This is a genomic window from Massilia phyllosphaerae (genome assembly GCF_034659755.1).
GTDB lineage: Bacteria > Pseudomonadota > Gammaproteobacteria > Burkholderiales > Burkholderiaceae_D > Telluria > Telluria phyllosphaerae.
Genome location: NZ_JAXSQX010000012.1, coordinates 56,963 through 99,309 on the forward strand (window position 1 = coordinate 56,963; position 42,347 = coordinate 99,309).

Here is a 42,347-nt window from a genome sequence, read left to right on the forward strand (position 1 = left end):
CGTAGCAGATGTCGCGCACGTCGGGGCCGACCAGGTCCGGAAAGCGCCGCTGCAGCGCGGCGATGACCGCCCGGGTATCGTCGACGCTGAGCGTGGTCTGCGTGATATAGGCGACCGGAGTGGCGGCGGGCAGGTCGAGCGCGTCGACGTCGGCCTCGTCCTGTACCAGCAGCACGCGGCCGTCGATCTGCCCCATCGTGCCTTCGACCTCGGGATGGCCGGCATGGCCGATCAGGATCACGACGCGGCCGGCGGCAGCATACAGGCGCCCCTGGATGTGCACCTTGGCCACCAGTGGACAGGTTGCGTTCAGCACGCGCAGGTCGCGCGCCCGCGCATCGGCCTCGACCGCGCGCGCCACGCCGTGCGCACTGAAGATCGTGACGGCCTGCGGCGGCACTTCGGCGAGCGCCTCGACGAACACGGCGCCCCGGGCACGCAGGCCGCCGACCACGGCCTTGTTATGAACAATTTCGTGTCGCACATAGACCGGCGCACCATAGCGCTCGAGCGCACGGTCGACGATCTCGATGGCACGGACGACGCCGGCGCAAAAGCCGCGCGGCTGGGCGAGGATGACGTGCATGGCGGCCTTCGGGTTGACGAAACCTGTTTGATTACGCACACGCGCAGAGGTTCGCGACAGTGCACGTATCCGGCCGCGCGTCTAGAATGCGCGCAAGTGACAACGTTGCCCACGCGGGGTGGAGGCCGGCCATGAGGGAAGACCTGATGCTGATCACGGGTGGGGCCGGTTTCATCGGTTCCGCGGTGGCGCGTGCGGCGCTGCATGCCGGCTATCCTGTGCGCCTGCTGGTGCGCGCGACCAGTCCGCGCCGCAATCTGGCTGGGCTCGATGCCGAGATTGCCGAGGGCGACATGCGCGACCGCGCCGCCGTCGGCCGCGCCCTGGCCGGCGTGCGCTGGCTGCTGCACGTGGCCGCCGACTACCGGCTGTGGGCGCGCGACCCGGACCAGATCGCCCGCAACAACATCGAGGGTACGGAAACGGTGATGGGGGCGGCGCTGGCGGCGGAGGTCGAGCGCGTGGTGTATACCAGCAGCGTGGCGACCCTGCGCGTCGGCCCGTCGACCGAATCATCCGACGAAGAGGCCCCGCTGGCCGTGCACGAGGCGATCGGCGCCTACAAGCGCAGCAAGGTCGAGGCCGAACGCCTGGTCGAGCGCATGGTCGCGTTCCAGGGGCTGCCGGCGGTGATCGTCAACCCGTCGACACCGGTCGGGGCGCGCGATGTCAGGCCGACCCCGACCGGGCGCGTCATTGTCGAGGCGGCGCGCGGGCGGATGCCGGCCTACGTCGAGACCGGGCTGAACCTGGTCGACGTCGATGACGTGGCGCAGGGACACTTGCTGGCGCTGGAACGCGGGCAGGTCGGCGAGCGCTACATCCTGGGCGGCGACAACCTGATGCTGCGCGCGCTGCTGGACGAGATCGCCGAACTCAGCGGACGCCGCGCGCCGCGGGTGCGGCTGCCGGTGGCGCCGCTGGTGCCGCTGGCGCACGCGGCCGAGGCGCTGGCCAGGGGGCGCGGCAAGGAGCCTTTCCTGACCGTGGATGGGCTGGCGATGGCGCGCAACCGGATGTTCTTTTCCTCGGACAAGGCGCGGCGTGCACTGGGATACCGGCCGGGGCCGCACAGGACAGGGGTGGCATCCGCCCTGGAGTGGTTTGGACGCGCGGGTTACCTGCATTAAGCAGCCTGGCGTTTGCAGACCGGATGCTCCGATGTATGGAGCTTGCTTTCGATTAGGATAGGCGCTTCCGGCCCAGGCCGCATGACGATAAAGCGATGACGATGTTGGACGAATCACTTACCTTATGGCTGGAGGAGCGCGCCGAAGCCCTCGACGCCGATGCCGGATTGGCTGGCGCCCTGGTGCCGCGTCTCGCCCTGGCCGGGCGCTTCAAGATTGGCGTGCCGGCAAGCGAAGGCGGCACCGGCGCCCCGTCGAGCGCCGCGATCGGCGCCGTCGCCGACCTGGCCCGCTACTCGATGAGCGCGGCCTTCGTGTTCTGGGCCCAGCGCGCGCTCATCGAATGCGTGCTTGCCAGCCCGAACCGCGCACTGGCGCAGCGGCTGTTGCCTTCCTTGCTGGCCGGTGAGCTGGCCGGCGCGCCCGGGCTTTCGAACGCCATGAAATTCATGGGTGGCCTCGACCAGCTGCAGACCCGTTTCACGCCTGACGCCCATGGCTTCACCTTGCATGGCCGAGTGTCCTGGGCAACCAACCTGCAGCGCCAGGGCTTCGTCCTTGCGCTGGCCGCCGGTAACCGGGAAGGGACCGACACGTCCGTGTTTGCGGTGCCGTCCGAAGCGGACGGACTGACGCGCGAGCCCGACCTCGACCTGACAGGACTGCGCGGCACCAGCACCGCGGCGCTGCGCCTGGCCGGCGTCCGGCTCGGCGAGGACTGGCAGCTGCATCCTCAGGCGAAGGTATTTCTACCAAGCGTAAGGCCGATGTTCGTGGGGATGCAGTGCGGGCTGGGCCTCGGGCTGGCGCGCGCCAGCCTGCACGCGGCGCGCGCGGCGCTCGACGACGGCCGCTCGGTGCTCCTTGGCGAACTCGAGGCAATCGAGGCGCAGGTCCAGGACTTGTGGGAAGCACTGTCGACCGGAGTCGACAGCGGGCGGTTGCGTGAACGGCCGCCCGAGCTGCTCGGCTTGCGCATGCGCATGGTGCAGATCGCGACCGATGCCGTCCAACTCGAGCTGCAGGCGCTCGGCGGGCGGGCCTACCTGCGCGGCGAGAATGGCGGCTTTACCCGGCGCTGGCGCGAGGCCGCGTTTCTTCCGGTCGTGACGCCGACGCTGGCGCAGTTGAAAACCGAACTTGCGCGCGCTCAGGCCGCCAGCGCAGCGCGCTGATCGGCCGTTGGTGGCGCGTCTTGCATCGTGCGACATGCGTAAGCTGCTCTTGAGGCGCTTGCGTGCACTGGTTGAATCGACGGCCGCTTGCAGAGCTGTTGTGACGTCGCCTTATGGCAGGATGACGTCGATCTCGACCAGCGCGCTGCCTTTCGCCGCATAGCCGAGCTTGGCTGCAGCCACGTACGACAGATCAATGATCCTGTCAGAGAGAAACGGACCGCGGTCATTCACGCGAACGACGATCGTTTTACCGTTTTCGACGTTGGTCACCCTGACGTACGAGGGGATGGGGAGGATCGGATGCGCAGCCGTGAGTTTCATCGTGTCGTAGAGCTCACCACTTGAGGTCGGCAATCCCTGGTAACGGGTGCCGTACCAGCTTGCCACGCCACGCGCGTGGTAGGGCACCAACTTGTTCATCGGCCGGTAGCTATTTCCCATAGCAACATAAGGCTTGAGCGTACCGGAGACAAACCGCTCTGTTCTGGGTACCGGTTCCTTGACTGCATCGATCTGTGCCTGCGTTATCCCTTTTGGCGGACCATCGTTGCGGTAATAGCGCCCGCCGCCTTTGGTTGGCTGCACTTTTGTTGTCGAGCAGGCTACAAGAGACAGCGCCAGCGCAGCCACCAACCATGATCTTGAACAGATAGGTAAAATGCTTTTCATCGTTGCTTTCCACATGTTTCATCGCGCCCGGCACTTTGCAGACTTGTCACGGTTATGGGTGACTTGCCTCAACATCCATTGGCAAGCTCTGCAGGCTCAAGGCCGAGTTTGTGGATCATACATGTGGAACGGCAGAACAGGAAAATCGTTCGGGCACGGTCTTGGATCAGCGACAGTACGGATTTGCGCGCTGCATAAGTACTACCGGGCAGCAGAGCACGCCAACGGCATCATCTTGATCGGGCAAGCGCCCGGGTTCTGGGTAGATATCGCCTTCGCTACCAGCCACACTGCGCCATGCGCGCGACGTCGATGCGCAATTGCTTGCAGAATCAGCGTTGCCGACATGCCTCGGCCAAGCTTGAGGAGGAGATCATGAGCAGGACACCGAACGACGACCGTAGTGACAGTCTGAATCCGAACAGCGACGCGTACAATTCCAGCCAAGACAATCGCTCGGATCAACTGAACCCAAATAACGAACGCTATCAGGGAGGCGACAAGTCCGAGCAGGAGGACGAGGACGACTGAGTACGCTGCGGGGCGCCGGTCCCGCTCAGTCTTCCACCATGCCGCTGGCCAGCTGTGGCGCGGACCAGTGGCGATCCGACGTCGACGCCGAACAAAGTACAACCAAGATCCATTCCGGTCTTGATTCCGCAGTCGAGCATTGCGCGAAATAAGTTGATGAGCAAAAAGCTGCCAAGCGCGATGACGAGGTAGGCTCCCGCGATGCGTATGCCGAAGCGCATTGCCTGCCATGCCAATGAAGGTACGAACAGTGTCACGACCGGCTGATGCCGACGCCAAGCGGACGCTCCAGACACGTGGCAATGACGGCAGCATATGCAATCGAATCAACCGCAAGAGACGCTGCCAGTAACGCCAGTGCCAAGCTGCGCAATGCGCTCATGCAGGCGGCGTCGCTCGTCCGGATTGTTCTCTGATGCTGCCATTCTCGTCAGGATGGCGACCTGTGCGGTTCTCGAAGCATCACGGGCACAGACGCTGACATCGGGCTTGACGCCAACGCCTTCCCAATTTGTTTTGGTCACCGGGCTGATCACGCGGCCCAAGGGCACAAAGAGCGAAAAGTTTGATGAGAGCCGCCTGTCGTCGCCCTGGTTGGCGCCGCCTCCAGTGGTTTCGCCGACGACCGTCGCACGTTTGAGATTTTTGAGCGCGTAGGTGAAATCCTCTGCTGCCGAAAACCTGTCTTTGCTTGTCAGGATATAGATCGGCTTTGCACTGCCATACCGCGAGCCCCGGACGACGTCTGCAGTCCATCGCTGTTCGGTGCGGTCGCCCTCGCGGAAATAGAAGTCGTTCAGCTGGGTTCGCTTGTCGAACAGATAGCTGGCCAGCAGGGTCACGGTGGCAGCGTCGCCTCCACCGTTATTGCGTAGGTCAATGATGAGCGCGTTGGTATGGGTAACCAGGGTCATGGCAGCGGCCAGGGTCTCGGCCGCGTCGTTGGCCCGTGCAAATCCGCTAAGTTCCAGGTACCCGATGTTAAGTGGCAGGCGCTCGACCCGCTCCACGCCGAAATTGTTCGACCTCATCATGGTGAGGTAGCCCGCTGCTTCCTCAGGCGATCGCTCGTCATCGGACTTCCTGTCCGCGATGACTTCCTTGCTGTAGGTCACGCGCAGGTGCCGGTCCTTGGTGGCGGCTTGCAGCTCATCGGTCAGGACTTCGGACAGTCGCTGTGGACTCGCAATGGTGTCGTAAGCGCCGCGCTTTTGCTGCTGACGCAACGACGTTTCGACTTTGTTAGCCATGTCAGGAAAGACATAGCTGCTGTTAACTTCCTTGATCAGGTTGTCAATCAACTGCTGGCGGCTGGCGGCCGTCATTTGCATGCCATCTGGCTCTGAAAAGCCGGATGATTGGGCAAAGGCCGACGAACAAGTGAGGACTGAGGCGATAGCGGCGATACCTAGAGCTCGCAAAATGTTCATTACTTTTCCTGAATCGCCGACAGTTTATAAATGTTTGACCGGAAATCCTGTCATTCTTTCAAGGTGGCGGTAAATTGCAGATTTTCAACCTCATACTTCCCACCCGATAATTCCGCGAGACGTAAAAGCCCCCGCTCTATCGGGGTATCCCAAAGTGCCGGAATAACGACCATTCGCTCGACCTGCAGTCGGCGTTTGCCCGTGTCACTCAATTCGATTTCGATGCGATCATCGATCGTCCGTATCGACTTGACGCCGTGATAGCACCCGAATACCTGATCATCCCGTTCGATGTACAGACCGTCCAATTCGAGATTCCTGTCCTGCTCGTCCGCTTGTAGAGGATATTGGAACATCAGGTATTTCGCCGACCCCCCCTCATCAGCAGAGAATGCGAAAGTCAACGTTTCCTCGTTTTCCTCAAACGAAACGACGCTCGCCAAAAGTTCGTAATCCATGTGATTGCTTATCCTTGCGATTTTGGCGGGCGGCGCTGGGCAGGTATAGCACCTCGCCATCGATCTGCACGGCTCGCTCGATTATCGCATTCAGGCGCATCCGCCGGGCGTCAACCGGCAACGCGCATGGCCCCGGTATCACATCAAGCTGCCCTGCATCCTGGAAGCCGCATCACGCGCAATGCGCAACGCACCAGCCGCGGCATCGTCAACGGCCGCAACAAGCGCGCGTCGTAGCCGGCAAAGCGCCGCTCGTTCTCGGCCAGGCACAAGGCCAGCAGCGCCCGCAGACCGACCCCATCGCCGGACACCGACTGCGCCCCGTTCAAGGTGAAATTATTGTCCTGCGCGGTTGACGCCGGCCCGGCATCGACCGCCCGCGCCAGCCCGATCCGCTCCCACGCCAGGAAGGCCCACACCCGCGCCACCTTGCACTCGAAGCGCAGGCGCCGCCATGGTGACAGCCGCGCCCGGTGCCATCCCGCCCAGTTGGCAAACAGCAGGATGTGCCGGCACTCTTCCTGCATCACCGGCTCGAAGGTGTCGACCAGCGCCTGCGGGAACAGGCCCGAGCGGCGCGCCAGTTCGAACAGGCCGAAGGCGAAGAAGCTGTCGATGCATTCGCTGTAGCCGGTGACCAGGTAGGCCCATTCCGGATCGGACGGCATCGCCGGCGGCGGCTCGGGCGCCAGTGCGATGCCGTAGGCGGCCACCATGCGCGCCAGCACTTCCTTGTGGCGGTGCTCTTCCCAGGCGTTCAGGGCCAGCGCGTCGCGCATGTCGGGGTCCGGCAAGGTCGCGGCGTAGGCCGCCATGCGCAGGCGCGCCTTGCCTTCGGTCTGGACGGCGATGTTCCAGATCGGCAGCGATACGATGCGCTCGCGCACGGCCGGCGCCAGCACCGGCCAGTCGAGGGCGGCGGGACGGTAGGGGTTGAAGGTGTCGCGGAACATCCGGCAGCTGGCTTCACGGTGGGCGTCGGAGCCGGGCACGAGCGGGCCGGGGACGGGGCTGCGCCAGCGCCGCATGGCCTTATCTGCGGCGGCGACGGCTACCGGATCGGCGGCCGCTCCGCCCGGTGCGGCGGCCGGGCGCGGTGGCGGCCGGAAGCCGGGGACCAGCTGTTCCACGTCGAATGTGTCCAGGGTATGAGGTTCCATAGGTGCTCCCGGCTATGCGCAATGCATGCCGCGATCATATGCCGGCACCCATCCGCGCGGCACACCGTATATCATGTTCAGCACGATTTTTGACACGGTAATGACTATGCATGCATTGACACGCGGCCAGAAAGCCGGACTCGCCGACCTCGGCCTCGGCAATCGCTTCGAGATCGCCATCGACGTACACACGACAAGCGGCAGCGCCGATATCTCGTGCTTCGGCCTGGACGCGGACGGCCGCCTGTCCGACGACCGCTACATGGTGTTCTACAACCAATTGTCGAGTCCCGGCGGGGCGATCGCACTGCGCCTGCAGCAGGGACGGGCGTCGTTCCAGGTCGACCTCGCCGCGCTGCCGCCGTCGATCGCGAAGCTGGTGTTCACGGCCGCACTCGACGGGCCGGGCACGATGCGCGACGTCGGCCAGGCCGTGCTGCGCCTTGGCGACGGCGCGCAGTTCGCGCTGGGTGGCGCCGACTTCGCGTCCGAGAAAGCCGTGATCCTGGGCGAATTATATCGGCGCGATGGCGCCTGGCGCTTCGGCGCGGTCGGCCAGGGCTTCGATGGCGGCATGGCGGCGTTGCTGAAGCACTTCGGCGGCGAGGAAGCGCCGGCTGCGGCGGCCCGGCCCACGCCCGCATCCGCGTCCACTCCGACGCCCGCAGCGGCGCACAACAGGCAGGTATCATTGTCGAAGATCACGCTGGAAAAGCGCGGCGACAAGGTATCGCTCGAGAAGCGCCGCGGCGCCGGTTTTGGACGTATCCACGTCAACCTGAACTGGAACCAGCAGGCGCCCGGCGCGCCGCGCGGCTTCCTCGCCAGACTGCGCGGCGCCGCGGGAGGGGCAGGCGGTACCGACCTCGATCTCGGCTGCCTGTACGAACTCGCCGACGGCAGCGCCGGCGTGGTCCAGGCCCTGGGTAAGCGTTTCGGGAGTTTCGAGCAGCGCCCCTGGATCAGTCTCGATGGCGACGACCGCACCGGCGCGGTGAGCGGCGGCGAGAACCTGCACGTCAACGGCGACCATTTCGACCAGATCCGGCGCGTGCTGGTGTTTGCCTTCATCTACCAGGGCGTCGCCAACTGGACCCAGACCGATGGCGTGGTGACGATCACGCTGCCGGACCAGCCGGTGATCGAGGTCCGGCTGGATAATGGCACGTCGCAGCGCATGTGTGCGATCGCCATGATCGAGAACACCGCGGGCGGACTGCAGGTGACCAAGCTGGCCGAGTACGTGGCGGAGCATCGTGCGCTCGACCAGAAATACGGCTTCGGCTTGCGCTGGAAGGCTGGATCGAAGGACTGATCGCTCAGCCGCCTGAGTATTGCGGCGGACGGCTTCATTTCTCCTGTAGGGTTTGATCCCAAGCGCTCGTATTTGCGCCATACTTGGCTGATCTGTAACTTCATGGCCCAGCCGATGCCGACATCCCAGCGCCTGTTTTCCTTCCTCGTCCTGAGTGCCGCGCTGAGCGGCGGTGCGGCACACGCCGCAGACACGAACCTTCGCGAACGCATCGCCTTCAACGCCGACTGGCGTTTCAGCAAAGGCGACCCCGCCGGCAGCCCGCAGCAGCCGGCCGAGGCCGACCTCAGGAACGGTTTGCCGGCCGCCCAGGCCGGCTTCGACGACGCCGGCTGGCGCAAGCTGAACCTGCCGCACGACTGGGGCATCGAAGGACCGTTCAAGCAGGAATACCCGGGCGATACCGGCAAGCTGGCCTGGTGGGGCATCGGCTGGTACCGCAAGCACTTCACGCTGCCTGCCGGCGACGCCGGGCGCCGCGTCTACCTCGATGTCGACGGCGCCATGTCGCATGCCGTGGTGTGGATCAACGGCCGCTACATCGGCGGCTGGCCCTATGGCTATGCCTCCTGGCGCGTCGACCTGACGCCGCACCTGAAGCCGGGCGGCGACAACGTGGTGGCGGTCCGGCTCGACAACCCGCCCGAGTCGTCGCGCTGGTATCCGGGCGGCGGCATCTACCGCAACGTGTGGCTGGTCAAGACCGCGCCGGTCGCCGTGGCGCAGTACGGCACCTTCGTGACCACGCCCCAGGTGAGTGCCGCGGCGGCCACGGTCGACGTGCAAGTCACGCTGGATAACCACGGCGGCGATACCGAAGTCCAGGTCGCGACCGAGATCTACGCGCTCGACGCGAACGGCCGCCGCAGCGGTGCGCCGGTCGCGCGCAAGGAAGCTTCCGGCGCTGCCAAGGTCGCCAACGGACGCCAGGTGCAGCTGAGCCAGGCCTTGCAGGTACCCAATCCGCGCCTGTGGAGCCCGGCCAGCCCGCAGCGCTACGTCGCCGTCAGCACGGTCCTCGACAAGGGGCGCACGGTCGACGTCGTCGAGACGCCGTTCGGCATCCGCACCATCGCCTTCGACCCGCAGAACGGGTTCCTGCTGAATGGCCAGCGCCTGCCGATCCAGGGCGTGTGCGACCACCACGACCTCGGCGCGCTCGGCACCGCGATCAATACGCGTGCGCTCGAACGCCAGCTCGAGATCCTGCGCGAGATGGGCGTCAACGCCATCCGCACCAGCCACAATCCGCCGGCGCCCGAGCTGCTCGACCTGGCCGACCGCATGGGTTTCCTGGTGATGGACGAAGCCTTCGACGCCTGGCGCGAGAAAAAGACGCCGAACGACTACAACACCCTGTTCGACGCCTGGCACGAGAAGGACCTGCGTGCCATGATCCGGCGCGACCGCAACCACCCGAGCGTGATCGCCTGGAGCATCGGCAACGAGATCCCCGAACAGGGCCGCCCCGAGGGCTGGAAGTTGTCCGCGAGGTTGGCCGAGATCGCGCGCGGCGAAGACCGCACCCGCCCCGTCACCTCCGCCTTCAACCACGTGGCCTCGGGCTACAACGGTTTCCAGGACACGGTCGACGTGTTCGGCTATAACTACAAGCCGAACGAATACGCCAAGCTGCACGTCCATGCGCCGCACCTGCCGCTGCTCGGCAGCGAGACGGCATCGACCGTGAGTTCGCGCGGCGAGTACTTTTTCCCGGTCAGCGACGACAAGTCGAAGGGACTGGCCAACTTCCAGGTCAGCAGCTACGACCTGACGGCGCCACCATGGGCGACCACGCCCGACGCCGAGTTCAAGGGCCAGGACGAGAACCCCTTCGTGGCCGGCGAGTTCGTGTGGACCGGTTTCGATTACCTGGGCGAGCCTACGCCCTACGGCAACGACGCCACCAACCTGCTGAACTTTACCGATCCGGTGCAGCAGCAGCGCATGGCGCAGCAGCTGGAAGCCATGAAGAAGATTGCGGTGCCCTCGCGCAGCTCCTACTTCGGCATCGTCGACCTGGCCGGCTTCAAGAAGGACCGTTTCTACCTGTACCAGGCGCGCTGGCGTCCGGACCTGCCGATGGCGCACTTGCTGCCGCACTGGAACTGGCCGGAGCGCATCGGCCAGGTCACGCCGGTGCACCTGTACACCTCGGGCGACGAGGCCGAGCTGTTCCTGAACGGGAAGTCGCTCGGCCGCAAGAAGCGCGGCCGCGGCGAGTACCGGCTGCGCTGGGACGACGTCGTGTACCAGCCGGGCGAATTGCGCGCTGTGGTCTATAAAAACGGCAGGCGCTGGGCCGAGGACAAGGTCGCCACCAGCGGTCCGGCGGCGCGCCTGGCGCTGGAGGCCGACCGCAGCACGCTGCGCGCGGACGGCAGCGACCTTGCCTTCGTCACCGTGCGCATCCTCGACAAGGACGGCAGGCCGGTACCGCGCACCCACGACCGCATCCGGTTCAGCCTGAGCGGGCCGGGCGAGATCGTCGCCACCGACAATGGCGATCCGACCAGCTTCGAATCCTTCCAGTCGCGCGAGCGCAATGCCTTCAACGGGCTGGCGCTGGCGATCGTGCGCACGCGGGCGGGCGAGGGCGGGAAGGTGGTGCTGAGCGCTACGGCGGAAGGGCTGGGCGGGGCGCAGGTGACGCTGGAGAGCAAGCTCTAAGCAGCAAGGTCGTCCCCGCGAAGGCGGGGACCCAAGTACTGCCTGCATGACCGAAACGCGTCGAACTTGGGTTCCCGCCTGCGCGGGAACGACGTCGGTGAAGCGAGCGACCTTACTTCTTCTCGCCCGGCAGGATCGCGCTGAGTACCTGGCGCGCCACGCCTGCCAGCATCGATCCCTCGTTCGGATCGCCGTGCACGATCGTGCTCATGAACTGCTTGGCCTGTTCAAAAGTGATGTGCGACGGCAGCGGCGGCACTTCCGGATCGGTCTTGAACTCCAGGACCACCGGGCGGTCCGAGGCCAGCGCTTCCACCCACGCCGCGCCCACCTGCTGCGGATCGTCGCAGAAGATGCCCTTCAGGCCGATCAGTTCCGCAAAGCGGTGGTAGGGCACGTCCGGCAGGTTCTGGCTGGCCTCGAACTTGGGGTCGCCCTCCATCACGCGCTGCTCCCAGGTCACCTGGTTCAGGTCCTCGTTGTTGAACACGCAGACGATCCAGCGCGGATCGGCCCACTGGCGCCAGTACTTCGACACCGTGATCAGCTCCGCCATATTACTCATCTGCATGGCGCCGTCGCCGACCAGCGCTACCACCGGGCGGGTCGGATGCGCGAACTTGGCGGCGATCGCATACGGCACCGCCGCGCCCATCGAGGCCAGGCCGCCGGACAACGAGCACATCATGCCGCGCCGTATCTGCAGGTCGCGCGCGAACCAGTTGGCGCAGGAGCCGGAATCGCTGGTGACGATGACGTCGTCCGGAACGCGCGGCGACATCTCGTACACCACGCGCTGCGGATTGATCGGCTTGGCGGGGGCCAGCGCACGCTCTTCCAGCTGCTTGCGCGAATCCGCGATGCTGGACGAGATCTTCTGGCGCCACGTGCCGTCCTGGCTGTGGTTCAGCAGCGGCAGCAGCGCGCGCAGGGTCTCGGCGCTGTCGCCGTGCAGGTTGACTTCGCTTGCGTAGCGCATGCCCAGCATGCCAGGGTTGATGTCGATGTGGACCGCGCGCGCCTGGCCTTCCTTGGGCAGGAACTCGGCGTACGGGAAGGCGGTGCCGACCATCAGCAGGGTGTCGCAATCGTTCATCAGGTCCCAGCTGGCCTTGGTACCTAGGATACCGATCGAACCCGTCACCCACGGCAAGTCGTCCGGCAGCACCGCCTTGCCCAGCAGCGCCTTGGCGCAGCCGGCACCCAGGCGGTCGGCCACCGCGATGACTTCGTCGGTGGCGCCGAGGGCGCCGGCGCCGACCAGCATCGCGACCTTCTTGCCGCTGTTCAGCACCTCGGCCGCGCGCAGCAGGTCGGCATCATAGGGGATCACGCGCGGGCGCGTGTAGCCGCTGCTGGAAAACACGTTGGCGTGCTTGCGCGGCGGGTCCTCGTACTTCATTTCCTGCAGGTCGTTGGGCAGCACCAGCACGCCGACGCCGCGGTTGGCGGTGGCGATGCGGATGGTGCGGTCCAGCAGGTGCCGCACCTGGGTCGGCACCGAGGCTTCCTGCACGAACTCGGCGACGTCGGAAAACATGCGGTCCAGGTTCACTTCCTGCTGGTAGTGGGCACCGCGGATGGTGCGCGCGGCCTGGCCGGCGATGGCCAGTACCGGCTGGTGGTCCAGCTTGGCGTCGTACAGGCCGGTGATCAGGTGCGACGCGCCCGGGCCGCCGGTCGACAGGCACACGCCCAGCTCGCCGGTGAACTTGGCATAGGCGGCCGCCATGAAGGCGGCCATTTCCTCGTGCCGTACCTGGATGAATTCGATCTTGCCCTTGGCGCGCGCCAGGGCACCGATCACGCCGTTGATACCGTCGCCCGGATAGCCGAAGATGCGCTTGACGCCCCATTCGGCCAGCCGTTCCACCACGAAATCGCCTACTGTCTTGCTCATATCCGCTCCATTTGCCGTGTAAGGTTGATGAGGTCAACCCTAGCACTTGGGACGGGTGGGCAGCGCACGCTATCTTGCCGGCCTGTATGTATGCCTCTGCTTCAGGGGATCTTGACCCGCAGCGGCATCGGCACTGGAATGCGATGGTCCGGCATCGGCGCCCGGTCGGGCAGGTCCAGGCCCGTGACCAGGTCGGCGATCTTCACGGTCTGTCCGGTCTCGAAGCAGCGGTTGGCCGCGATGCCGACCAGGGCCGACCAGGCGCCGGCGCGCTCGTCCGAGGCGCGCTTGTACGGGTCAGCCGGCGCGCTGCCGAAGATCTCGGCCAGCATCACCTCGTCGCCGCCGCCGTGGCTGCCCTTGCCGGTCCAGGGTTCGATGTCGCGCGGCGCACCGCGCAGCGGGATGATGCGCGTGCTGACGCCTTCGCTGCCGCTCTGCACCTTGGCCGCGCCGGCGGCACCGGCCGATTCCACGATGCGGTGCTCGAGGCGGCCCTTGGTGCCGTTGAAGGCAATGTGGTAACCCTCCCAGGCGTCGTAGGCCGACAGCGCGTACTTCAGCTGCACGCCGTTGTCGTACTTGACCATCACGTTCATGGTGTCCTCGATGTTGATCTCGGGGCGCCACACGCACTGGTCGCGGAAGTAGCCGTCGTACTTCTCGTTGTCGAGGTAGAGCGCCTTCAGGCCCGGGTCGGCGGCCAGGTCGAAATAGAAGCTGCACTTCTGCTTTTCCGGGCAGGTCAGGCAGCGCTCGTGCGCGCCCTGCAGGCCCATGCGCTTCGCGGTCTCGGGCGTGTAGAACTGGCGCGAGCCGAAGGCCGCCACGCGTTCCGGCTGGGCGCCGAGCCACCAGTTGACCAGGTCGAAGTGGTGGGTGGCTTTATGCACCATCAGGCCGCCCGAATTGGCCTTGTTGCTGTGCCAGCGGCGGAAGTAGTCGGCGCCGTGCACGGTGTTCAGCAGCCAGGTGAAGTCGACCGACAGCACGTCGCCGATCTCGCCTTTCATGAGCAGGTCCTTGACCTGGGTGCGCGGCGGCGAATAGCGGTAGTTGAAGGTGACGCGGATGTGGCGCCCGCTGCGCTTGACGGCGTCCAGGATGCGCTGCGCCTTCTCGGACGTGGTCGTCATCGGCTTTTCGGTGATGACGTCGCAACCGGCATCCAGCGCGCGCACGATGTAGTCGTCGTGGGTGGCATCCTTGGTGGTGACGATCACGAATTCCGGTTTCATTTCGTGCAGCATCTTGTCGAAGTCGGCCGCCAGGTAGGGGCGCGGCTGGCTGGCGCCGGTCTTCGAGATCGACTTGACCGCGCGCTCGACGCGGCCGGCGTTGGTGTCGCAGACGGCGACGATCTCGGACGTGTCGCGGAACTTGCCGGTGGCGGCGTCGGTGTACATGCGCGAGCGCGAGCCCACGCCGACCACTGCGTAACGCTTGCGTGTCGTGGCGCTGGCAGCGGCGGCGTGCGCATGGGCGCCGCTTGCCAGCATCAGGCCCGCAGCGCCGGCCGCTTTCAGGATGCCGCGGCGGTTCTTGTTGCCGATCTCATTCATCTCTGTCTCCTCGTTTTTTATGTCGCCCCGCAGCGGTGGGGTCGTCTTCATGCCCCCGTTCAGGCGGACAGCGTGGTATTCACCTTCTTGCCCGCGATCGTCACGTTGTTCAACTTCAGGTTGCGCACGTTGTACAGGAACCAGGGCTTGTCCAGGTTCGACGGCGTGCCGAAATCGCAGTCGGTGATGGTGATGTCGCGCACCGGCAGCACCTCGGGCCGCGGGTCCGGGCCGTTGTAGTCGAAGGCGACCGGCCCCAGGATCACGACCGCCTGGTAGCTCGAGAACCGTTTGCCGTCCTTGGTGGCGACGTTGCCGACCTTGACGTTGGAGATATGGACGTTGCTGACTTCCGGCGGGCGGATGCGCACGTTGTCGGCGCGCGGCGTGTAGTCGCAGTCGAAGGTGATCACGCCGCCGGCCGCCGCGGCCACCGAGCGGTCCGGGATCGGCGAGCCGGGCAGGGTGGCGTAGAACGAGGGCGTGGTCTGCACGCCGTTCGGGATGCTGACGTTACGCACGTAGAAGTGGCGCAGGAAGCCGCCGCGGTTCATGTTGGTCTTCAAGCGGATCGCGATGTTGAGCGGATTGGTGGCCCAGTTCTTGTTCTGGAACACCAGGTCCTGCGCATACACGTGCTGGATCCCGGCAGACATCTCGCTGCCCAGCGTCACCGCGCCGTGGCCACTGTGCATGATGCAGTGCTGGATCACGATGTTTTGCGACGGCCCGAATTGCGTATCCAGGTTCTTGCCGGCCTTGATCGCGATGCAGTCGTCGCCGGTGTCGAACTGGCAGCCGTCCACCAGCACGCCGTCGCAGGATTCCGGATCGAAGCCGTCGCTGTTCGGCCCGAGGCTGTTGGCATACACCTTGCGAATCGTGAGGTCGCGGCAGGCCACCGGATGGTGCTGCCAGAACGGCGTGTGCGTGACCTGGTAGCCCTGCAGCAGCACGCCGGTGCAGCCGACCAGGTGGATCATGGGCGGGCGCAGGTAGTGGCCGAGGCCGAACACGCGCTTTTCGATCGGCACGCCGGCTTCGGACAGGGCCGGCAAGAAGGCATCGTCGGCGCGCCATTTGTCGCCCTCGCCCTGGATCAGACGGCGTTTTTCATCTAGCAGGCCGGGTACGATCTCGGCCAGCGACTTCGGGTTATTCGGGTTCGGCTGGTTCTGGGCCAGCTTGCCCGGCACGTAGTTCGGCGACTTGTCCTGCGCCACCGAGTTGATCGTCATGTTCTTGCCCTTCCAGGTCCACCAGCAATCGCTGGAGCCTGCGAACGGCACGCCGCCCTGGCCGTCGAGGATGGCGGTCCAGTCGTCGCCGGTGAGGGCGATGTTGGTCTGGTTGTGGGCGTAGATCATCGACGAGAAATTCAGGCAATCGTTGCTTTGCCAGCGCGACACCACCAGCTTGCCGTTGGCGCCGCAGTCGACGTCGCCGTATTTGGCGTAGTCGCGCGGGTCGTTGCTGAAGTAGACGTGGGCGCCGGCCTGCAGGTGCACGTTCACGTTCGACAGCAGGACGATCGGACCTGCGCAGAACCAGTCGCCCTTCGGGATCACGACGCGGCCGCCGCCCTCGGCATGGCAGCGCGCGATGGCGTCGCGGATCGGCGCGTAGCAGTCCTTGCTACCAGGCGCCGGGGTCTTGACCGTTTCCTGCTCCTCGAACGAGATCCAGGCCTTGACCGGCACCAGGCGGCAGGGTGCGGCGCCGAAGTCGGTGATTGTATAGTCGACCTTGCGGAACTTGACCGGCATCTGCAGGCGGTCGGCGATGGCGCGTGCCTCCTGCCAGGGGTCGGCGGCCTGCGCGGCTGCGGCCTGCGCGGCTGCGGCACGGACCGCGGACAGCGGCAGCGAAGCGCCCAGCAGCGCCAGGCTGCCGGCCGAGGCGCCGCGCAGGAAGGTGCGGCGGTGGTTGAAACGGGTGCTCATGCGGTCTCCATCATTCATTGGTGTTGTTGTATTCGCCGAGGTAGACGTCGGGCGCTGCCGGGCGCACGGTCTCGCCCAACTTGGTGACCGGGTCGAAGCCGGCCTGCCGCAGGTTGTTCCACCAGTCGTCGGAACTGAACTGTGCCGGGCGGTGCGCCAGCGTGCCGTTGCGGTTCCATTCGGACCAGGGGTTGTCCTTGACGATGTGGGCGCCGATGCGCGAACGCAGGATCACCGCCTTGCCGACCGCTTCCAGCGTGCGCTTGCGGATGGTGCCGTTTGGCGCCTTATAGACGTCGACCTCGCCCAGGCTGCAGGTGTAGCCCTCGACCGGCACCCGGCCGTAGGGCGTGCAGCGCTGGTTGTGGAACCACTGGCGGGCGAAATAGAAGGCGGTGTCTTTCGCCTTGGCGGAAGTATCGCCGCTGAAGCGGCAGCCGTTGAACACCATGCCGTACTTCGCGCGGCGGCTGGTGTCCGGCGCCAGCGCGTACGAGGCCGGGCGGCCGCCGATCTGGTGCACGTCGCAGTCCTGGAAATAGGCGATGGTGTCGCCGAAGATGAAGTCGACGTCGCCTTCGATCCAGGTCTTGTGGAAGAAGCTGCGCGTCGTGTTCACGTAATCCTTCGAGCTGAGGAACAGCGTGTCCTGCAGGCCGAGCAGGGCGACCCCTTCGAACTGGGCGCGGTCGGCGCCGTCCACGCGCAGTGCCACCGCCTGGTGGTGCACGCGGTTGCCGCCGGTGGTGTCGGGGCAGTTGTCGCCCGTGCACTCGTTGTGCTTGACGCCGCCGTCGCGGTTGTAGACGTTTTCGATGGTGAGATTGCGCGCCTGGAAGCCGTCCGCCTGCACCCACACGGTGCTCGAGCCGTAGGTGCCCAGCACCGCCAAGTCCTTCAGGCCGTCGTAGAGCGCGCGCACGCCAGGCGCGGCCTTTGCGAACTGGGCAGCGTAGCGCTGGCGGTAGGCGGCGCCGGTGGTGGACGCATCCAGGCCGGCGCGGATGCGCGTGGCGCACGGATCGGGGCCGTCGCCGTACAAGGTGATCGGGGCGCCGCCAGCCGGCACGTACACCAGCTCGTCGTAGGTGCCTGGCGCCAGGCGGATATAGATACGTTTCTTGCGGCCGGTGTCGAGGAGGGCGCGGCTGACCGCCGCCTGCACGGTCGCGAAACGGGTCACGCCGTCGGCCGGCGCACCCGCATCCACCACGTAGTCGGGACTCAAGCGCGCCTGCGTGACCAGCGGGTCGGCCAGCGGATCCCACGGCTCGACACGCTCGTTGCCGACTGGACCGACGTACTTCAGCACTTCGCGATAGTCGTAGGCGCGGGCCTGTTCGGCGCTGAGCTGCGGCCGCGCATTGCGCGCTGGCTCGGCCGGGAAGGGCAGGAATTTCTCGCTGCACTCGATGTTGGCCGCAGCTTGCATATTTGGGGCATTGATTGGCGTGCCCGACAGCCGGGTGTGGCCCATCATGACTTGCGGCTCGTCCTGCACCGTCACGTCGCTCAGCGCCAGGTTCAGCGGGTGGGCATCGTCGTAGCCCTGCAGGCGCACGCGCGCCGGTCCCGGGCCGGTGCTGCGCACGCGCTCCATGCGGATATCGCTGTACGAAGGCAGCAGCTTGCCCGGCTGCCCCGTGTCTTCGTAGTGGGTGCTGATGTCGATCGGGGTCTTGATGCCGCGCATGCAGACGTCATGGTAGAGAATGCCGGACACGGTGCCGCCGCGCGTATCGTTGCTCTTGATGCGCAGGCCGGACGTGGTGCCGTCCATCGCCAGGTCGTCGACCAGCACCTTGCGCACGCCGCCATTGGTCTCGCTGCCGATCGAGATGCCGTGGCCGCTGTAGAAATGGTTGTGCAGGATCGAGACGTTCTCGGTCGGGCCGCCGTTGCCGGCCTTGATGGCGACATTGTCGTCGCCGGTGCGGATCCAGCTGTGGGCAATGGTGACGTTGCGCGAGGAAATCGGATCGATGCCGTCGGTATTGCGGGCATCGTGCGGGGTGTCGATCTTGACGGCCCATGCGGTGAAACCGTCGACCTTGTTCAGGGTGACGTGGAAGTTCGGCGAGTTCTTCAGCAGGATCCCGTACATCGTGAAGTCCTGCGACTGGTCCACCTGGATCAGGCGCGGCACGTTCTGGCGCGTCTTTTCTCGTTGCGCGCGGCGGGCGATCTGCCACCAGCTTTCCTCCTTGCCGGCGATCTTCTGGCCGCCCTGGCCGTCGATGGTGCCACGGCCCATGATGCCGCTGCCGCGCGTGTTCTCGGCGCTGATCAGCGGGCGGCAGCCCTTGCCCGAGGCGTCGTTGGTGCCGCAGGTGCCGGCGCCCCTGTCGAATAGCTTGGGATCTTGGCTGGCGTACAGCGTGGCACCGCCGTCCACCACCAGCGTCACGCCGCTTTTCAGCTGCAGCGGCCCGGAGACGAAGCTGCGCTTTTCGTTGCTGGCCGAGAGCACCACCGCATGGCCGGGGGCGCACTGGTCGATCGCGGCCTGGATGCGGGCGGCGTCGTCGCGGCCGCCGTTGGCCGCCTCGCCGAACAGCACCGCGCAGGCGGCCGGCAGCTTGGGTTCCTGGACGGCGCGGCTGTCTTGCGCATGGGCGCCGCCGCAGGACAGGCTGCCTAGCGCGGCGGCGATGGCGATGCGGCGCATCAAGGCTTGCCTCCGTCGATGAAATACGCGCGGGTTTGCGGAATCGCCTGTATTAGCTCACGCTCGACCATGCGCGCGAACAGGTCGGCACCCTTCTTGCCCAGGTGGGTGCGGTCGAAGGCGCTCTTGGCGGCGCCGGCGACTTCCACCTTGTTCGGATCGGCGGGTGCGGCGACTGCCGGCGGCGGCGGCGCCATCGCCAGCGTATCGGCTTCCTGCTGGCCCATGGCCTGCACCGCGCCGGCGCTGTCGGCATTCAGGTCGAGCAGCGCCGCATGCTCCTGCTGCGCCACCTTGCGGATGGCGGCGGCCCAGGGCGCCAGGTCGTCGCGCAGCCATTGACCCTTGAAGCTGCGGCGCGTGAGCGGCGTCACCAGCACCGGCACGCCACCAAGGGCTGTGGTCTCCTGCGCGTAGCGCGCCATGTTGGTGGGGAATTCGGTGACCAGGTCGGTCGAGCGCGGCGGCTTGCCCGGCTGGTCGTTGTGGCCGAACTGGACCAGCACATAGGTGGTGGTGGCGCTGCCGTTCTGCAGCAGGCGCCGGACTTCGTCCCAGCGCCCCTCGGCGCGGAAGCTCTTCGAACTGCGGCCGCCGCGTGCCAGGTTGACGCAATCGACCTGCGGCGTGAAGCGGGCGCACAGGGCGTCGCCGTAGCCGCTGTTGCTGGCCATGGTGGAGTCGCCCACCAGGATGACGCGCACCGGCGCTGCGGCGGCCGATGCCGCGGCGGCGGATGCCGCGGCGGCCGGCCCCGCCAGTGCGAGCGCCGCCAGTGCGGCAGGCGCGATGGTAAGTAATTTCATGGTGCTCCTCGATGAAGGCAAGCCGATACGGGATCGGCTCCCATCGGGCAGGGCGTGACCGGCGGCCGCGCCCTGCTCGTCGCTCAGCTACACATCCCGGAGCTTACTGGAAGTCGTAGGTCACGCGCAGGTTATACGCGCGTCCGGTCGGATTCGCCGCGCTGCTCAGGTAAGCGTAGCTGTACACCGTGTTGTTGGTGATCGGCGGCGCCTTGTCGAACAGGTTGGTGATGCCGGCGGTGACCGTCACCTGCTTCTGCGCACGCCAGGTGCCGGTCAGGTTCCACGCCGAATACGACGAGATGTCGCGGTAGTACTGCGGCGCCACCGCCACGTTGGCATCGCGGTACTTGCTGTTGAAGTTGTTGGTCAACTGGGCGCCGAAGTCGCCGTTTTCCCACGACAGGCGCAAATTGTGCTTCCAGCGGTAGGTGATGATCGGGTAGCTGGAGGTGGTGCCGTTGCTGGCCCAGCCGAAGCGGCCGACGTTCGACATCCAGGCGCCGTTCTCTTCCAGCTGGTTGTCGAAGCGGGTCAGCCAGGTGCCGTCCAGACCGATGCGGAAGGTACCGAAGCGGGTGCGCGGCAGGTCCCAGTTGCCCGCCACGTCGACGCCGCCGGCGATCTGGCCGCCCAGGTTCATCGTGGTGTTGTTGATGTAGGCGAGGCTGCCGTCGGCATTGCGCACGAACAGGTTCTGGTACTGGGCATAGTTGGTGAAGTAGACCGATTCCGGCAGGTTGGCCAGCATCTTCTTCATGTTGACCTGCCAGTAGTCGAACGACAGCGTGACCGCGCGGCTCGGCTCGAACACCACGCCCAGCGTGCCGCCCTTCGATTTTTCCGGCTCCAGGTTCGGGTTGGAACCGGTCAGCTTGTTCAGCTTGGCGTTGCAGACGTCGGCCGCGTTGGCGCCGGCGACGGCGGTGCCGGTGCCCGGAATGGTCGGGGTCCGGCTCGGGCACAGCACCGGGTCGTCCCAGCGCGCCGCGGTGGTGGTGTTGGCGACCGTGGTGCGGTAGCCGTTCAGGTCGAACAGGGTCGGGGCGCGGAAGCCGGTATTCGCGGAACCGCGGAACATCACGGTCTTGGCCGGCTGCCAGCGGAAGCTGATCTTCGGCGTCACGGTACTGCCGACGTCGCTGTACCTGTCGACCCGGACCGCGCCGTTCAGGGTGAGGGTCTTGGTGACCGGCGCATCCAGCTCGGCGAACACGCCGGCGATGTTGCGCGCGCTGTCGCCATGGCCCGTCACCGACTTGGCGTAGGTGATGTCGGTCGCCTGGGCCAGCTTGGTGTCTTCGTTGGTGTCGCGGTGCACGTCGGCGCCCAGCGCCAGCGCCAGGTCGCCGCCGCCGAGGGCCATCAGCGAGCGGCTGATGGTGCCGTCGACGCCGTAGTAGGCGGTCTTGGCGCTGCGGTTCAGCATGCCGTCGGCGGCGATCGAGTTCAGGTAGTCGCGGCCGGCCTGGTCCTGCAGCCCGAACGGGTTGAGGGTGCCATTGGCCAGGCCGTTGATCAGGCCGATGCCCGAGTAATAGCCCGACGCGAAGTACACCTTGCGCTGCGACAGGCCGTAGCTGGCACCGGTCCGGTAGTCCCAGCCGCCGACGTTGCCTTCGGCCGACAGCAGCAGGCGCTGGTTGACCTGGTTGTCGCGGGTGACGGCCGCGCCGTCGTCGGCAACCGCCCAGCTCACCGTCAGCGGCTGGCCGGTGACGCCGGCCATGGCCGGCACGCCGCCGCTGGCGCCCGGGTACCAGCGGCTGGATGCCGGCAGGATCGCCTGGCGCGAACCGACGGCAAGCACCTGGGTCGGGTTCTTGTAGCTGTAGATCGATTCGTCGCCGCGCGTGTATTCCAGGCTGACGGTGTGTTCGCCGAAGCGCTTGGTCGCCTTGCCGTACATCGTCAGCTGCTTGTTCGGGTACAGCGCGGTGCCGTAGGTGTCGTTGTCCAGCACGCAGGTGTTCTTGGCGCCCTGGATCGAGTAGGGCGCCAGGCAGCCGGCCGCGTAGTACGGGTTGGCGGCGTTCTTGTTGGTCGGCGTGGTGAAGTTGGCCGGGGTGGCGTAGCCGCCGCTGGCTGCGCTCGGCGCCAGGCCGATCGAGGTCAGGGTGGCCGCATCCGGCACGAAGCCGGCGCGGTCCGACATCAGGAGACGGCTGCGCTGGTGGAAGTCGACGGTGCCGTACATGTTCCAGCCGTCGTTCTGCAGGCTGCCCTTGCCGAAGGTCAGGGTCACGCGCTGTTCGTCGCCGCCGCCGTGGCGCTCCGGCTGCACGGCCTGGAGGGTGGCCGAGACGCCCTGGACTTCGCGCTTGGTGATGAAGTTGACCACGCCGCCGATCGCGTCCGAGCCGTAGATCGAGGACGCGCCGTCGCGCAGCACCTCGACGCGCGCCAGGGCGCTGATCGGGATCGTATCGAGGTTGGCGTAGCCGTCGGCGATGGCTTCGTTGGCCAGGCGGCGGCCGTTCAGCAACACCAGCGTGCGGTTCACGCCCAGGCCGCGCAGGTTGATGTTGGTGCCGGAACCGGCCTGCGACGGCGCCAGCGACGCCGATTGCGGCAGCGCCATCATCACGTCGGCCAGAGTAGTCATGCCCTGCTTGGCGAGTTCTTCGGCCTTGATGGTGGTGACCGGCAGCGCTTCTTCGGCGGCCAGGCGCTTGATGCTGGAGCCGGTGACTTCGACGCGCTGCATCGATGGGTCGGCCTGCTGCGCGGCGGCCTGCTGCGCCAGTGCGAACACGGCGAGGGAAATGGCGGAAAGGGCGATGGACTGCTTGCTACGCTTGGTTGGGTACTTCATGAAGCTGTCTCCTGGTTTTGATTCGATGCGACTCGATGACGTGGCGCCGTCGGTGTCCGCGGCGCCTTTGGTGTCGTTCCGGGCTTCTTGAAACTTGATGCTTGTGGCTGCTCTGTGTCGGGTGCTCCGCTTGAATGTCTGGTCCGTCCAGTCTAAATTGGTTTGGCCAGTTTAACAACTGGTCCAGCCAATATTTGAGCAGTTCTGATTTGTTGTGGTTGGGAACAGACAGTTCACGGATGTTCGCGGTAGCTGGTCTGGCCGCCGTCCTTCGGTACGAAGTGGTAGGTGCGCACCTTGTACTGGATCTCGAAGGCCGGGTTGGCCATCAGCTTGATCATCTCGGCGCCGGCCAGCAGGGTCGGGCCGTAGCCGTGCAGCGCATCCTTGCTGGCGGGGCGGTTGTAGTAATAGACCTGGTCGCCGGCGAAGGTGGTGCCGACGCAGGTGCCGTCGACCGCGCCGTCCTTGCCGATGCGCGTCGACAGGCCGGCCCAGCCGGCAAGCGCGATGTCGCCGTAGGTCGTCGGGCTGATCCAGCCCTGGTTGATCGCGTGGGCGTAGGTGTAGACGAAGATCGCAGTGGCCGAGGTCTCGAGGTAGGAGTCGTTCCGGTCCAGCATCTGGTGCCACAGGCCGCTGCCCGACTGCAGTTGGCCGATGCCGCGCAGCGCCTTGCGCAGCTGCGCCAGTACCTGCGGATAGCCCGGATGATCCTTCGGCAGCACGTCGAGCAGGTCGGACATGCTCAGCACCGCCCAGCCGTTGGCGCGGCCCCAGTAGAAGTGCGGCGCGTCCGGGTTGTTGGCGTTCCAGCCGTGGGTGTACAGGCCGTCCTTCTCGTCGAACAGGTAGCTGGAGAACTGCAGCACGTTCCTGACGGCGTCGTCGAAGTAGGCGCGCTTGCCGCTCATGCGTCCGAGTTCGGCCAGCGCCGGCACGCCCATGTACATGTCGTCGGCCCACAGCGACACCGCCTGCGGGCGCTCGCGCGCCAGGGTGCCGTCCTTCAGGCGGAACTGGCCCTTGGCGACCCAGTCGCCGCAGACCTTGATCTGGCTTGCCATGTCGGGACCGACCTTCGCCGCGCGCGCGCGCATCATGGCGGCGCACATCGAACCGGCGTCGTCCAGCGAGCGCGGATCGAGGAAGCGCGCGAAGCTGTTGTTGCGCTCGAGGTGGAAGCGCGCTTCCTGGGCGCGGAAGTAGGGCAGGCGATCGGCGAAGAACTGCAGGTGGCGCGCCGTGAGATCGGAGAAGCGCCTGTCGCCGGTGACTTCCGCGGCCCGCAGCATGCCGGCGTGGACCACGCCCATCTCGTAGGCCTGCAAGCCGAAATCGGCGTCGGTGGTGTCCATCACCGCATCCGCCACCGGGGTGCTGAAGTCGGTGATGGCCGCGCCGCCCTTCCTGTGCACCACGCGCGTCGGCGTATGCGACTCCATGTAGCCGCGCACGCGCTGCAGCGCATCGGTGATCTCGGCCGCCGTCGGCTTCTTGTACGGGACCGGATAGCTGCCCTCGGCGGTATCCTTGAGGTTCTTGTTGTCGGTATTGCGGAAGGGGCCGTCGGCGTGGGCCGCAGTGCTCAAGGCGAGGGCGATCAGGCTGGCGAGCAGCTTGGCGTTCAGATTCACCGTTGTCTCCGGTTGCATATCGTCGTGGTCGGCTGGCCGGATCTCTGGTGGACCGTGCTCATCCGTTTTATGGTCGGACCATTCTAAGTTGGTCTGGCCACATTGGCAAGGTGGACTAGCCGGATGTGGTGGCAGCGTGGCATACTGGACAAACCACGTGGCCCTGGATGGCTGCGCCGATGACAATGAGGAGACGCCATGAAGCTTGTCCGCAATGCGATGCTGGTGTGCGGCCTGTGCCTGCCCGTGCTGGCGCTTGCGCAGTCCGCGGCACCTTTGACTACGTCCACGCCCACGCCGGCGCCGGCGCCGTACACCGCCGCGACCACCTACGCGAAGCTGATCGGGAAGTACCCGTTCATCCGCATCGCCGGCAGCGAACTGCCGGCGTCGGTGCGTGCGGTTCGGGACATCGCTTATATGAGACGTGGTGAGCATGCGCTGCAGCTGGACCTCTACCTGCCGGCGCAGCAGGCGGCGGTGCCGGCTCCGGCGGTCGTGTTCGTGCACGGCGGCGGCTGGCAGACCGGCAACCGGGCGGAATTCGCGCCGATGGCGATCCGCATGGCCGAACGCGGCTTCGCCACCGCGACCGTCAGCTATCGCCTGTCGCCGGAAGCGCGTTACCCGGCCGCCATCCACGACGTCAAGTCGGCGCTGCGCTGGGTGCGCGCGCATGCGGGCGAGTACGGGATCGATCCGGCGCGGATCGCCGTCGCGGGCGGGTCGGCCGGCGGGCAGATCGCGAGCCTGGTGGGCGTCACCAACGGGGTCGCGCGTTTCGATCCGGACGGCGGGCCGGGGGCGGTGTCGAGCGCGGCGCAGGCCATCGTCAACATTGACGGCCTGTCCGATTTCACCTCGCCGGCGGCGCGCGAGAACGAGGACAATCCGGCCAAGCGGCCGACGGCGGCCGGGTCCTGGCTGGGCGGCAGCTATGCCGAAGCGGCAGACACCTGGCACGACGCCTCGCCGACCTTTCATGTAAGCGCGAAGACGCCGCCGATCCTGTTCATCGGCAGCGCGCAGGCGCGCTTCGCCGTCGGCCGCGAAGCGATGATCGAGAAAATGACAGCGCAGGGCGTGGCGGCGCAGACGGTGCTGCTGCCGGACACACCGCACAGTTTCTGGTTGTTCGACCCATGGCTGGCGCCGACGGTGGAGGCGACGGTGGCTTTCCTGCGCACGCGGATGGCGGCGGGCAGCGGGCGGCCGTAGCGCTGTCAGGTAACGAGCGACGTATCCATCCTCGGTCACCTCAAAGAAAGCTCGTCGAACCACCAGCCAGGTCGGACCTTGCAGCTGAGACGAATGATTTGCAACGACAATGCGTCAATGTAAGGAACTGCTGTCGTTCGCATATCGCTGTCTACCGATGCGGTCACTGTCGACCGCGCTGTTCGGCAAACGCTGCGGCAAAAATGACGAATTCGATGCATGGCGCCGCGATGCAAATCCGCAACATTGGCGCGCTGGCGTGTCCAACTGGCAGCAGGATTGAGCCCTTTCACGCGCCGTCCACCTGTATCCAAGATTATTCGCGTAAAGGCCACTGCCAGCCGCGAATCGCCCACCGACATCCAGCGAGCCCACGTCGCGATCCCTGAAACGTACTCCATCGTGCGGCAGGACACAGCTTCGTCGGAAGCACTGTGCCTGCCGCGTCCGGCGTGCCGGCCCCAATTCCGGGAGCCAAGAAAGCCATTGGGGGCCTCAGCTCGTCACCGACGGCAAACGCCTGTACCACCTGTTCCAAGATATTAAAAAGTAAAATTTGATTTTTTTGAGCAACATGTATTTATGTATGTTATCTTTGAGTTGCATCGAATAAGTACTACTACGCTGTGGCGGCTAGCCCGCCCGCTCAAAGAAGCGCGCTGTAAAAAAGCGATGTTTTGAGATAGATGTCGTGACAAATCATTAATAATAAACCAATCAAACCCTATGAAAAAAATGCATAAGTATCTCGTCACAGCTGTGTTCTCAAGCTTGTGCGGCGTAGCCGGCGCCACCCCGATCTTTTCCGTCACTTATGAGGCAGCCGGCGTCACCAACTCGACCGCGGCGTTTGCCACCAAAGGCATCGAGACCTTCAATAACAAAGGTGCTGGGCTGAACCAGACGTTCACGTCGACGTTTGGGATGAGCGGCGTCAACGCGATCACGGGTACTTATAAAAACGTGGACATCGCCGCACAGAATTTGTACGGCGGTGCTGACGGCAGCTACGCATTGACCTCGACCAATACCGCCTCTTCGGCGACCTACTCGCTGTCGCTGTCGAGTGCGCAACCGATCACCTATTTTGGTTACTGGCTCTCCGCGCTCGACGCGGGTAACCAGTTAAGCTTCTACAAAGGCAATGACCTGTTGTTCAGCTTTACGCCGGATGCCGTGTTGTCGCTGACTGGAAACTGCACAACGGCAGGCAACGCTTACTGTGGCAATCCCAAAACCGGCGAAAACAAAGGCCAGTCTTACGTTTTCCTGAATTTCTTCGATCAGGATGCGAGCGGCTTCGACCGCATCGTGTTCAACGAGACCGTCGCCTATTCCGGCTTCGAATCGGATAATCATACCGTTGGACGCTTTGTCACCACGAGCGGCACCGAACTGAACAAGGTGCCGGAACCAGGCACGCTGGCGCTGCTGGGACTGGGTGTCCTTGGTCTGGCGAGGGCGCGAAAGCGCAAGAAGCTGTAAATCTGCATCAGTGTCGCGGCCGCTCTGATGGCCGCGCCGGCACTGGCGGCGAGAGTCTTGCAAGCAGATACCCATCATATTCCACAACTCGGTTTCGTTCGCCAGAGGGTTGGCCTAGCTTGCAAGCGTCCAGGCGAGCTGCATCCCGATCGAGCATTCGCTGCGGAAGCGCATCGGGCCTGGTTGCGGGCTCCAGGTATTGCCGCGTTTAGCGGGCCACGAGGCAGATGCGAAGCAAGCCAGGGTCAGTATCTTTTTGTTGCATAAAGAGAAGATCAGTTGCTGTGGAGTATTCCCGCAGGGACTTTATCTGTAAAATATTTAAGTTGCATCAAGTCAACAACCTCCTCGTCCGGCGTCGACGAGTGGAGGGCTGCGCAACTTAACGTGTTTGGAGATAGACGGTGAAAGTAAGGGAATTCCGGGCCGCAGGAGCACAAGGCGGTTTTACGCTGATCGAGCTGATCGTCGTCATCGTTATCCTTGGCATCCTGGCCGCGACCGCGCTGCCGAAGTTTGCCAACCTCAGCAGCGATGCCCGCAAGGCTACCGTCCGCGCTGCCGGCGGATCACTGGCTTCGGTTAGCGCCATGACGCATGGGAAGTCGCTGGTCACCGGTTCCCGCAACGCACCTGTCGGTATGGAAGGTGTTGCCGTGGCGATGGTCATCGGCTACCCATCCTCTGCCGCCACCACCGCCACTGCCGCCGGCTTGACCGACGACGACTGGAAGATCAAGGTCAATGGCCGTGACCTGATCGTGTCGCCGAAGAGCGCCGCCGATGCCGACACCTGCAATGCGATCTATTCCGAGGCAACGTCGGTCGGTGGCGTGGTCACGCCGGCGCGGGTCGCCATCGTCGATAGCGGCTGCTGAGACAGCGGTAGCTCAACCGCGCGAGAACGTCCGCGTCACCCGGTCGAGGTGCGCCCGCATCGCCAGCCTGGCTCCCGGCACATCGTGCGCCGCGATTGCCGCCAGGATATTCCGGTGGTCGATCAGCGTCTGCTGGCGCAATTCCTCGGTCTGGAAGTGTTCGGTCAGCTTGTGCCACAGGGTGCCGCGCTGATTCCACAAGTAATCGATTACACCGACCATCGCACTGTTGCCGGAAGCCCGTGCGATCGCCAGGTGGAAATTGCGGTCGGCCGATTCGTTGTTGCCAAGGTCTTCGTGATGCTGTTCCATCTGCTCGACGGCGACCAGGATCGCGTCGATGCCTGCATCGGTGGCGTTCTTGGCGGCCATCGCGGCGACTTCGACTTCGATCATGCGGCGCGCCGCCAGCACTTCGAACGGGCCGGGGCCGGCCGGGCGCACTTCGGGCTGGGGCGGGGCTTGCTCGCTGACATAGACGCCGGAGCCGCCGCGCACTTCGATGATGCCGCCCAGCTCGAGCGCGATCAACGCTTCGCGCAGCGAGGTGCGGCTGACGCCCAGCTTGATGGCGAGGTCGCGCTCGGAGGGCAGGCGCTCGCCCGGCTGGATGTTTTCTTCCTTGATCAGCTGCTCGATCTTGCCGGACACAACCCGATACAGGCGCGGTTCAGCCACAATCGCTTCGTGCAACACGGTGTTTCTCTTCATTATTCAGTGTCCAGAAAGATCGCAATGGCGAATCTTAGTTTGGGCGCAGAAATGTTGCAAGTGCAGTAACCCAAGCGATCAGCGGCATGACAATGGTGGCCTCAGCGGACGTAGCTCGGGTGGCGCTTGCGGATGTCGTCGATGTTGCGCAAGGTACCCGATAAATGGCGCCGCAGCACTTCCTGGGCGCCGGGAGCGTCGCCGCGTTCGATCGCATCCACCAGTTCGGTGTGGTCGCCCAGCACGCGCGCCAGCTTGCCCGGCGACGGCAGGTCGAGGCGGCGCAGGCGGTCGATGTGACCGCTCTGGCTGCGCACCATCTGCCACAGGTTGGGCACGTTCGCGGCGACGTACATCATCTGGTGCATGGCCTGGTCGGCCAGGCTGAATTCGTGCAGGTCGTCTTCCGCCGCGACCAGGCGCTGGCGGGCCAGGTTCGACCGCAGTTTCGCGATCAAGGCGGCGTCCTGGCGGGACGCGAGGGTATTCACGACTTCGAGTTCAATGGCATTGCGCAGGAAGTGGGCCTCGCGCGCCAGTGCAACTTCGATCGGCCGTACCACGGTCGCATACTGCGGGAAGATGTCGACCAGGCCTTCTTCGCCGAGGCGCTGCAGGGCGTCGCGGATCGGCGTCTGCGACAGGCCGAAACGCGCCGCCAGTTCGGTGCGCGACAGTACCGTGCCCGGGGTCAGCGTCATGTCGATGATCATGTCGCGCAAGCGCTCGAATACCTGGGGCGCAGCGTGGCGCGAGCGGTCGAGCGTGAACTCGGGCAGTTCGAGGGCGGCATGCATGGCGGTGGTCGGTCTTCGGCGAATGAGATAGCGACATCATAAGCGATTTCCATCCACGCAAACACTTTGACACACTAATACATTAGTGCTTTAATGCTTCAACGCCAAGCCATCGCCTTCGAGATCATCATGACAAAGAAAACACCCGAGACACTTCGCAGCGCCCGCTGGTTCGCCCCCGACGATCTGCGCTCTTCCGGCCACCGTTCACGCATCATGCAGATGGGCTATTCGCCCGAGGAGTTCATGGGCAAGCCGGTGATCGGTATCATCAATACCTGGTCCGACATCAATCCCTGCCACGCTCACTTCAAGCAGCGTGTCGACGACGTCAAGCGCGGCATCCTGCAGGCCGGCGGCTTCCCGATCGAACTGCCGGCCATCTCGCTGTCGGAAAGTGCGGTCAAGCCGACCACGATGATGTACCGCAACCTGCTGGCGATCGAGGCGGAAGAGCTGATCCGCATGCACCCGATCGACGGCGCCGTGCTGATGGGCGGCTGCGACAAGACCACGCCGGGCCTTCTGCTGGGCGCCACCAGCGCCGCCGTGCCCTGCATCTTCATCCCGGCCGGCCCCATGCTGCGCGGTAACTACAAGGGCCAGGTGCTGGGTTCCGGCTCGGACGCCTGGAAGTACTGGGACGAGCGCCGTGCCGGCAACATCACCGACGAGCAGTGGACCGGCATCGAGTTCGGCATCGCGCGCAGCCACGGCACCTGCATGACCATGGGCACGGCCAGCACCATGATGGCGATCGCCGAATCGATCGGCATGACGCTGCCGGGCGCGTCGTCGATCCCGGCCGCCGACGCCAACCACATCCGCATGTGCGCCAACGCCGGCCGCCGCATCGTCGACATGGTGTGGGACGACCTGACCCCGGATAAAATCCAGACCCGCGACGCCTTCGAGAACGCGATTGCGGTGGCGATGGCGATGGGCTGCTCGACGAATGCGGTGATCCACCTGATCGCGATGGCGCGCCGGGCTGGCCAGCAGATCGGGCTGGAAGATTTCGACCGCATCAGCCGCATCGTGCCGGTGATCGCCAACATCCGTCCGAGCGGCGAGAAGTACCTGATGGAAGACTTTTTCTATGCCGGCGGCCTGCCGGCACTGATGAACCGCATCCGCGACAAGCTGCACCTGGACTGCATGACCGTGAACGGCCAGACCATCGGCCGGAACATCGAGGGCGCCGAGGTGTACAACGACGACGTGATCCGCACCCCGGACAACGCGCTGTACCAAGAAGGCGCGCTGGCGGTCCTGAAGGGGAACATCGCCCCGGGCGGCTGCGTGATGAAACCGAGCGCCTGCGAAAAGCGCTTCTACAAGCATACCGGCCCGGCGCTGGTGTTCGACGATTACCCGAGCATGAAGGAAGCGGTCGAACGCGACGACCTCGACGTCACCGCCGACACCGTCATGATCTTGCGGAACGCCGGTCCGCGCGGCGGTCCGGGCATGCCGGAGTGGGGCATGCTGCCGATCCCAAAAAAGCTGGTCAAGCAGGGCGTGCGCGACATGCTGCGGATGTCCGATGCGCGCATGAGCGGCACCAGCTACGGCGCCTGCATCCTGCACGTGGCGCCGGAAGCCTACCTGGGCGGTCCGTTCGCGCTGGTGAAGACCGGCGACATGATCTCGGTCGACATCGCAGAGCGCTCGATCCACCTCAACGTGAGCGACGAGGAACTGGCGCGCCGCCAGGCCGCGTGGCAGGCGCCGCCGCCGCGTTTCGAACGCGGCTACGGCTGGATGTTCTCGCAACACATCCGCCAGGCGAACGAAGGCTGCGACTTCGATTTCCTGCAGACCGATTTCGGCGCGGCGGTGAAGGAGCCGGACATCTTCTGATACCCGCGGCAAGCCGTACCGCCACTATAAATAGAAGCAACGGAGACACAGCATGAAAAAAACCCTCGCGACAGCCGCCGCGCTGGCAGCGTTCGCCAACCCGGCCCATCCGGCCTGGGCGCAGACTAACGTAGCGATCTACGGTGTCGTCGACGCCGGCCTCTCCTTCGAAGCCGGCAACAAGGACGGCGCGATCACCAAGGTTACCGGCGGCGCCGCGTCCGGCTCGCGCCTCGGCTTCCGCGGCACCGAGGACCTGGGCGGCGGCACCACCGCCATGTTCCTGCTCGAGAGCGGGATCCAGGCCGACACCGGCGTCTCCGGCCAGGGCGGCGTGCTGTTCGGACGCCAGGCCTTCGTCGGCCTCGGCAACAAGGACCTGGGCAGCGTCACCTTCGGCCGCCAGTACGCGCCGCACTACCTGGTCGCGGTGTTCGCCGACCCCTTCGTCTCCGGCACCGCGGCCGACGAAAAGAACCTGATCAACGCCGTCTCGAACGGCGGCCGCATGGACAACAGCGTCAAGTATGCCAGCCCGGTGTGGAACGGCGTCAGCGGCGAACTGGCCTATGCCGCCGGCGAGATCGCGGGCGACCAGACGGCCAACCGCTCGCTCGGCTTCTCGCTGGGTTACGACCGCGGTCCGCTGGCCGTGCGCCTGGCCTTGCACGACCACAGCAACGACACCGCGACGCTACGCCTGGCCAGCGCGCGCAATGCGCTGCTGGCGGCGACCTACGACTTCAAGGTGGCCAAGCTGTACCTGGCCTACGGCGTCAACAAGGGGCCGCTCAGCTCGACCCTGCGCAACGCCAACAACCCCTACGGCTACGCCGTGACGCTGACCTCGGCCGGCATCACGCGCGACAGCACCGACGCCCTGGTCGGCCTGAGCGTCCCGATCGGTGCCCACACGCTGCTGGCGTCGTGGATCCACAAGGACGACAAGGAGGCGCGCCACCAGGACGCCGACCAGGTCGGCCTCGGCTACCGCTACAACCTGTCGCGCCGCACCGACCTCTATACGATCTACGCACGCATGCTGAACAAGCGCGGCGCCAGCTACACGCTGGGCAACGCGGCCGACGGCGGCAGCGGCGACCGCGCCATCAACCTCGGCATCCGCCACCGCTTCTGAATTACGACTATCCCAAGGAGAACACCATGCAAGCAATGAACGAAGCCACCCGCCAGAAGTTGAAAAGCGTCAGCGTGGCCACCCTGTGTACGGCGCTGTTCAAGCGCGGCCTGCGCAACCAGTACATCCAGGACGTGCGTCCGCTCAGCGCCGACAAGGGCACCATGGTCGGCGAAGCCTATACGCTGCGCTACATCCCGGCACGCGAAGACTTGAACCCGATCACCGTGTTCCAGGACCGCGCCCACCCGCAGCGCAAGGCAGTGGAAGAGTGCCCGCCGGGCGCCGTGCTGGTCATCGACAGCCGCAAGGATGCGCGCGCCGCGTCGGCCGGCTCGATCCTGGTGTCGCGCCTGATGGTGCGCGGCGTGGCCGGCATCGTCACCGACGGCGGCTTCCGCGATTCGCCGGAGATCGCCGCGCTGGCGATCCCGAGCTACCACGCCCGTCCGTCCTCGCCGACCAACCTGACCCTGCACCAGGCGCTCGACATCAACGTGCCGATCGGCTGCGGCGACGCCGCCGTGTTCCCGGGCGACGTGATCGTCGGCGATGCCGAAGGCGTGATCGTGATCCCGGCGAACATCGCCGACGCGATCGCCGACGAGGCGGTCGAGATGACCGCGTTCGAGGATTTCGTCACCGAACAGGTGCTGGGCGGCCGCTCGATCCTGGGCCTGTACCCGCCCACCGATCCGGACGTGAAGGACCTGTTCGCGACCTGGCGCCAGGCGAAGGGCCGCTGATATGGTGAATGCCGAATCCATCATCGGTAATACCTTCGTGCGCGGTGCCGAGGGCGAGTTCCGCGCCGTCGACCCGTCCAGCGGCGCCGAGATCGAACCCGCCTTCGGCCTGGCCGGCAGCGCCGACGTGGAACGCGCCTGCACGCTGGCCCGGGACGTCTTCGACGCCTACCGTGCCACCACGCCGGATGCCCGCGCCGACTTCCTCGAATGCATCGCCCGCAACATCCTCGACCTCGGCGACGACCTGATCGAGCGCGCGATGCAGGAATCCGGCCTGCCGCGGGCCCGCCTCGAAGGCGAGAGCGGACGCACCGTCGGCCAGCTGCGCCTGTTCGCCGCAACCGTGCGCGAAGGCGGCTGGATGGACTTGCGCATCGACGAAGCCATGCCGGCGCGCCAGCCGCTGCCGCGCGCCGACCTGCGCCAGCGCCACATCGGCCTGGGACCCGTCGCGGTGTTCGGCGCCTCGAACTTCCCGCTGGCGTTCTCGGTGGCCGGCGGCGATACCGCATCGGCGCTGGCGGCCGGCTGCCCGGTGGTGATCAAGGCGCACGGCGCCCATCCCGGCACCTCGGCACTGGTCGGGCGCGCCGTGCAGGCCGCCGTGCGCGACTGCGGCCTGCCCGAAGGCGTGTTCTCGATGCTGTTCGCGTCGAACGAGGTGGCGATCCGGCTGGTCACCGACGCCCGCATTAAGGCGGTCGGCTTCACCGGCTCGCGCCGCGGCGGCCTGGCGCTGGTGGCGGCGGCCAACGCGCGCCCGGAACCGATCCCGGTGTATGCCGAAATGAGCAGCATCAATCCGGTATGCCTGCTGCCCGCCGCACTGGGCCGGCGCGCGGCCGGCATCGGCCAGGGTTTCATCGCGTCGCTGACGCTGGGGTCGGGCCAGTTCTGCACCAACCCCGGCCTGGTACTGGCGCTGGCCGGCCCGGATGCCGACACCTTCCTCGCCGCCGCGGCCGACGCACTGGGTGGCCACACCGGCACCACCATGCTCACGCCCGCCATCCACGGCGCCTACTGCGCCGGCGTCGAGCGCTTGCGTGGCGTGCCCGGCGTGACGACGGTCGCACGCGGCCGCGCCGGCAACGGTCCGCACGCCGGCCAGGCTGCGCTGTTCACCACCGGCGCGGCCGCCTTCCTGGCCGATCCGGCGATGCAGGAGGAGATCTTCGGCGCCAGCGCGCTGGTGGTACTCTGCACGGATATGGAAGAGATGCGCCGCGTGCTCGAAGCCCTCGAAGGGCAGCTGACCGCGACACTGCAGATGGACGACGACGACATCGACCACGCCCGCATGCTGCTGCCGGTACTGGAGCGGCGCGCCGGCCGCATCCTGGTCAACGGCTATCCGACCGGCGTCGAAGTCAGCGACGCGATGGTGCACGGCGGCCCGTTCCCGGCGACCTCCGATGCGCGCGGGACCTCGGTGGGCACGCTGGCGATCCGGCGCTTCCTGCGTCCGGTGTGCTACCAGGACTTCCCGGCGGCGTTGCTGCCGGCGCCGCTGGCCGCGCCCGAGGCGTATCCGCGCCGCGTGAACGGCAGCCCGCTGCTCGGGGCATGACCGGCTGAAGCGCAGCAAACAATATCAGGAGACAATCGTGAATCAAACCGCAAGCGAAGCAAGCGCAAAAATCTACAGCCCCGAGCTGGCGCGCGCCATCGGCAAGGTGAAATGGCGGGTGCTGCCGCTGTTCGTCGTCATGTTCATCGCCAACTACATCGACCGGGTCAACATCGGCTTCGTCCGGCCGCACCTGAGCGCCGACCTGGGCATCGGCGCGGCCGCATTCGGCTTCGGCGCCGGCCTGTTCTTCGTCGGCTACGCGCTGTTCGAGGTGCCGTCGAACATGATGCTGCAGCGCTTCGGCGCCAAGGCCTGGCTGACCCGCATCATGGCCACCTGGGGCATCGCCGCCACCGCCATGGCTTTCGTGCAGGGCGAGATGTCCTTCTATGCGCTGCGCTTCCTGCTGGGCGTGGCCGAAGCCGGCTTCTTCCCCGGCGTGGTGTATTACTTCACCCGCTGGCTGCCGCGCGCCGAACGCGGCAAGGCGATGGCGGTGTTCCTGAGCGGCTCGGCGGCGGCCTCGATCCTGTCCGGCCCGGTCTCCGGCGGCCTGCTGCAGGTCGAAGGCATGGGGCTGCACGGCTGGCAGTGGATGTTCATCATCGAAGGCCTGTTCTCGGTGCTGCTGTGCGGCGCGGTGTGGTTCATCCTCGATTCCGACCCCAAGGACGCCAAGTGGCTCAGCGACATCGAGCGCAACGCGCTGGTCGGCGAGATCGCGCTGGAGCAGAAGGAGCGCGAATCGGAGCAGCCGTCCCACGCCAGCGCCTGGAAGCTGCTGCGCGACTCGCAGATCGCGCTGTTCTGCCTGATCTATTTCCTGATCTCGCTGACGATCTACGGCACCACCTTCTGGCTGCCGACCATCATCAAGAAGATGGGCCACTACACCGAGCTCCAGGTGGGCCTGTTCAACTCGATCCCGTGGATCATCTCGATCGTGGCGATGTACGTGTTCGCGGCCCTGGCGCAGCGCTTCAAGTTCCAGCAGGGTTGGGCCGCGGCCGCGTTCGCGGTGGCCGGCGTCGGCATGTTCGCCTCGGCCTCGACCGCGAATCCGGTGTACGGCTTCGTCGCCATCTGCTTCGCCGCGATCGGCTTCAAGGCGGCATCGTCGCTGTTCTGGCCGATCCCGCAGTCCTACCTCGACGTGCGCATCGCGGCGGCGGTGATCGCGCTGATCAACTCCCTGGGCAACCTGGGCGGGTTCGTGGCGCCGGCGGCCTTCGGCATGCTGGAGCAGCGCACCGGCTCGATCCAGGGCGGCCTGTACGGCCTGGCGATCGCCTCGCTGCTGGGCGCGGTGGCCGTGTTCTTTGCGCGCAACCGTCCGAAGAAGGGGGCGCCCGGTGCGCCGGCGACGGTTGCCGGCTGATCAGCCCCGTGTACGTGTGCGGCCGAGCATGGCCCACGCGCACCCGGCGCTGCCCAGCGCCAGCAGCGCCGAGATCCCCATCACCCAGCGGAAGCCATGCACGAAGGCGGCGGCGACCGCCTCCTGTACGCGCGCGCGGTCGGCCGGCGCCGTCGACGGCGGCAGCGCCGGCGCGGCCAGCTTGCCGTGTTGCGCGTCGAGCTGCACCCGGACCGCCGCCGACAGTGGCACCGCGGCGATGCGCCGGCCCAGTTCCGCATCGTAGGCGCGCTGCATGACGATCCCCAGCAGGGCGATCGCCAGCAGGCCGGCCGCACGCGAGACGGCATTGTTGATCGCCGAGGACAGCCCGGCGTGGGCCGCGTCGAGCGCATTCATGACGGTGGTGGTCAGCGGTGCCACGGTCACCGCCATGCCGAAGCCCAGCACCAGGATCGGCGCAAAGAAGGTGGTCCAGTAGCTGCCGCCGGCGCCGGGCAGCATGAAGGCGGCGAAGCCCGCCGCGGCGATCGAAGGCCCGAGCACCAGCGGCAGGCGCGCGCCGTGGCGGTCGACCAGGCCGCCGGCCCAGCCCGACAGCGCGAACATGATCAGGATGAAGGGCACCAGCGCCGCGCCGGCCTGCGTCGCCGTATAGCCCTGCACCCAGATCAGGTCGAGCGGCAGGAAGAACATCAGCGCCCCCAGGGCCGCGTACAGCAGCAGGGTCAGCAGGTTGGCGGCGCTGAAGGCGCGCACCCGGAACAGCGCCAGCGGCAGCAGCGGCGCCGGGTGGCGGCGTTCCGCGATCACGAAGGCGGCCAGGGCCAGCGCTGCCAGCGCCAGGCTGGCGACGACGCCGGCATCGCGCCAGCCGCGCGCCGGCGCTTCGATCAAGCCGTAGACGAGGCCGCCGAGCGCCAGGCTGGCGAGCAGCGCCCCGGTCCAGTCCAGCCGGCCGCCGCCGCCGCTGCGGCTTTCCGGCACATGGCGGAAGGTCAGTACCAGTACCGCCAGCACGAAGGGAATGTTCACCAGGAAGGCATAGCGCCACGACAGGTGCTCGATCAGGAAGCCGCCCAGCACCGGACCGACCGCGGCCGTGATCGCGGTCCAGCCCGACCAGGTGCCGATCGCCTTGCCGCGCAGTTGTTCCGGGAACGCCGCGCTGATCAGCGCCAGGCTGCCCGGCACCAGCAGCGCGCCGCCGACACCCTGCAGGGCGCGCGCCCAGATCAACCCGTCGATGGTCCGGGCCAGCCCGCAGCCGACCGAGGCGGCACCGAATACCAGCACGCCGCCGGCGAACACGCGGCGCCGGCCGTAGCGGTCGCCCATGGCGCCGCCGAGCAGCAGCAGGGCGGTCAGCAGCAGGGCGTAGGCTTCGACCACCCATTGCGCCCCGGCGACGCCGCTGTCGAAGGCCTGCTGCAGCGCCGGCAGGGCGACGTTGACCACGGTGCCGTCGACGAAGACCATGCCGGAGGCCAGGATGCTGTTGGCCAGCACCCAGGGACGGGCTTGCGGCGTACACAGCGCGGCGTCGTCGTGGCTGCGCGCTCGAGCAGTATCGGGCTGGTGTGGGATAGGGTGCATGGCACCACTTTAACCGCCTGCCTTGCGCAGGTCCGTCGACCACGTTTGACCCGTGTCAGGCCGCGACGTCTTCTCTTGCGTTTTTTTCCATGAACAGCGAATGCGGATCCGCCGGATAATCGCCGAACGGGCCGCGGCAGCGATAACCCAGGCGTTCGTACAAGACCAGCGCTTCCGCCTGCGCGGGGCCGGTCTCGAGCAGGAAGGTCCGAACGCCATGTTCGAAGGCTTTCGCTTCCAGCGCCGTCATCAGCCTGCGCGCCAGGCCCTGGCCGCGCGCCTGCGGACGCACATACACCCGCTTGATTTCGCCGTAGCCCGGTTTCATCACCATCGCGCCACAGCCGAGCGGCGCACCGGCAGCATCGCGCAGTACGGCGAAGGATACGTTCGGTTCGCACAGCGACGCGATATCCAGCGCATACACGCTGTCGGCCGGATAAATCGAATACAGATAGGCGTCCAGTTCGGCAATCAGCGCACGCACGTCGGGCTGGTCCGGGGATTCGAATATGACCTGCATGGTTTTTTCATGAGCGGTGAGAAAGGGGAGTATATCGTTATTGATACCGAAATAATCCGCCCGATCGATTCCACCTGGAATAAACTGAGGCATCCGCATTTGCTTCGACACCATGTCAGCCGACCCCATTACCCTGCGCGCCCGCTTCAATCCCCTGATCAAACCGTTCCTGGTCATGCAAATCGGCGTGACGATGATCTTCACCGTGGTCGGCATTCCACTGGCCGTGATCTGGTTCCTGGGCGTCGGCCGCTGGTGGGCCCAGCATTACTTCGACCGGCTTGAATGCCAGCTCGGCGAGCGCAGCCTGCGCTTCCGCAAAGGCATCCTGGTCACGACCGAAAAGACGATCCCGCTGGAGAATATCCAGGACGTGACCTTCATCGAGGGGCCGATCCTGAAGCATTTCAACCTCAGCACGCTGAAATTCGAAACCGCCGGCCACAGCGTCGGCCAGGCCTCGGACATGCGCCTGACCGGCATCGTCGACGCCCAGGCCTTCCGCAGCAGGATCATCGAGGCGCGCGAAGCCCTGCGCCATCCGGCGCCAAGTGCGCACGACGATCCGCAGCTGGCGGTGCTGCGCTCGATCGAATCGAAGCTGGACGACATCGCGGCGCTGCTGCGGGCGAGGCAGTAAGCCCCGCTGCAGTCTCAGGCGCCCGCGAGAATGGCGTCCAGCGCCGCGATCTCGTCGGCCGTCAAGGCCGGCATCTGCATGGCGCGCACCGCTTCCAGCACCTGTTCCGGCTTGCTGGCCCCGATCAGCACCGAGGTGATTGCCGGCTGGCGCTTGACCCAGCGTAGCGCCAGCTGGGCCAGCGACCCGCCGCCCGCGCGCGCAACGGCATCGAGGGCACGCACAATGCGCAGGCGCTCGTCGGTCACGTGTTCCGGCTTCAGGAAGCCGACGCCGCCGGCCGCGCGCGAATCGCCGGGCAGGCTGCCGCCCAGGTAGCGGTCGCTCAGGAGGCCCTGGGCCAGCGGCGAAAAGGCCACGCCGCCGATGCCTTCCTGTTCCAGCACCGGCAGCAGGTCGGCTTCCGCCGCGCGCACCAGCATGCTGTACTTCGACTGGTTGACGATGCAGGGCGTGCCCAGGCGGCGCAACCCGGCGGCTGCTTGCCGGGTCTGTTCGCCGTTGTAGTTCGAGATGCCGGCATACAAGGCGCGGCCGCTGCGCACGATCCAGTCGAGCGCCGCCATCGTCTCTTCCAGCGGTGTATGCGGGTCGGGGCGGTGGTGATAGAAGACGTCGACGTAGTCCAGCCCCATGCGCTTCAGGCTCTGGTCCAGGCTGGCGACCAGGTATTTGCGGCTGCCCCAGTCGCCGTAGGGGCCCGGCCACATCGTGTAGCCGGCCTTGGTGCAGACCACGATCTCGTCGCGGTAGGGCCGCAGGTCTGCCTCGAGCAGGCGTCCGAAGTTGGTTTCGGCTGACCCCGGCGGCGGGCCGTAGTTGTTGGCCAGGTCGAAGCAGGTGACGCCCTGGTCGAACGCCGTGCGCACGATGGCGCGCTGGCGCTCGAAATCGGCATCGGCGCCGAAGTTGTGCCACAGGCCGAGCGACACGGCCGGCAGGCGCAGGCCGCTGCGCCCGCAATGCGGATAGGGCATGGCCGCGTAGCGCTCGCTAGGTGGCGTCCAGCTCATTCGGCGATGGTCCCGGCACCGGCCGCCGCGCGGCAGACGTAGATGGTGGACAGCTGCCCCTTCGGCCCGCGGTAGTCGCGCTCGACCGCCGTTTCGGTGGCCTCCACCAGGTCCTGCGGCACCAGCGCCACCACGCAGCCGCCGAAGCCGCCGCCGGTCATGCGCACGCCGCCGCGCTCGCCGATCGTCGCCTTCACGATCTCGACCAGCTGGTCGATCAGCGGCACGGTGATCTCGAAGTCGTCGCGCATCGACGCATGCGAGGCCGCCATCAGCTGGCCCATGCGCGCCAGGTCGCCGGCCGCCAGCGCCTCGGACGCGGCGAGCACGCGCTCGTTCTCGGTGACCACGTGGCGCGCGCGGCGCAGCGTCATCGGATCGAGTTCGGCGCCGCGCTGTTCCAGCACGGCCATGTCGATGTCGCGCAGGGCCGGCACGCCGAAGTGGCGGGCGGCGGCTTCGCACTGCTCGCGCCGGGTGTTGTATTCGCTGTCCACCAGGCCGCGTTCCACGTGCGAGTGGAAGATCATGATGGCCGCGCCCTCGGGGATCGGCACCGGTTTGACGTCGAGCGAACGGCAGTCGATCATCAGCGCGTGGCCCTCTTTGCCGCAGGCGGAGCTGATCTGGTCCATGTTGCCGCACTTGGTGCCGACGAACTCGTTTTCGGCACGCTGGGCGGCCAGGGCGATGTCGATCGGGGTGAGCTGGTCGTAGCCGGGCAGGGCGGCGAACAGGGTGCCGATCGCCACCATCAGCGAGGCCGACGACGACAGGCCGGCGCCCTGCGGCACGTCCCCGGCGATCACCAGGTCCATGCCCTGCACCGGCAAGCCCTGCTTGGTGCCGTAAGCGAGCAAATCCTGCACCATGCCGCGCACGTAGTTGGCCCACATCGGCTGATCCAGGCGCTCGATCGGGGCGTCCATGCGGAACTCGTCGCCCGCATTGTCGTAATCGGCGGCCACCACGTGAACCACGGTATCGTCGCGCAGGCGCGCGGCGATCACGGTGCGGTAGTCGATGGCGCAGGGCAGCACCAGGCCGTCGTTGTAGTCGGTGTGCTCGCCGATCAGGTTGACGCGCCCCGGGGCCTGGACCAGCAGCGGTGCCGGTTCGCCGAAGGTGCTCTCGAAAACGCTGGCCACGCGGGCCGTCAGGGTTGTGCTCATATTAGTCAGGTTGTGGATTGTTCAGGTAATGCACGTCGGACTGGGCGCGCAGCTGGGCAGCGGCTTGTTCCGGGGTCAGGTCGCGCTGGGCCTCGGCCAGCATCTCGAAGCCGACCATGAACTTGCGCACCGAGGCCGAGCGCAGCAGGGGCGGATAGAAATGCGCGTGCAGCTGCCATGGGGCGCCGTCTTCCTCATTGTAGGGCGCACCGTGCCAGCCCATCGAGTACGGGAACGAGGTCTGGAACAGGTTGTCGTAGCGCGTGGTCAGCTGCTTCAGCGCCAGCGCCAGGTCGGCGCGCTGTTCCTGGCCCAGGTCTTCCAGGCGCCGCACGGAAAAGCGCGGCAGCAGCAGGATCTCGAAGGGCCAGGCCGCCCAGTAGGGCACGATGGCCAGCCAGTGCGCGGTCTTGACCACCACGCGCTCACTGTCCGCCTCGCGCTCGGCGACGTCGAGCAGCATCGGGCGCCCCTGGTCGGCGAAGTAGGCGCGCTGGCGCTCGTCCTCGGCCGCCGGCAGCTCCGGCAGGAAGCTGGTGGCCCAAATCTGGCCGTGCGGATGCGGGTTCGAACAGCCCATCACCGCGCCCTTGTTCTCGAAGACCTGCACCCAGGGGTAGCTTTTGCCGAGTTCCGTGCTCTGCTCGCACCAGGTGTCGATCACGCCTTCGATCGCGGGCAGGTCGAGCAGCGGCAGCGACTTGCTGTGGTCGGGCGAGAAGCAGATCACGCGGCTGGTGCCGCGCGCGCTCATGCTCTGGAACAGCGGATCGGCACCGCCGGGGGCGTCCGGCGTGTCCGGCGTCAACGCGGCGAAGTCGTTTTCGAAGACGTAGGTGCCGGTGTAGTCCGGGTTCTTGACGCCGTTGACGCGGGTATTGCCGGCACACAGGTAGCAGCTCGGGTCATGCGCGGGCCGCGGTGCGCGGTCGACCGCTTCCTGCTGGCCCTGCCACGGGCGTTTGGCGCGGTGGGGAGACACCAGCACCCAGTCGCCGGAGAGCGGGTTGTAGCGGCGGTGCGGATGGTCGGTTGGATTGAACATGGGTTTCCTTGCAGATGCCGTTCAAAAAACCATATCTTACCCGCACAAGGAATTATGTTGTTTTCATGTCGTTGAGCGGTGTGGGGGGGGGGGGGGGGCCACCCCCCCCCCCCCCCCCCGCATGGGGGGGC

General features: G+C 66.3%; 33 protein-coding genes (1 of these 33 cut by a window edge). 14 read left to right on the forward strand and 19 right to left on the reverse strand.

Going from position 1 to position 42,347, the window contains the following annotated elements; translation table 11 throughout:
• Nucleotides 1-586 carry the 5' portion of a 4-hydroxy-3-methylbut-2-enyl diphosphate reductase gene (ispH, locus tag U1H99_RS29125; protein ID WP_323144988.1) on the reverse strand. The gene continues 347 nt to the left of window position 1, outside the view, so only the first 586 of its 933 coding nucleotides appear in the window; its start codon is at nucleotides 584-586; its stop codon lies off the left edge, out of view.
• Nucleotides 587-717: 131 nt separating this feature from the next.
• Between ispH and hpnA the strand changes: the two genes are divergently transcribed.
• Nucleotides 718-1,716 carry a hopanoid-associated sugar epimerase gene (gene hpnA, locus U1H99_RS29130; RefSeq protein ID WP_323144989.1) on the forward strand — a complete coding sequence of 333 codons (999 nt, stop codon included), beginning with the start codon at nucleotides 718-720 and terminating at the stop codon, nucleotides 1,714-1,716.
• A 95-nt stretch (nucleotides 1,717-1,811) separates the two neighbouring features.
• A complete protein-coding gene (locus U1H99_RS29135) occupies nucleotides 1,812-2,891 on the forward strand; it encodes an acyl-CoA dehydrogenase family protein (protein WP_323144990.1) in 1,080 nt (359 codons plus the stop codon).
• Between the two features lie 111 nt (nucleotides 2,892-3,002).
• Here the strand turns inward: U1H99_RS29135 and U1H99_RS29140 are convergent, their stop codons facing one another.
• Nucleotides 3,003-3,563 carry a septal ring lytic transglycosylase RlpA family protein gene (locus tag U1H99_RS29140; RefSeq protein WP_323144991.1) on the reverse strand — a complete coding sequence of 187 codons (561 nt, stop codon included), beginning with the start codon at nucleotides 3,561-3,563 and terminating at the stop codon, nucleotides 3,003-3,005.
• Nucleotides 3,564-3,938: 375 nt separating this feature from the next.
• Between U1H99_RS29140 and U1H99_RS29145 the strand changes: the two genes are divergently transcribed.
• Nucleotides 3,939-4,094: a hypothetical protein gene (locus U1H99_RS29145; protein WP_323144992.1), complete on the forward strand. Its 156-nt coding sequence runs from the start codon at nucleotides 3,939-3,941 to the stop codon at nucleotides 4,092-4,094.
• Between the two features lie 326 nt (nucleotides 4,095-4,420).
• Here U1H99_RS29145 and U1H99_RS29150 read toward each other — a convergent pair whose 3' ends face one another.
• The 3 genes from U1H99_RS29150 to U1H99_RS29160 all read right to left on the reverse strand — a co-directional run bounded on the left by U1H99_RS29150 (nucleotide 4,421) and on the right by U1H99_RS29160 (nucleotide 7,142).
• A complete protein-coding gene (locus U1H99_RS29150; RefSeq protein WP_323144993.1) occupies nucleotides 4,421-5,524 on the reverse strand; it encodes a S41 family peptidase in 1,104 nt (367 codons plus the stop codon).
• 50 nt (nucleotides 5,525-5,574) lie between these two features.
• Nucleotides 5,575-5,982: an Imm10 family immunity protein gene (locus tag U1H99_RS29155; RefSeq protein WP_323144994.1), complete on the reverse strand. Its 408-nt coding sequence runs from the start codon at nucleotides 5,980-5,982 to the stop codon at nucleotides 5,575-5,577.
• Nucleotides 5,983-6,125: 143 nt separating this feature from the next.
• Nucleotides 6,126-7,142 carry a ferritin-like domain-containing protein gene (locus U1H99_RS29160; RefSeq protein WP_323144995.1) on the reverse strand — a complete coding sequence of 339 codons (1,017 nt, stop codon included), beginning with the start codon at nucleotides 7,140-7,142 and terminating at the stop codon, nucleotides 6,126-6,128.
• 106 nt (nucleotides 7,143-7,248) lie between these two features.
• Between U1H99_RS29160 and U1H99_RS29165 the strand changes: the two genes are divergently transcribed.
• Both U1H99_RS29165 and galB read left to right on the forward strand, forming a co-directional pair.
• Nucleotides 7,249-8,457, forward strand: coding sequence for a TerD family protein (locus U1H99_RS29165; protein ID WP_323144996.1), 1,209 nt, complete (start codon nucleotides 7,249-7,251; stop codon nucleotides 8,455-8,457).
• A gap of 114 nt (nucleotides 8,458-8,571) precedes the next feature.
• Nucleotides 8,572-11,127 carry a beta-galactosidase GalB gene (gene galB, locus U1H99_RS29170; protein ID WP_323144997.1) on the forward strand — a complete coding sequence of 852 codons (2,556 nt, stop codon included), beginning with the start codon at nucleotides 8,572-8,574 and terminating at the stop codon, nucleotides 11,125-11,127.
• A 112-nt stretch (nucleotides 11,128-11,239) separates the two neighbouring features.
• Here the strand turns inward: galB and U1H99_RS29175 are convergent, their stop codons facing one another.
• The 7 genes from U1H99_RS29175 to U1H99_RS29205 all read right to left on the reverse strand — a co-directional run bounded on the left by U1H99_RS29175 (nucleotide 11,240) and on the right by U1H99_RS29205 (nucleotide 24,458).
• Nucleotides 11,240-13,027 (reverse strand): thiamine pyrophosphate-requiring protein, encoded by a 1,788-nt coding sequence (locus U1H99_RS29175; RefSeq protein WP_323144998.1) that lies wholly within the window; start codon nucleotides 13,025-13,027, stop codon nucleotides 11,240-11,242.
• Between the two features lie 101 nt (nucleotides 13,028-13,128).
• Nucleotides 13,129-14,589 (reverse strand): Gfo/Idh/MocA family protein, encoded by a 1,461-nt coding sequence (locus tag U1H99_RS29180; RefSeq protein WP_323144999.1) that lies wholly within the window; start codon nucleotides 14,587-14,589, stop codon nucleotides 13,129-13,131.
• A gap of 59 nt (nucleotides 14,590-14,648) precedes the next feature.
• A complete protein-coding gene (locus U1H99_RS29185) occupies nucleotides 14,649-16,532 on the reverse strand; it encodes a glycoside hydrolase family 28 protein (RefSeq protein WP_323145000.1) in 1,884 nt (627 codons plus the stop codon).
• A 10-nt stretch (nucleotides 16,533-16,542) separates the two neighbouring features.
• Nucleotides 16,543-19,200 carry a pectinesterase family protein gene (locus U1H99_RS29190; RefSeq protein ID WP_323145001.1) on the reverse strand — a complete coding sequence of 886 codons (2,658 nt, stop codon included), beginning with the start codon at nucleotides 19,198-19,200 and terminating at the stop codon, nucleotides 16,543-16,545.
• Nucleotides 19,200-20,006 (reverse strand): rhamnogalacturonan acetylesterase, encoded by an 807-nt coding sequence (locus U1H99_RS29195; RefSeq protein WP_323145002.1) that lies wholly within the window; start codon nucleotides 20,004-20,006, stop codon nucleotides 19,200-19,202. Before U1H99_RS29195 ends, U1H99_RS29190 begins: the two co-directional genes overlap by 1 nt.
• A 103-nt stretch (nucleotides 20,007-20,109) precedes the next feature.
• Nucleotides 20,110-22,821, reverse strand: a complete 2,712-nt coding sequence (locus U1H99_RS29200; protein ID WP_323145003.1) for a TonB-dependent receptor — start codon at nucleotides 22,819-22,821, stop codon at nucleotides 20,110-20,112.
• A gap of 233 nt (nucleotides 22,822-23,054) precedes the next feature.
• Nucleotides 23,055-24,458 (reverse strand): glycoside hydrolase family 88/105 protein, encoded by a 1,404-nt coding sequence (locus tag U1H99_RS29205; RefSeq protein ID WP_323145004.1) that lies wholly within the window; start codon nucleotides 24,456-24,458, stop codon nucleotides 23,055-23,057.
• A gap of 198 nt (nucleotides 24,459-24,656) precedes the next feature.
• Between U1H99_RS29205 and U1H99_RS29210 the strand changes: the two genes are divergently transcribed.
• The 3 genes from U1H99_RS29210 to U1H99_RS29220 all read left to right on the forward strand — a co-directional run bounded on the left by U1H99_RS29210 (nucleotide 24,657) and on the right by U1H99_RS29220 (nucleotide 28,039).
• Nucleotides 24,657-25,676, forward strand: a complete 1,020-nt coding sequence (locus U1H99_RS29210; RefSeq protein ID WP_323145005.1) for an alpha/beta hydrolase fold domain-containing protein — start codon at nucleotides 24,657-24,659, stop codon at nucleotides 25,674-25,676.
• 726 nt (nucleotides 25,677-26,402) lie between these two features.
• Complete coding sequence (locus tag U1H99_RS29215; RefSeq protein ID WP_323145006.1) at nucleotides 26,403-27,161, forward strand: Npun_F0296 family exosortase-dependent surface protein; 759 nt, start codon at nucleotides 26,403-26,405, stop codon at nucleotides 27,159-27,161.
• A gap of 404 nt (nucleotides 27,162-27,565) precedes the next feature.
• Entirely contained in the window at nucleotides 27,566-28,039 is a 474-nt protein-coding gene (locus U1H99_RS29220; protein WP_323145007.1) for a type II secretion system protein, read from the forward strand.
• Between the two features lie 12 nt (nucleotides 28,040-28,051).
• On the opposite strand, the gene U1H99_RS29225 is transcribed toward U1H99_RS29220, so the two are convergent.
• Together U1H99_RS29225 and U1H99_RS29230 are read right to left on the reverse strand one after the other, a co-directional pair.
• Nucleotides 28,052-28,750 carry a FadR/GntR family transcriptional regulator gene (locus tag U1H99_RS29225; RefSeq protein ID WP_323145008.1) on the reverse strand — a complete coding sequence of 233 codons (699 nt, stop codon included), beginning with the start codon at nucleotides 28,748-28,750 and terminating at the stop codon, nucleotides 28,052-28,054.
• A gap of 101 nt (nucleotides 28,751-28,851) precedes the next feature.
• Nucleotides 28,852-29,547: a GntR family transcriptional regulator gene (locus U1H99_RS29230; RefSeq protein ID WP_323145009.1), complete on the reverse strand. Its 696-nt coding sequence runs from the start codon at nucleotides 29,545-29,547 to the stop codon at nucleotides 28,852-28,854.
• 129 nt (nucleotides 29,548-29,676) lie between these two features.
• Here U1H99_RS29230 and araD point away from each other — a divergent pair, with 129 nt between their 5' ends.
• Genes araD through U1H99_RS29255 form a run of 5 tightly spaced genes read left to right on the forward strand, consistent with a single transcriptional unit; the run spans nucleotide 29,677 to nucleotide 36,248 of the window.
• A complete protein-coding gene (gene araD / locus U1H99_RS29235; protein WP_323145010.1) occupies nucleotides 29,677-31,410 on the forward strand; it encodes an L-arabinonate dehydratase in 1,734 nt (577 codons plus the stop codon).
• A gap of 52 nt (nucleotides 31,411-31,462) precedes the next feature.
• Nucleotides 31,463-32,548, forward strand: coding sequence for a porin (locus U1H99_RS29240; protein WP_323145011.1), 1,086 nt, complete (start codon nucleotides 31,463-31,465; stop codon nucleotides 32,546-32,548).
• A 35-nt stretch (nucleotides 32,549-32,583) separates the two neighbouring features.
• Nucleotides 32,584-33,294: a ribonuclease activity regulator RraA gene (locus U1H99_RS29245; protein WP_323145056.1), complete on the forward strand. Its 711-nt coding sequence runs from the start codon at nucleotides 32,584-32,586 to the stop codon at nucleotides 33,292-33,294.
• Nucleotide 33,295: 1 nt separating this feature from the next.
• Nucleotides 33,296-34,867: an aldehyde dehydrogenase (NADP(+)) gene (locus U1H99_RS29250; protein ID WP_323145012.1), complete on the forward strand. Its 1,572-nt coding sequence runs from the start codon at nucleotides 33,296-33,298 to the stop codon at nucleotides 34,865-34,867.
• Between the two features lie 37 nt (nucleotides 34,868-34,904).
• Entirely contained in the window at nucleotides 34,905-36,248 is a 1,344-nt protein-coding gene (locus U1H99_RS29255) for an MFS transporter (protein ID WP_323145013.1), read from the forward strand.
• Here the strand turns inward: U1H99_RS29255 and U1H99_RS29260 are convergent, their stop codons facing one another.
• The gene (locus U1H99_RS29260) at nucleotides 36,249-37,823 is read right to left on the reverse strand and encodes an MFS transporter (RefSeq protein WP_323145014.1); all 1,575 of its coding nucleotides are present in this window, start codon (nucleotides 37,821-37,823) and stop codon (nucleotides 36,249-36,251) included. It abuts the gene before it with no gap.
• Between the two features lie 55 nt (nucleotides 37,824-37,878).
• Nucleotides 37,879-38,460: a GNAT family N-acetyltransferase gene (locus U1H99_RS29265; protein ID WP_323145015.1), complete on the reverse strand. Its 582-nt coding sequence runs from the start codon at nucleotides 38,458-38,460 to the stop codon at nucleotides 37,879-37,881.
• Between U1H99_RS29265 and U1H99_RS29270 the strand changes: the two genes are divergently transcribed.
• Nucleotides 38,459-38,986: a PH domain-containing protein gene (locus U1H99_RS29270; RefSeq protein WP_323145016.1), complete on the forward strand. Its 528-nt coding sequence runs from the start codon at nucleotides 38,459-38,461 to the stop codon at nucleotides 38,984-38,986. The genes U1H99_RS29265 and U1H99_RS29270 overlap by 2 nt on opposite strands.
• 14 nt (nucleotides 38,987-39,000) lie before the next feature.
• Here the strand turns inward: U1H99_RS29270 and U1H99_RS29275 are convergent, their stop codons facing one another.
• Genes U1H99_RS29275 through U1H99_RS29285 form a run of 3 tightly spaced genes read right to left on the reverse strand, consistent with a single transcriptional unit; the run spans nucleotide 39,001 to nucleotide 42,216 of the window.
• Entirely contained in the window at nucleotides 39,001-39,999 is a 999-nt protein-coding gene (locus tag U1H99_RS29275) for an aldo/keto reductase (protein ID WP_323145017.1), read from the reverse strand.
• Nucleotides 39,996-41,171, reverse strand: coding sequence for a galactokinase (gene galK, locus U1H99_RS29280; RefSeq protein ID WP_323145018.1), 1,176 nt, complete (start codon nucleotides 41,169-41,171; stop codon nucleotides 39,996-39,998). The genes U1H99_RS29275 and galK overlap by 4 nt, the downstream gene beginning before the upstream one ends.
• 1 nt (nucleotide 41,172) lies before the next feature.
• Nucleotides 41,173-42,216 (reverse strand): UDP-glucose--hexose-1-phosphate uridylyltransferase, encoded by a 1,044-nt coding sequence (locus tag U1H99_RS29285; RefSeq protein WP_323145019.1) that lies wholly within the window; start codon nucleotides 42,214-42,216, stop codon nucleotides 41,173-41,175.
• Nucleotides 42,217-42,347: the final 131 nt, after the last annotated feature.

Excerpts from the sequence above, each read along its gene's own strand:
- U1H99_RS29225 (WP_323145008.1), bottom strand. The coding sequence starts at position 28,750 with ATGAAGAGAAACACCGTGTTGCACGAAGCGATTGTGGCTGAACCGCGC.
- U1H99_RS29150 (WP_323144993.1), bottom strand. The coding sequence starts at position 5,524 with ATGAACATTTTGCGAGCTCTAGGTATCGCCGCTATCGCCTCAGTCCTC.
- galB (WP_323144997.1), top strand. The coding sequence starts at position 8,572 with ATGCCGACATCCCAGCGCCTGTTTTCCTTCCTCGTCCTGAGTGCCGCG.
- U1H99_RS29270 (WP_323145016.1), top strand. The coding sequence starts at position 38,459 with ATGTCAGCCGACCCCATTACCCTGCGCGCCCGCTTCAATCCCCTGATC.
- U1H99_RS29265 (WP_323145015.1), bottom strand. The coding sequence starts at position 38,460 with ATGGTGTCGAAGCAAATGCGGATGCCTCAGTTTATTCCAGGTGGAATC.
- U1H99_RS29140 (WP_323144991.1), bottom strand. The coding sequence starts at position 3,563 with ATGAAAAGCATTTTACCTATCTGTTCAAGATCATGGTTGGTGGCTGCG.
- U1H99_RS29180 (WP_323144999.1), bottom strand. The coding sequence starts at position 14,589 with ATGAATGAGATCGGCAACAAGAACCGCCGCGGCATCCTGAAAGCGGCC.
- U1H99_RS29275 (WP_323145017.1), bottom strand. The coding sequence starts at position 39,999 with ATGAGCTGGACGCCACCTAGCGAGCGCTACGCGGCCATGCCCTATCCG.
- hpnA (WP_323144989.1), top strand. The coding sequence starts at position 718 with ATGAGGGAAGACCTGATGCTGATCACGGGTGGGGCCGGTTTCATCGGT.
- galK (WP_323145018.1), bottom strand. The coding sequence starts at position 41,171 with ATGAGCACAACCCTGACGGCCCGCGTGGCCAGCGTTTTCGAGAGCACC.
- U1H99_RS29145 (WP_323144992.1), top strand. The coding sequence starts at position 3,939 with ATGAGCAGGACACCGAACGACGACCGTAGTGACAGTCTGAATCCGAAC.
- araD (WP_323145010.1), top strand. The coding sequence starts at position 29,677 with ATGACAAAGAAAACACCCGAGACACTTCGCAGCGCCCGCTGGTTCGCC.
- U1H99_RS29285 (WP_323145019.1), bottom strand. The coding sequence starts at position 42,216 with ATGTTCAATCCAACCGACCATCCGCACCGCCGCTACAACCCGCTCTCC.
- U1H99_RS29190 (WP_323145001.1), bottom strand. The coding sequence starts at position 19,200 with ATGCGCCGCATCGCCATCGCCGCCGCGCTAGGCAGCCTGTCCTGCGGC.
- U1H99_RS29160 (WP_323144995.1), bottom strand. The coding sequence starts at position 7,142 with ATGGAACCTCATACCCTGGACACATTCGACGTGGAACAGCTGGTCCCC.
- U1H99_RS29135 (WP_323144990.1), top strand. The coding sequence starts at position 1,812 with ATGACGATGTTGGACGAATCACTTACCTTATGGCTGGAGGAGCGCGCC.
- U1H99_RS29195 (WP_323145002.1), bottom strand. The coding sequence starts at position 20,006 with ATGAAATTACTTACCATCGCGCCTGCCGCACTGGCGGCGCTCGCACTG.
- U1H99_RS29250 (WP_323145012.1), top strand. The coding sequence starts at position 33,296 with ATGGTGAATGCCGAATCCATCATCGGTAATACCTTCGTGCGCGGTGCC.
- U1H99_RS29240 (WP_323145011.1), top strand. The coding sequence starts at position 31,463 with ATGAAAAAAACCCTCGCGACAGCCGCCGCGCTGGCAGCGTTCGCCAAC.
- U1H99_RS29210 (WP_323145005.1), top strand. The coding sequence starts at position 24,657 with ATGAAGCTTGTCCGCAATGCGATGCTGGTGTGCGGCCTGTGCCTGCCC.
- U1H99_RS29215 (WP_323145006.1), top strand. The coding sequence starts at position 26,403 with ATGAAAAAAATGCATAAGTATCTCGTCACAGCTGTGTTCTCAAGCTTG.
- U1H99_RS29175 (WP_323144998.1), bottom strand. The coding sequence starts at position 13,027 with ATGAGCAAGACAGTAGGCGATTTCGTGGTGGAACGGCTGGCCGAATGG.
- U1H99_RS29165 (WP_323144996.1), top strand. The coding sequence starts at position 7,249 with ATGCATGCATTGACACGCGGCCAGAAAGCCGGACTCGCCGACCTCGGC.
- U1H99_RS29155 (WP_323144994.1), bottom strand. The coding sequence starts at position 5,982 with ATGGATTACGAACTTTTGGCGAGCGTCGTTTCGTTTGAGGAAAACGAG.
- U1H99_RS29230 (WP_323145009.1), bottom strand. The coding sequence starts at position 29,547 with ATGCATGCCGCCCTCGAACTGCCCGAGTTCACGCTCGACCGCTCGCGC.
- U1H99_RS29185 (WP_323145000.1), bottom strand. The coding sequence starts at position 16,532 with ATGAGCACCCGTTTCAACCACCGCCGCACCTTCCTGCGCGGCGCCTCG.
- U1H99_RS29260 (WP_323145014.1), bottom strand. The coding sequence starts at position 37,823 with ATGCACCCTATCCCACACCAGCCCGATACTGCTCGAGCGCGCAGCCAC.
- U1H99_RS29200 (WP_323145003.1), bottom strand. The coding sequence starts at position 22,821 with ATGAAGTACCCAACCAAGCGTAGCAAGCAGTCCATCGCCCTTTCCGCC.
- U1H99_RS29245 (WP_323145056.1), top strand. The coding sequence starts at position 32,584 with ATGAACGAAGCCACCCGCCAGAAGTTGAAAAGCGTCAGCGTGGCCACC.